48 protein-coding genes and 1 pseudogene (2 of these 49 cut by a window edge) are annotated in these 57,303 nt (G+C 72.8%); 26 read left to right on the top strand and 23 right to left on the bottom strand.

Going from position 1 to position 57,303, the window contains the following annotated elements:
* Positions 1–9: the start of a tyrosine-protein phosphatase gene (locus EDD29_RS29715; RefSeq protein WP_123667620.1), read on the bottom strand. Its footprint begins 765 nt before the window's first position; 9 of the gene's 774 nt are visible here — the first part of the coding sequence; the start codon lies at positions 7–9; the stop codon falls past the left edge of the window.
* Between the two features lie 99 nt (positions 10–108).
* On the opposite strand from EDD29_RS29715, the gene EDD29_RS29710 reads away from it, so the two are divergent.
* Positions 109–1,344 carry an isochorismate synthase gene (locus EDD29_RS29710; protein ID WP_170201639.1) on the top strand — a complete coding sequence of 412 codons (1,236 nt, stop codon included), beginning with the start codon at positions 109–111 and terminating at the stop codon, positions 1,342–1,344.
* Positions 1,345–1,353: 9 nt separating this feature from the next.
* Here the strand turns inward: EDD29_RS29710 and EDD29_RS29705 are convergent, their stop codons facing one another.
* From EDD29_RS29705 to EDD29_RS29690, 4 genes are all read right to left on the bottom strand, one after another.
* Entirely contained in the window at positions 1,354–1,965 is a 612-nt protein-coding gene (locus EDD29_RS29705; protein ID WP_123670754.1) for a TetR/AcrR family transcriptional regulator, read from the bottom strand.
* A 67-nt stretch (positions 1,966–2,032) separates the two neighbouring features.
* On the bottom strand, positions 2,033–3,082 hold the full coding sequence (locus tag EDD29_RS29700; protein WP_211359999.1) for a PDR/VanB family oxidoreductase: 1,050 nt from the start codon (positions 3,080–3,082) through the stop codon (positions 2,033–2,035).
* Positions 3,079–3,969, bottom strand: coding sequence for a metal-dependent hydrolase (locus tag EDD29_RS29695; RefSeq protein ID WP_246053074.1), 891 nt, complete (start codon positions 3,967–3,969; stop codon positions 3,079–3,081). Before EDD29_RS29695 ends, EDD29_RS29700 begins: the two co-directional genes overlap by 4 nt.
* A gap of 39 nt (positions 3,970–4,008) precedes the next feature.
* Positions 4,009–4,500 carry a pyridoxamine 5'-phosphate oxidase family protein gene (locus tag EDD29_RS29690; protein ID WP_123667617.1) on the bottom strand — a complete coding sequence of 164 codons (492 nt, stop codon included), beginning with the start codon at positions 4,498–4,500 and terminating at the stop codon, positions 4,009–4,011.
* A gap of 72 nt (positions 4,501–4,572) precedes the next feature.
* Here EDD29_RS29690 and EDD29_RS29685 point away from each other — a divergent pair, with 72 nt between their 5' ends.
* The 5 genes from EDD29_RS29685 to EDD29_RS29665 all read left to right on the top strand — a co-directional run bounded on the left by EDD29_RS29685 (position 4,573) and on the right by EDD29_RS29665 (position 14,060).
* On the top strand, positions 4,573–6,153 hold the full coding sequence (locus tag EDD29_RS29685; RefSeq protein ID WP_123667616.1) for a glycoside hydrolase family 10-like protein: 1,581 nt from the start codon (positions 4,573–4,575) through the stop codon (positions 6,151–6,153).
* Between the two features lie 74 nt (positions 6,154–6,227).
* Positions 6,228–6,431 (top strand): DUF3040 domain-containing protein, encoded by a 204-nt coding sequence (locus EDD29_RS29680; protein ID WP_123667615.1) that lies wholly within the window; start codon positions 6,228–6,230, stop codon positions 6,429–6,431.
* A gap of 527 nt (positions 6,432–6,958) precedes the next feature.
* Positions 6,959–7,393, top strand: a complete 435-nt coding sequence (locus EDD29_RS29675) for an ATP-binding protein (RefSeq protein ID WP_170201638.1) — start codon at positions 6,959–6,961, stop codon at positions 7,391–7,393.
* A gap of 184 nt (positions 7,394–7,577) precedes the next feature.
* The gene (locus tag EDD29_RS29670; protein WP_123667613.1) at positions 7,578–10,967 is read left to right on the top strand and encodes a hypothetical protein; all 3,390 of its coding nucleotides are present in this window, start codon (positions 7,578–7,580) and stop codon (positions 10,965–10,967) included.
* Positions 10,968–11,645: 678 nt separating this feature from the next.
* Entirely contained in the window at positions 11,646–14,060 is a 2,415-nt protein-coding gene (locus EDD29_RS29665) for an ATP-binding protein (protein WP_123667612.1), read from the top strand.
* 8 nt (positions 14,061–14,068) lie between these two features.
* On the opposite strand, the gene EDD29_RS29660 is transcribed toward EDD29_RS29665, so the two are convergent.
* The gene (locus EDD29_RS29660; RefSeq protein WP_148086138.1) at positions 14,069–14,611 is read right to left on the bottom strand and encodes a hypothetical protein; all 543 of its coding nucleotides are present in this window, start codon (positions 14,609–14,611) and stop codon (positions 14,069–14,071) included.
* Between the two features lie 185 nt (positions 14,612–14,796).
* Here EDD29_RS29660 and EDD29_RS29655 point away from each other — a divergent pair, with 185 nt between their 5' ends.
* Positions 14,797–15,894, top strand: a complete 1,098-nt coding sequence (locus tag EDD29_RS29655) for an AI-2E family transporter (RefSeq protein ID WP_123667610.1) — start codon at positions 14,797–14,799, stop codon at positions 15,892–15,894.
* A 395-nt stretch (positions 15,895–16,289) separates the two neighbouring features.
* Here the strand turns inward: EDD29_RS29655 and EDD29_RS29645 are convergent, their stop codons facing one another.
* Genes EDD29_RS29645 through EDD29_RS29630 form a run of 4 tightly spaced genes read right to left on the bottom strand, consistent with a single transcriptional unit; the run spans position 16,290 to position 21,527 of the window.
* Entirely contained in the window at positions 16,290–16,547 is a 258-nt protein-coding gene (locus tag EDD29_RS29645) for a hypothetical protein (protein ID WP_123667609.1), read from the bottom strand.
* Entirely contained in the window at positions 16,544–18,703 is a 2,160-nt protein-coding gene (locus EDD29_RS29640) for a hypothetical protein (protein ID WP_123667608.1), read from the bottom strand. Before EDD29_RS29640 ends, EDD29_RS29645 begins: the two co-directional genes overlap by 4 nt.
* Positions 18,700–20,283 carry a peroxidase family protein gene (locus EDD29_RS29635; protein ID WP_123667607.1) on the bottom strand — a complete coding sequence of 528 codons (1,584 nt, stop codon included), beginning with the start codon at positions 20,281–20,283 and terminating at the stop codon, positions 18,700–18,702. The genes EDD29_RS29640 and EDD29_RS29635 overlap by 4 nt, the downstream gene beginning before the upstream one ends.
* The gene (locus EDD29_RS29630) at positions 20,280–21,527 is read right to left on the bottom strand and encodes a cytochrome P450 family protein (RefSeq protein WP_123667606.1); all 1,248 of its coding nucleotides are present in this window, start codon (positions 21,525–21,527) and stop codon (positions 20,280–20,282) included. Before EDD29_RS29630 ends, EDD29_RS29635 begins: the two co-directional genes overlap by 4 nt.
* A 203-nt stretch (positions 21,528–21,730) precedes the next feature.
* Here EDD29_RS29630 and EDD29_RS29625 point away from each other — a divergent pair, with 203 nt between their 5' ends.
* Positions 21,731–22,657, top strand: coding sequence for an acyl-CoA desaturase (locus EDD29_RS29625; RefSeq protein ID WP_246053073.1), 927 nt, complete (start codon positions 21,731–21,733; stop codon positions 22,655–22,657).
* A 58-nt stretch (positions 22,658–22,715) separates the two neighbouring features.
* Here the strand turns inward: EDD29_RS29625 and EDD29_RS29620 are convergent, their stop codons facing one another.
* Positions 22,716–23,102: a hypothetical protein gene (locus EDD29_RS29620; protein ID WP_123667604.1), complete on the bottom strand. Its 387-nt coding sequence runs from the start codon at positions 23,100–23,102 to the stop codon at positions 22,716–22,718.
* A gap of 149 nt (positions 23,103–23,251) precedes the next feature.
* Between EDD29_RS29620 and EDD29_RS29615 the strand changes: the two genes are divergently transcribed.
* Together EDD29_RS29615 and EDD29_RS48035 are read left to right on the top strand one after the other, a co-directional pair.
* A complete protein-coding gene (locus tag EDD29_RS29615; RefSeq protein WP_148086137.1) occupies positions 23,252–23,641 on the top strand; it encodes a DUF6221 family protein in 390 nt (129 codons plus the stop codon).
* A gap of 155 nt (positions 23,642–23,796) precedes the next feature.
* Positions 23,797–24,258: pseudogene (locus tag EDD29_RS48035) on the top strand (pentapeptide repeat-containing protein); the annotation flags it as partial.
* A 417-nt stretch (positions 24,259–24,675) separates the two neighbouring features.
* Here the strand turns inward: EDD29_RS48035 and EDD29_RS29605 are convergent.
* Together EDD29_RS29605 and EDD29_RS29600 are read right to left on the bottom strand one after the other, a co-directional pair.
* Positions 24,676–26,238: a CocE/NonD family hydrolase gene (locus tag EDD29_RS29605; protein ID WP_123667602.1), complete on the bottom strand. Its 1,563-nt coding sequence runs from the start codon at positions 26,236–26,238 to the stop codon at positions 24,676–24,678.
* A gap of 772 nt (positions 26,239–27,010) precedes the next feature.
* Positions 27,011–28,672, bottom strand: a complete 1,662-nt coding sequence (locus EDD29_RS29600; RefSeq protein ID WP_246053072.1) for a DUF3237 family protein — start codon at positions 28,670–28,672, stop codon at positions 27,011–27,013.
* A 74-nt stretch (positions 28,673–28,746) separates the two neighbouring features.
* On the opposite strand from EDD29_RS29600, the gene EDD29_RS29595 reads away from it, so the two are divergent.
* From EDD29_RS29595 to EDD29_RS29585, 3 genes are all read left to right on the top strand, one after another.
* The gene (locus EDD29_RS29595) at positions 28,747–29,229 is read left to right on the top strand and encodes a MarR family winged helix-turn-helix transcriptional regulator (RefSeq protein ID WP_246053071.1); all 483 of its coding nucleotides are present in this window, start codon (positions 28,747–28,749) and stop codon (positions 29,227–29,229) included.
* 78 nt (positions 29,230–29,307) lie between these two features.
* Positions 29,308–30,111, top strand: coding sequence for an SDR family NAD(P)-dependent oxidoreductase (locus EDD29_RS29590; RefSeq protein ID WP_211359997.1), 804 nt, complete (start codon positions 29,308–29,310; stop codon positions 30,109–30,111).
* A complete protein-coding gene (locus EDD29_RS29585) occupies positions 30,101–30,694 on the top strand; it encodes a TetR/AcrR family transcriptional regulator (protein WP_123667600.1) in 594 nt (197 codons plus the stop codon). The genes EDD29_RS29590 and EDD29_RS29585 overlap by 11 nt, the downstream gene beginning before the upstream one ends.
* A 115-nt stretch (positions 30,695–30,809) precedes the next feature.
* Here EDD29_RS29585 and EDD29_RS29580 read toward each other — a convergent pair whose 3' ends face one another.
* Complete coding sequence (locus tag EDD29_RS29580; RefSeq protein ID WP_123667599.1) at positions 30,810–31,391, bottom strand: TetR/AcrR family transcriptional regulator; 582 nt, start codon at positions 31,389–31,391, stop codon at positions 30,810–30,812.
* A gap of 162 nt (positions 31,392–31,553) precedes the next feature.
* On the opposite strand from EDD29_RS29580, the gene EDD29_RS29575 reads away from it, so the two are divergent.
* Entirely contained in the window at positions 31,554–33,140 is a 1,587-nt protein-coding gene (locus EDD29_RS29575; protein ID WP_211359995.1) for an MFS transporter, read from the top strand.
* A 102-nt stretch (positions 33,141–33,242) separates the two neighbouring features.
* On the opposite strand, the gene EDD29_RS29570 is transcribed toward EDD29_RS29575, so the two are convergent.
* The gene (locus EDD29_RS29570) at positions 33,243–34,070 is read right to left on the bottom strand and encodes an oxygenase MpaB family protein (protein ID WP_123667597.1); all 828 of its coding nucleotides are present in this window, start codon (positions 34,068–34,070) and stop codon (positions 33,243–33,245) included.
* Between the two features lie 343 nt (positions 34,071–34,413).
* Here EDD29_RS29570 and EDD29_RS29565 point away from each other — a divergent pair, with 343 nt between their 5' ends.
* Positions 34,414–34,881 carry a MarR family winged helix-turn-helix transcriptional regulator gene (locus tag EDD29_RS29565; protein ID WP_123667596.1) on the top strand — a complete coding sequence of 156 codons (468 nt, stop codon included), beginning with the start codon at positions 34,414–34,416 and terminating at the stop codon, positions 34,879–34,881.
* Between the two features lie 95 nt (positions 34,882–34,976).
* Positions 34,977–36,002 carry a hypothetical protein gene (locus tag EDD29_RS29560; protein ID WP_123667595.1) on the top strand — a complete coding sequence of 342 codons (1,026 nt, stop codon included), beginning with the start codon at positions 34,977–34,979 and terminating at the stop codon, positions 36,000–36,002.
* A 4-nt stretch (positions 36,003–36,006) separates the two neighbouring features.
* Here EDD29_RS29560 and EDD29_RS29555 read toward each other — a convergent pair whose 3' ends face one another.
* Entirely contained in the window at positions 36,007–37,281 is a 1,275-nt protein-coding gene (locus EDD29_RS29555; RefSeq protein WP_123667594.1) for an ammonium transporter, read from the bottom strand.
* Positions 37,282–37,456: 175 nt separating this feature from the next.
* On the opposite strand from EDD29_RS29555, the gene EDD29_RS29550 reads away from it, so the two are divergent.
* The 5 genes from EDD29_RS29550 (at position 37,457) to EDD29_RS29530 (ending at position 43,231) form a co-directional block, all read left to right on the top strand.
* Entirely contained in the window at positions 37,457–38,638 is a 1,182-nt protein-coding gene (locus EDD29_RS29550) for a thiolase family protein (protein ID WP_123667593.1), read from the top strand.
* Between the two features lie 65 nt (positions 38,639–38,703).
* Positions 38,704–39,348: a TetR/AcrR family transcriptional regulator gene (locus tag EDD29_RS29545; RefSeq protein WP_123667592.1), complete on the top strand. Its 645-nt coding sequence runs from the start codon at positions 38,704–38,706 to the stop codon at positions 39,346–39,348.
* Between the two features lie 15 nt (positions 39,349–39,363).
* A complete protein-coding gene (locus EDD29_RS29540; RefSeq protein WP_123667591.1) occupies positions 39,364–40,755 on the top strand; it encodes an MFS transporter in 1,392 nt (463 codons plus the stop codon).
* Between the two features lie 38 nt (positions 40,756–40,793).
* Positions 40,794–42,230 carry a pyridoxal phosphate-dependent decarboxylase family protein gene (locus EDD29_RS29535; RefSeq protein ID WP_123667590.1) on the top strand — a complete coding sequence of 479 codons (1,437 nt, stop codon included), beginning with the start codon at positions 40,794–40,796 and terminating at the stop codon, positions 42,228–42,230.
* The gene (locus tag EDD29_RS29530) at positions 42,227–43,231 is read left to right on the top strand and encodes a DUF2804 domain-containing protein (protein WP_123667589.1); all 1,005 of its coding nucleotides are present in this window, start codon (positions 42,227–42,229) and stop codon (positions 43,229–43,231) included. The genes EDD29_RS29535 and EDD29_RS29530 overlap by 4 nt, the downstream gene beginning before the upstream one ends.
* 12 nt (positions 43,232–43,243) lie before the next feature.
* On the opposite strand, the gene EDD29_RS29525 is transcribed toward EDD29_RS29530, so the two are convergent.
* Positions 43,244–44,923 carry a tetratricopeptide repeat protein gene (locus tag EDD29_RS29525; protein WP_123667588.1) on the bottom strand — a complete coding sequence of 560 codons (1,680 nt, stop codon included), beginning with the start codon at positions 44,921–44,923 and terminating at the stop codon, positions 43,244–43,246.
* A gap of 492 nt (positions 44,924–45,415) precedes the next feature.
* On the opposite strand from EDD29_RS29525, the gene EDD29_RS29520 reads away from it, so the two are divergent.
* A complete protein-coding gene (locus tag EDD29_RS29520; protein WP_123670751.1) occupies positions 45,416–46,411 on the top strand; it encodes an aldo/keto reductase in 996 nt (331 codons plus the stop codon).
* A gap of 220 nt (positions 46,412–46,631) precedes the next feature.
* Here the strand turns inward: EDD29_RS29520 and EDD29_RS29515 are convergent, their stop codons facing one another.
* The 5 genes from EDD29_RS29515 to EDD29_RS29495 all read right to left on the bottom strand — a co-directional run bounded on the left by EDD29_RS29515 (position 46,632) and on the right by EDD29_RS29495 (position 53,361).
* On the bottom strand, positions 46,632–48,578 hold the full coding sequence (locus EDD29_RS29515; protein WP_123667587.1) for an ABC transporter ATP-binding protein: 1,947 nt from the start codon (positions 48,576–48,578) through the stop codon (positions 46,632–46,634).
* Positions 48,575–50,308 (bottom strand): ABC transporter ATP-binding protein, encoded by a 1,734-nt coding sequence (locus EDD29_RS29510; RefSeq protein WP_123667586.1) that lies wholly within the window; start codon positions 50,306–50,308, stop codon positions 48,575–48,577. The genes EDD29_RS29515 and EDD29_RS29510 overlap by 4 nt, the downstream gene beginning before the upstream one ends.
* Positions 50,309–50,341: 33 nt before the next feature.
* Positions 50,342–50,941, bottom strand: coding sequence for a TetR/AcrR family transcriptional regulator (locus tag EDD29_RS29505; protein WP_123667585.1), 600 nt, complete (start codon positions 50,939–50,941; stop codon positions 50,342–50,344).
* A gap of 96 nt (positions 50,942–51,037) precedes the next feature.
* On the bottom strand, positions 51,038–51,700 hold the full coding sequence (locus EDD29_RS29500) for a DUF1266 domain-containing protein (RefSeq protein WP_123667584.1): 663 nt from the start codon (positions 51,698–51,700) through the stop codon (positions 51,038–51,040).
* A gap of 68 nt (positions 51,701–51,768) precedes the next feature.
* Entirely contained in the window at positions 51,769–53,361 is a 1,593-nt protein-coding gene (locus EDD29_RS29495; RefSeq protein ID WP_123667583.1) for an AMP-binding protein, read from the bottom strand.
* A 140-nt stretch (positions 53,362–53,501) separates the two neighbouring features.
* On the opposite strand from EDD29_RS29495, the gene EDD29_RS29490 reads away from it, so the two are divergent.
* Entirely contained in the window at positions 53,502–54,338 is an 837-nt protein-coding gene (locus tag EDD29_RS29490; protein ID WP_123667582.1) for a phytanoyl-CoA dioxygenase family protein, read from the top strand.
* A 37-nt stretch (positions 54,339–54,375) separates the two neighbouring features.
* Here the strand turns inward: EDD29_RS29490 and EDD29_RS29485 are convergent, their stop codons facing one another.
* Entirely contained in the window at positions 54,376–54,828 is a 453-nt protein-coding gene (locus EDD29_RS29485; RefSeq protein WP_123667581.1) for an Lrp/AsnC family transcriptional regulator, read from the bottom strand.
* Positions 54,829–54,891: 63 nt separating this feature from the next.
* Between EDD29_RS29485 and EDD29_RS29480 the strand changes: the two genes are divergently transcribed.
* The 3 genes from EDD29_RS29480 to EDD29_RS29470 form a co-directional block, all read left to right on the top strand.
* Positions 54,892–55,656, top strand: coding sequence for an AzlC family ABC transporter permease (locus EDD29_RS29480; protein WP_123667580.1), 765 nt, complete (start codon positions 54,892–54,894; stop codon positions 55,654–55,656).
* An 8-nt stretch (positions 55,657–55,664) separates the two neighbouring features.
* Positions 55,665–55,994 carry a branched-chain amino acid transporter permease gene (locus EDD29_RS29475; protein ID WP_123667579.1) on the top strand — a complete coding sequence of 110 codons (330 nt, stop codon included), beginning with the start codon at positions 55,665–55,667 and terminating at the stop codon, positions 55,992–55,994.
* Positions 55,995–56,532: 538 nt separating this feature from the next.
* A protein-coding gene (locus tag EDD29_RS29470) for a pyridoxal phosphate-dependent decarboxylase family protein (RefSeq protein ID WP_123667578.1) crosses the window boundary here: on the top strand, positions 56,533–57,303 show its start. It continues 792 nt past the right edge of the window; the window shows 771 of its 1,563 coding nt (coding positions 1–771); the start codon lies at positions 56,533–56,535; the stop codon falls past the right edge of the window.

Genomic DNA, 57,303 nt, shown 5'->3' with positions numbered 1-57,303 from the left:
GTTCTGCATGATCGGAGCCTATCGGGCGCTTCCGACGTTCTGGGGGCCGCGGTGTGAACAGCGACACGTGTGGTTGAACGGGTTCAACTCCGCTGTACTGTGGGCCTCGTGAGCGTTGTGCTGCGAACCTCCGAGCGGCTGACGGTGCGGACACTACCCGCGCCGGGCCCCGTCGACCTCGTCGGAAGGCTGCCGCATCCGGCCGCCCTGGCCTGGATCAGACGCGACAGCGGACTCGTCGGCTGGGGCGAGGCCGCCCGCGTGCCGATCCCCGGGGGGCCCGACAGGTTCGCCCGCGCCCGCGGCGCGCTGACCGCCCTGTTCGAGGGCGCCGAGGTCGACGACGCGGTGGGCGTGCCCGGCTCCGGGCCCGTCGCCTTCGGCACGTTCGGCTTCGACCCGAAGAGCGACGACTCGGTGCTCATCGTGCCCCGGTCCGTCGTCGGCTGGCGCGACGGCCGTGCCTGGCACACCGTCATCGGCGCCGACGACGACCCCATGGCCGAACTGAACCCGCCCCGGCAGCCGTCCGGGGTGGCCTGGCGGGGCGGCGCGCTCGACGACACTGGCTGGGGCGGCGCGGTCCGCACCGCGACGGGACGCATCCGCGAAGGCGAGCTCGGCAAGGTCGTCCTCGCCCGCGACCTGTGGGCCGAGGCCGATGAGCCGATCGACGCGCGGGTCCTGCTGCGCCGCCTGTCCGCGCGCTTCCCCGACTGCTACACCTTCGCCGTCGACGGCCTCGTCGGCGCCACTCCCGAACTGCTCGTCCGCCGGATCGGCGGCGAGATCGCGTCCCTCGTGCTCGCCGGGACGACCCCGCGCGGCGCCGACGAGGCCGCCGACCGCGCGCTGGGTGAGGCCCTGTTCGCCTCCGCCAAGGACCGCCGCGAGCACGCCTACGCCGCCGACATGGTCCGCGACGCCCTCGCGCCGCTGTGCGCCGAGCTCGACCTGCCCGCCGAACCCGAGCTGCTGCGCCTGGCCAACGTCCAGCACCTGGCCACCCCGGTGCGCGGTCGCCTGGCGGGCGAGCGCTCGGTCCTGGACGTGCTGGAGGCGCTGCACCCGACCCCCGCCGTCTGCGGCACCCCCACGGACGCCGCGATGGACCTCATCCGCGAACTCGAGGAGATGGACCGCTCCCGGTACGCGGGGCCGGTCGGCTGGGTCGACTCCCGCGGCGACGGCGAGTGGGGGATCGCGCTGCGCTGCGCCCAGCTCGACGGCCGCCGCGCCCGCCTGTTCGCCGGGTGCGGCATCGTCGCCGACTCCGACCCCGCGGCCGAGATCGCCGAGGCGCGCGCCAAGTTCGGCGTCATGCGCACCGCGCTCGACGGCTGAGGCGCGCCGTTACGCCAGGCTCTCCAGCTTGCCGATGAACGCGGCGATCGCCGGGTCGTGCCCTGCCGTCGCGGCGATCATCGCCACGAGCTGCCCGGAGAGCCACGGCACCAGCTCCTCGCGGGCCAGCGTGCGCTCCTGGAGCCAGGTGAGCAGCGCGCCCTCGCAGGCCGCGACCCAGCAGCGCAGGGTCAGCAGCAGGAACGGCGACGGCTCGGCGATCTCCAACCGGACCAGCACCTCCGCGACGGCCGCGTGCCGCGCCTCGTCGACCATCGCCGCGGTCTCGGAGGTGGCGATGACCGAACCACCGCGCAGCAGCGCGATGTACCCCGCCGCGTGGTCCTCGGCGAACGCGACGAACTCCCCGATGGTGTCCTGGAGCTGCGCCAGCAGGTCGCCCTCCCGGTCGCGCCTGATCCGCCCGACGAGGTCGTCGACGGACGTGCGCAGCGCGGCGACGTGGATCTCCTCGATGTTGGAGAAGTACCGGTAGACCAGCGCGCGCGACACCTGGGCGTGCGCGGCCACGTCCTCCATCGTGACGCGCTCGGGCGCGGCACTGCCGAACAGCTCGAGTGCGGCGTCGATGAGCGCCTGCTTGCGGTGCTCGGGCGACATCCGGCGGGGGCGCGGGGCGGTCGGTATCGGTCTGTCGGTCGTGGGCATACGGCCCTTCCCGGGATGGTCACAGCTCGATGACGAGGTGGTCGCCCACGGCTCGGGAGACGCACGGCATCATCTCATTGTCACGGCGCGCCTGCTGCGGGAAACGGTCGCGGTGCGCTATTTCGCCCTCCAGGACCGTCACCCGGCAGGTGCCGCAGAAGCCCTGGCGGCAGGAGTAAGGGGCGTCGGGCACGACCTCGCGGAGCGCGTCGAGCATGCTGCGGTCGGCCGGGACGGCGACGGTCACGCCGGTGCGCGCGAGTCGCACCGCGAAGGGCGAGCCGCCCGTGACGGGTCCGGGCGCGAACCGCTCGGCGTGGAATTCCCGCGCGGCGCCCGAAGCCTCCCGCACCAGGGCGAGCAGCGGGGCGGGGCCGCAGCAGTACACGGCGGCGCCCTCCACCCGGTGGCCGTCCAGCAGATCATGGCCCGGCCGGCCCTCGACGTCGTCGGTGCGGACCGTCACCCGGTCGCCGTGGCGCGCGAGCTCGGCCAGGAAGGGCAGCGCCGCGCGGTCGCGGCCGGTGTAGAGCAGCCGCCAGTCCTCGCCGCGCCGCTCCGCCGCGCGGACCATCGGCAGGATCGGGGTGATGCCGATCCCGCCCGCGACGAACAGGTGCGGGCCGCCGCCGGTGAAGCGGAAGGCGTTGCGCGGTGCCGAGACCCGCACGACCGAGCCGGGCACGAGCGCGTGCGCCTCGGCGGAGCCGCCCTCCCCGTCGGGGACCAGCCGGACGGCGACGCGGTGCGCCCACCGGTCGGCGGGATCGCCGCACAGGGAGTACTGGCGGACCCGTCCCGAGGGCAGCGTCACGTCCACGTGGGCGCCGGGCGTCCATGCCGGGAGCCGCCCGCCCGCGGGGTCGGCGAGGGTGAGTCCCATGACGCCCTCGGCCTCGGCCCGGGTCGCGGTGACGAGCAGGACCCGGGTGCGGTCGACCGGGCGCGCGGGGCGGCGGCCGAGACCGCTCAGCGCCGCGAGCGCGGGCGGCACCGCGGCGGCCCTGGCCAGCATCGTGAACAGGGAGTCCGCGCCGCCCCTGCCGCGCAGTTCCGCGGGCAGCCTCACGCCGTTCGCCCCTCGGCGGCGCGGGCCGCGGGGGAGGACGCCAGATAGGCCACCGCCTGGTCGGTGTCGCCCTCCATCGACGGGTGGTAGCCGCGCGAGAGGTAGCGAAGCACCTTGCGGCCCAGGTGCGGCAGCGCTGGGGTGACCCCGCGCGAGGCCGGACCCCGGACGTCGCGGGCGCGCGGCAGCGGCACGCCGGCCAGTTCGCCGTCGATCGAGTACAGGAACCGCACACCCTTGCGCCACAGCACGAAGAGCATCGGCGCGACCACGGCCATCGCCTGGACCCGGCGCAGGTGACGGCCGTCGACATGCCGGTACAGGTCGAAGGCGACCGACCGGTGCTCGACCTCCTCGGCGCCGTGCCAGCGCAGCAGGTCGAGCATGGTCGGGTCGCAGCCCGCCCGGTCGAGCCCCTCGGCGTTGAGGATCCAGTCGCCCATGAAGGCCGTGACATGCTCGATCGCCGCGATGAGGGCGAGCCGCGACACCAGCCACTCGGCCTCGGCGCGGCCGCGCAGCCGGGGCCGGTCGCCGAGCAGCACGGAGAAGAACCACTCCATCTGGTCGGTGAACGGCCGGCAGTCCAGCCCCTGCTCGGTGAAGTGCTCGAGCACCTCGGTGTGGGCGCGGGCGTGCAGCGCCTCCTGCCCGATGAAGCCCAGCACGTCGCGGCGCAGGTCCTCGTCCTCGATGAGCGGCAGCGCCTGCCGGAACACCTCGACGAACCAGCGCTCCCCGGCGGGCAGCAGCAGGTGGAGCACGTTCATCAGATGGGTGGCCAGGGGTTCGCCCGGCACCCAGTGGCGCGGCAGTTCCGACCAGTCGAAGCGCACGTCGCGCGCGCCGAGCACGAGACGGTCGGGGGATGTTGTCTCCTTGAGCACCTCGCCATAGTAGATAATTCGTCAATAACAGGGAAGGGGCTACTGTGCCCGCATTTGCCGGACCTGTCCCTCCTTCCAGAGGAGGACGTCCAGGTACTCGGCGGACGCCGCGACCCGGGTCACCACGACCTCGGTGATGTCGAGGACGAAGACCGGGCTGCCCGCCACCTCCTCGGCCGCGCCCATGGCCTTGAGCAGGGCGGCGGCCTTGGCTGGATCGGCGACCTCCACGGCCCGCCCGGAGATCTTGGCGTCGCCCGGCCAGGCGGTGGGGTTCGCGTTGTCGGGATCCTCCGATCCGGAGTGGATCGCCACCCGCGGGTCCCGCCGTACGTCGCGCGCCTTCAGGGACTGAGGCATCATCCCGACGACCGCCTCGCCCTCGACGAGCTCCATCTCGATCCCGCTGATCCGCGGACCGCCGTCCTTGCGCAGCGTGGCGATGGTCTTGTGCTTGTGCGCGCCGAAGAGGGCCGCCGCGTCCGCCGCGAACTCCGGCGCCGACTCGATCACTTCGCTCCATGTGGCCATGGATCGATCCCAGCACGGGGGTACGACAGAATCCGCGGGTCCGCGCCGGTGGGAGCGGGTAGCCTCACCAAAATGGGTGGAGCGCGCACAGCAGTGACGGCGGTGGCGGGAGCGGCCCTGGTCGCCGGATGCTCGGCGGTCGGGGGCATCGACCCCGTGCCCGCGCCGAAGGCCGAGGCCGCGGTGCCGGGAAGGGCCGCGGACGCCCCCGCCGAGTGCACCGGTCTGAAACCGACCGGCGACGACCCGGCCAAGGAACTGCGCGGCATGTGGATCGCCACCGTCTACGGCGGCGACTGGCCCGGCGACCCCGAACTGCCCGTCGAACGCAAGAAGGCGGCCTTCCGCACCCTGCTCGACAAGGCCAAGGCGGCCCGGCTGAACGCGGTGTTCGTGCAGATCCGCCCGGCCGGCGACGCGTTCTACCCCTCCGACATCGAGCCGTGGTCGGTCTGGCTCACCGGCAAGGCGGGCAAGGACCCGGGCTGGAATCCGCTGGAGTTCATGATCGAGGAGGCGCACGCCAGGAACCTGGAGTTCCACGCGTGGTTCAACCCCTACCGCGTCGGCGAGGACAACGACAGGGCCAAGCTCGCGCCGGACAGCCCCGCCGCAGAACATCCGAGCTGGGCTCACAAGTACGGCAAGTACCTCTGGTACGACCCGGGCCTTCCCGAAGTCCGTGACCTCGCCGTGTCGGCCATCATGGACGTCGTCCACAAGTTCGACGTGGACGGCATCCACATGGACGACTACTTCTACCCCTACCCGTCCGACGGAGAGTTCCCCGACGGCAAGACCTACCAGCTGTTCGGCGCGGACTACCCCACCAAGGCCGCCTGGCGCCGCGACAACGTCAACAAGCTCGTCAAGCGCCTCTACACCGAGGTGACCGCGGCCAAGCCCTGGGTGCGGTTCGGCATCAGCCCGTTCGGCATCTGGCGCAACAAGTCGGCCGACCCGGCGGGTTCGGACACCAACGGCCTCGACTCCTACGCCTCGATCTACGGCGACGCCCGCAGGTGGATCCGCCAGGGCTGGCTCGACTACGTCATCCCGCAGCTGTACTGGCCGATCGGCGACCCGCGCGCCGACTACCGCGTGCTGGTCCCGTGGTGGTCGAACATCGTGCGCGGCACCGACGTGCGCCTGTTCATCGGCCAGGGCGCCTACCGCGTCGGCGCCGACGCGGTGTGGCGCAAGCCCGACGAGATAAGCCGCCACCTCACGCTCAACGCCAGGTACCCCGAGGTGCGCGGCGACGTGTACTTCAGTTCGGCCGACGTCGCGCGCGACAAGGGCGGGTTCATGAGCGCGATCCTGCGCGACCACTACCGGCGGCCCGCCCTCATCCCGCCGTGGCAGACCGGAGAGGCTCCCGCCGCCCCTACGGACGTGCGGGCTACGACGGAAGACGGCCGCGTGAAGGTGACGTGGCAGGGCGACGGCACGTCCTACGCCGTCTACCGCACCGAGGGCCGCGGCGAGGAGTGCGCGCCGGTGCGCCCGCAGGACCTGGTCGGCACGACCCGCGGCACCGAGTTCCGCGACACCGGCGCCGAGCAGGGCAAGGCGTACACCTACCGGGTGACGGCCCTGGACCGCAACCAGCACGAGAGCGCACCCGGCGCGGGGGCCGTCCGGGGGCAGTGACCGGGATCACTCCGGGACGAATAGAACCCGCCGGGACGGGGGAGGAAGACCCTAATGACCCCCGGAGGTGCGCCATGGCTCTCTCAATGGACGAAGAGCGGATCCTGACCGAGATCGCCTCCCGGCTCAGCCGGGAAGACCCCGCCCTGGCTCAGCGGTTGGAGCATTTCGGCCGGGCGCGCCGGACCCGTACCAGGCGCATCGTGACGGCCGTGGTGATCACGGTGCTCGGGCTGGTCTCCGCGGTGGGCACCGCGATAGCGGTGTTCTTCTCCTGAACCGCCCCGCGTCCGCGCGACGAGGAGGGCGGACGCGGCGAGGGCCCCGGCGCGATGCGCCGGGGCCCTCGGTGTTGCGCGAGGCCGGTGTGGTGGTCGCCTCTCGGCGGATGGCACAACACGGCTCCAGCCGAACGGTATTCCGTGAAGGCTTTAGATGCGGCCCGGGGACACTGGCCACACCGGCACAGCCAGCTTAACGGCTCCCGCGGGGTGTCTCGCGCACGGCGTCCCCCGCGTCCCGCTTCGGGCGTGTTTCCACAAGGTGTGATACGCGTCACGTACTCCGCGCGGGTGTCTGGAGCGTCGCAAATGTGTAGAGCGACCTGATATCCAGCGAGGAGGGGCCCTTGCCGGAACGTCAACTCCCGGCCGGACCGGATGCGGACTCGGCACAAAACAGTGCCGTTTCGGCCATACCGTCGCCGGACGGCAATTTTCCGCCGCCGGAGGGGGAACATCCGAAGGTGAGGGCCGGGGGGCCTCGGCCACCATCGCAACGCACGTCGTACGGGAGGAGACGGGCAGTGGACGCACCGCGACTGGGGCTGGTCGGCAGGTCCGGCGCCCGCGCCGCGGCATGGGATCTGTCCCCTGACCTGCGCGCACCGGGCAGGGCGAGGGAACTCACCCGGGGGGAACTGGCGGCCTGGAGGATAGCCGACCAGTCGGACATCGATGAGGTAGTGCTCATGGTCGACGAACTGGTGGCCAACGCCGTCGTCCATGGCAAGGGGCCGATCCACCTATGCCTGCTGCTGGAGGGACACCTCCTCCGCGGCGAGATCACCGACGAGTCCTTCGAACCGCCGCCCGAACCGAGGACCGAGCGCGAGTTCGACGCGGAGGACGGCCGCGGCCTCCTCCTCGTCGCCGCGCTCGCCGCGGACTCGGGCTGCCGTACCGAGTCGCACGGCAAGACCGTGTGGTTCACCCGCGTCCTGAGCGGCCTCGCGTCCTGACGCACCCGCGTGCCGGCCGCCCCGCGACCGGCACGCTCCCCGGTCGCTCGATCCGCGCGGCCGGACGACATCTTCGATCCGACGGCGTCCGAGGGCTCATGCCCCGGGCGCGCGTCCGGACGGCGCCCTCGGCCCGTCCCCGGGCTCGGCGAAGCGTCACCGAACCCGACTAGGATCCGAAAGTGTGAACTGGCAGACCTCCGGCGGCGTCCCCGCAGACGACCCCTTCGCCAAGGCCGAGGCCGACGTCCGCGCGATGACCTCCTCGGCGTGGTGGCAGACCGCCGCGCCGCAGCAGCGCGCGGAGCAGGTCATCTCACGGTTGCTCGCCGGGCCGGGCGAATGGTGGCTTTACGGCGCCTGGGGCCGCTGGTACCGCTGCGGTCTAGACGGCCACTGGCACCCCAGCCCGCCGCCCGCCGACGCCGCGGCCCGCCGGGTGCTCGCGCCCGCGCCGCCCGGAGTGGGCAATCCGCCGGTTCCGCCCCAGCTCATCCCGACAGGTCCGGACATCGGCGCGGGCCTCATGGCGGGAGCGGGCCTGCTCGCCGACGGTCCGTCCGCCGAACTCGTCGCGCGCGTGCAGCAGACCCTCGTCACCGCGATCGCGGTCGACCCCCAGCAGTTCGCCATGCAGGACCCCGCGTTCCAGCCGGGCACCCCCACGACCGTCGCCGCGCTGTGGGGCGCGGTGCTGTTCAGCGCGGGCACCCCCGTCGTGCTCGCCGAGCACCCCCTCGTGGCCATGTTCGCGCCCTACCTGACGGTCCAGGCCGAGCACCTGCGCTGGATGATCGCGCCCGACCTCACCCGCCTCGCCGTCTACTACACCGACAGGCTCGGCGCGCACGACCCCGTCGGAGCCGCCTTCGTCGTGCGGATGATGGGGGAGCTGGCCGGGGCGCTCGCCGCCGACCGCGCCTTCCAGCCCGGCGCGTCCGCGCTCGCCGCGATCTGCGCGACCACGCTCCAGTACGTCCAGGCCGACCAGCAGGCGATGGCCTACGGGCCGCAGACCGTCGCCAAGGAATGGCTGCGCCGCTGCCCCGCGGAGTTCGCCGCGCCCATCGTGCGGGAGGCCTCGCCCGGCGAGTACCTGAGGCTCGCCCTGTACGACCTCGCACTCTTGTACGGCGACCTCACCGAGGGCACCGCGCGGCCGCCCGCGGAGCTGCGCCGCGCCGCCGCCGCGGTCTTCGCCGCCGACCTCCAGACCATCCCGCAGGCCGTGCCCGCGGTCCTGCCGTGGCTCGACCCGGAGTCCGCGCGGACCGTCCAGGAGGTGCTCGGCCAGGCCCAGCACCCGCTGCGCGAGCTGTTCCCGCAGGGCGTCCGGCTGCCGCCGGGGCTGAGCAGCACCGACCCGGGCAAGGTCCGGGCGCTGCTCGCGCTCACCCACACCCTCGCGATGACGGCCTGCCGCCTCGCCCAGACCGCGCCGCAGCACCTGGAGTTCATCGTCCCCGCGGCCTGCGCCGCCGAGCTCGGCACGCCCGCGCTCAGCCGTCCCAAGGCGACGGGCGAGCTCACCGCCTGGGAGATCATCAACGCCGCGCGCCGCCACCTCGCCGACGAGCGGGGCGTCGCCCACCCGTCGGCGCCGCCCGCGTCCCCCGCGCCCGGCCCGCAGGCGGCCGTGCCGGCCCCCGCGGTGCCTCCCGTCGCCCCTCCGCCGTCGCCGGAACCCTCGTCCTTCGACGACGACCCCTTCGCGACCCGTCCGAACGCGAGCCCCGCGGCGCCGTCCCCGGCCGACGGTCCGCGGCCCGATCCGTTCGGCCGCGATGTCGCGGAGTCGTCCGAGGTCCCGCCGCCCTTCGACCCGAACGCCCGGCCCGCGGGCAACGACGCGCCCCCGGCTTACGACGCCTACGGCCAGCCCTCCTCCAGCCCGTCGTCTCCGCCGCCGGGCCCGAACGGCTCCGCCGCCCCGCCCTACGCCCCCTCAACGTCACCCGCCCACGGGTCGGCTTCTGCGGAGAGCCCGGCGGTCCCGCGCTACGACCCTTCCGCGTCGCCCGCCTACGGGCAGGGCCCTTCGGGCGGCTCCGGGATACCGCCTTACGACCCGTCCGCGTCTCCGGTCCACGGCCAGGGTTCTGCGGTTCCGCGTTATGACCCGTCGGCGTCGCCCGTGCAGGGGCAGGGCTCCGGCGTTCCGCCTTACGACCCCTCCGCTTCCCCGGTCCATGGGCAGGGTTCTCCGGGGGGTTCCGGGGCCCCGGCCTACGACCCGTCCGCGTCTCCGGTCCACGGCCAGGGTCCTGCGGTTCCGCCTTACGATCCGTCCGCTTCACCTGTGCAGGGGCAGGGTTCTCCGGGGGGTTCCGGGATTCCGCGTTACGACCCCTCCGCGTCTCCGGTGCACGGGCACGGTTCCTCGGAGGGCTCTGCGGTGCCGCCCTTCGATCCGCAGGCCAGGCCCGTCTCCGGCGCGTCCGCGCCGCCCGCCTATGACGCCTACGGCCAGCCGGTAGGGAACGTGCCCGGCCAGGCGGGGCCCGTCGAGGCGCCGTACGCGCCCGACCCCTACCGGCCCGTTCCCGAGGGCGAGTCGCCTCCGGCGTACGACGCCTATGGCCAGCCGCTCGCTCACGCGGCGCCGGCTCCGGCCGAGACATCGCCGTACGCGCCCGACTTCACCGGTCCCGCCCAGGTCGCGGACGGCACCGCGCCCTATCTGCCGACGTTCGCGGCGCAGTCCCCGCCTCCGCCTCCGGCCCCCGCTCAGACCCCCGTTCCCGCGGAGCCGTTCGGCCTGCCCGGCGCGCCGTCGGGCGGCACCACCGTCCAGGCGTACGGCATCCGGTTCCTGTGCGGCGCCGACGACGTCGAGCGGATGCTGACCGAGGTCCGCCGCCGCGGCAAGTGGGCGCAGCAGCTGCGCGGGCAGGAGGTGTCCAGCGCTTCGGCCCCGGCCGTCCTGCTCGTCGGGGCGCCTTCCACCGGGCAGCGCCGTCTCGCCCGGATGATCACGCGGGCACTCGCCGAGGTCGGGTTCAGCGGCGAGCGGCTGCGGACCCTGCATCTGGAGCAGGTGCGCGAGAACGGCCCGGACGGCCTGCCCGCGCTCCTCGACGCGCATTCGGGCGAGACCCTCCTGCTGGAAGGGCTCGACGAGCTGATCCTCGACGACGGGCAGGGCGACGCCTACGCCCGCGCCCTCTACCGGGTCCGTGCCGAGGGCGTCACCACGACCACCCTCGTCGCGAGCGTCCGGCCCGAACGGTTCGAGGAGTTCGCCGCGGCGCACCCCGAGATCGTCACCGACTTCCGCACCGTGCGCCTGCCCGACCTGGAGGGCGGCGAGGCCCGGCTGAACCTGCTCGCCCTGCTGGCCGCCGAACGGTTCGTCACCATCGACGACCATGCCTGGCAGGTCGTCCGGGCCGAGTTCGGCCCGGTCGCCGGACGCGGCAGGCTCGTCAACGCCCGGCTGGTCGAGACCTTCCTCGACCGGGCCTGCACCCGCCATCTGGGCACCGCCGACGACACCCTCGCCGTCATCGGCGACCACGGTTTCGTCCTCGGCGCCCAGGACGTGGCGGGGATCGCCGCCGACCTGCCCCGCTAGACCCCAGGACGTCCGCCGCGCCGCCCGAGGCCCCCGAGGCCCGGGCGGCGCGGTGCTATTCCGGCACCGTCGGCGCGGCCGAAGGATCCGGCCGACCCGATCCACGCCGACGCCGCCGGGGCGCGGGCGGCCCCGTTCGCCTCGGCACGGACGGGGACGGCGGTACCCGGCGCCACGGGGTTGGTGCCGGAGTGGCTAATTCCGTGAATATTCCTTAATTGGCTTTCATCCCTTTAGTCGGAATCATCCGACCAGTCAATGCCCTCCCTCGGTCGGTCATTCAGGAGAAAAGGGGGATAAGGTCGATTCTTCGGATTGATTGTTCACTGTCGGCCGTGGCGCGTCTGATGTGTCGGGGTGTGGCCCCCCGGAAGGGTCATCCGCCTGTGCCGTGCCGACCGGGGCCCGTAGGGTTCCGCCCGGCTCTTCGACGTGCGGACCGGGGAGAATTGTCGATTTCTGCGCTTTGGGAGAATCTGCGGAGTGTGTCGGTAGCGGGAATTGCGGCCGACAGATCAAAAGATGAAAAGGGGGGATCTGGAGCTGAGGGCAGGCTTATTCTCTGGGCACGTCCGAGGTGGACGCGCGCGCTTTCAGATGGTCGGCCCTTTATGGACGGATGAGGGACGGATATCCCGCGCGGTTTCTCTCTCGTTTCTCCTACCCTCCGGAGGTCTGATGGGCGTCCTGAAGAACGTGCGAGGCGTCGGCGTGCCGATGGTCTTCGGTGAGCACATGGTGACGGTGTCGGCCGAGGGGTCGAAGGTCGCGGCCCTGCCCGAAGGCGAGCGCCCCCCGACGCGCACCCGCCCGATCCTCGGGTCCCTGCCGAAAGCACCCCTGGTGCTCTACGGACGGGACGCCGAGACCGCGTCCGTCGTCCGGGCCCTGGAAGCGGGCCGGACCCTGCACGTGCGCGGCGGCGCGGGCGTCGGCAAGAGCACCCTCCTGCGCAAGGCCGCGCACCTGCACGGTGGCACCGGACTCGTCTACCTCGACGCCACCGGGCGCGACACCGGCGACCTGGTCCAGGACGTGTTCGAGGCGTGCTTCGACGCGCCCGGACACCGCCCGGCCGAGGCCGAGGCGCGGCGGCTGCTCGCCCCGGTCCCGGTTCGCCTGATCATCGACGATCTCGCGGCCGCCGCCGTGGACAGGCTGCTCGACGCGGTCCCCGCCGGCTCCGTCGTCTTCTCCGGCACCGCGCGTTCCGGCCTCGACGAGGACGCCGTCCTGAAGCTCCAGGGCCTGGACAAGGTTCCGGGGCTGGCGCTGCTGCGCAGCGCGCTAGGCCGCGACCCGGTCGACGCCGAAGGCGCGCGGGCCCTGGAGCTGTGGCGCGCCGCCGGCGGAGAGCCCCTCGCGCTGCTGCGGGTCGCCGCGAGCGGCGCCACCGGCGACCTCCCGTCGCCCGGCCGCGTAGGCGACCTCGTGCCTTCCCTCATCGAGGCCCTCGACGAGTCGGCCCTGCGGGTCCTGACCCTGCTGGCCCTGCCCGGCTGCGGCACCGTGCGTCCCGACGTGCTGGACGACCTCGTGCCGCTCGGCGCGGCGGGCGCGGACCGGCTCACCCGCTGCGGCCTCGCCGTGGAGACCGGCGACGGCTACCGGGTCGCGCCCGGCCCCGTCGTCGCGCCCAACCCCGGCGCGTCCGACGTACGGGCCACCGCGCGCGTCCTGCGGGCCTGGACGGGATCGCCAGGACGGACGCCCGAGGACGTCGCGGCGCACGGCGAGCTCATCGCGGCGGTGGTCGCCGCGGCGTCCCGCACCGGCGATCCGGAGTCCGGCGGCCTGTTGGCGCGCGCCGCCTCCGAAGGCGCCGCCCGCTCTCTGCGGCTCGGCTCCTGGGGCCGCATCCTTGAGCAGGGCAAGGCCGCCGCCGAACGCGCAGGCGACCGCCGCACCCTCGCGCACCTGCTGCACGAGGACGGGGTGCGGCTGCTGCTGAGCGGGCGCAGGGCCGCGTCCGCCTCGGCGCTCGCCGCGGCCGCGGTGCTGTGGCGGGAGCTGGGCGACCCGGTCGGCGCGGGCCTCACCGAGGAGGCCCGCGAGGCGGTCCGGCACGGCGCGTCCGTCGCCGAGCTGCACTTCGCGCCCGCGCCGGCCGCGCCCGTCCGGTCCGTCGGCGGCCGGGCCGAGGCCGCGGCGCGCCCGCGGCCCCCCGCACCCCGCGAGGACGAGGCCAAGGCGCAGCGCGGCAACGGCAGAGCCCGCCACGCGCTGCCCTCTTCCCCGGGCCGCGTCAAGATCGCGCTCGCCGGGGGCCTGGCGGTCGCCGCGATCGCGGGCGGCTACGCCGGGGTGCGCGCCGTGTCCGGCGACACCGTCGCGGTCCGCCTCATGGTCCGCAGCGACGTGGTGACGGTGGACCTCCCGGGCGACTCCACCTGCACGCCCTCCGGAACCGGTACGAACTGCAGCACGGTCGTCAACGCGGACAAGGGCGAGGCCACCGCCGTGATGGTCGAGCCGCGCGCCACCCAGGGCGTCGTCCTGCGGTACTGGGGCTGCGACGAAGGCCCGGTGTCCACCGAATGCACCGTCACCGCCGAGCGGGACCACGTCGTGTGCGCGACCACCACGGGCCCGCGCGACGCCGTCGCCCGCCGCGAGTGCGAGGTGCTCACCGCCCGCAACCCCGTGGGGCCGGGCAGCGCGACGGGCGTCGTCACCCTCCGGGCGCCGACCCAGTGGCGGGTGGAGATCGAGGGAGCCCCCGCCGTGTGCCGCCACGAGACCGACGAGATCGGCGAGACCGACCCCATCACCGGCCGGCGCCGGTGCGGCGAGTTCCGCCTGTCGGTGGGCCAGAGCATCACCCTCAAGGCCGTCATCACCGGCCAGGTCCCCGCGAAGGGCAGGTACCTCGACGACTCGGCGATCGACCGGACCCCGGTCTGGTACGGCTGCGACACCGGACCGGCGGCCGCGACCTGCACGATCACCATGACGCGCGAGCGGGTCAACGCCGCGAAGACCACCGGGGCGACCAACGCGGCGGTCGCCTGTGTGGCCACCCCCAGCGGCTTCGACCTCGGTGCCCGCTCGATCTGCGCCGACCTGGTCCGGGGGCTCGAACCGGTGCCCTGAACGGCGCCTCAGATCGGCGAGTCGGTGAGCACGCGCACCGGACCCGCCGACTGGACCGGCCAGAACTGCACGAGGTAGTGCTCGACGCCCTCCAGCGCCCGCAGCGCCGCCTGGAACTCGGCGTTGAAACCGTCGCGGAACCGGTCGAGCAGATCGTCGTACAGCCGGGCGATCTCGGCGCGGTGCCTGGCCCGGACGGCGAGGTGGTAGCGGCCCACCCCGCCGACCAGCCTGATCCCGTGCAGGACCGGCTCCCCGGTCGCGGTCGACACCGCGACCGCGCCGCGGAGGTACAGCTCGCTGAACGCCTCCTGCTCCCACGGGCCGGGCGACGACGGGGGCTCGGTGTCCCATTCCTCCAGCAGGAGCGTGATGGCGACGTCGTCCTGGAGGCTGCCGATCCACATCTGGTCGTAGCCGACGCTGACCAGGGAGGTGCCGGGAGGCGGCGGGGCCTGGAGGCTCGTCGGGTCCGACCCCAGGTCATGCACCCGGACCATCCCCTTGTCCGGGTGCAGCCGCACGCCCACGCGCAGCAGTCTGCGATTCACTGTGCTCCTTCCCGGTCACGGTGACGTCGGGGAACACATCCTCCCGTACCGCTCATCGCCCCCGATTGCCGGGTCTACGACCAAAGCATGACGAACGCCACTGTAGGCAATCGCGGCCGGGTACGCCGGAGGTTCGGCGGGTGTCGATCCGAGAGCGCGGGGACGGGCCGGGCTAGGTTGACCGGATGCGAGACCGGATGCCGGGTTGGCTGCCGCGGGCCTTCCTGCTGGCGGCGCTGTCGGTGCTGGCGTTCCTCGCCGGGCTGTGGATCCTCGACCGCCTCCAGGGCCTGCTGATCCTCGTGCTGGTCTCGCTGTTCCTGTCGTTCGCGATCGAGCCCGCGGTGAACGCGCTCGCCGCCCGCGGCTGGCCGCGCGGCCTGTCCACGGGCCTGATCTTCGTGCTCCTGCTCGCGATCTTCGCGGCGTTCGTCGCGCTGCTGGGCAGCCTGCTGGTCGACCAGGTCCAGAACCTGGCGAACGACTTCCCCTCCCGGGTCGACGCGATCATTGGATGGGCGAACCGGACCTTCCGCCTTGATCTATCGCCGTCGGACATCACCGACCAGATCACCCAGACACGCTCGAACCTGGACCGCTACTTCACCTCCGTGGCCGGGAACGTCTGGGGCATCGGCACCGGCGCGGTCTCGGTGCTGTTCCAGACCTTCGGCGTCGCCCTGTTCACCTTCTACCTGTGCGCCGACGGGCCGAGCCTCCGCCGGACCGTCTGTGCCCTCCTGCCGCCCGCCCGGCAGCGCGACGTGCTGCGCGCCTGGGAGATCGCCATCGAGAAGACCGGCGGCTACCTGTACTCGCGCCTGGTCCTCGCGATCTTCTCCGCGGTGGCGCACTTCGTGGCGCTGCAACTGCTCGGCGTCCCCAACGCGATCACGCTGGCGATCTTCGTCGGGCTCGTGTCGCAGTTCATCCCGACCGTCGGCACCTACATCGCGGGCGCGGTGCCCGTGCTCGTCGCGCTCGCGCAGAGCCCGTCGACGGCCCTGTGGGTGCTGCTGTTCATCGTGGCCTACCAGCAGTTCGAGAACTACGTGCTCCAGCCGAAGGTCACCGCCGCCAGCATGGACATGCACCCGGCCGTCGCCTTCGGCCTCGTCCTCGCCGGGGCGTCGCTCCTGGGGGCGCCAGGGGCGATCCTCGCGCTGCCGGCCGGCGCCACCCTCCAGGCCTTCCTCACCACCTACATCCGCCGCTACAAGGTCGAGGAACACCCGCTCACCGACCTCGGCCCGGCCGGCCCCGCCCCCGACAAGCCGTCCTGACGCGGCCGGGCGCCGGATCGTCTCGGGGACCCGGCCGTGGGGGGTGGTGCCGTGCCGCCGGCGGGAAGGCCGGTTTCGGGGGCCGACCGGAGCCCCCGGATCCGGACGAGGGGCACGCCGGCCTCGGCGAGGGTCCGGATCTTGATGAGCTCGATCGCGTGCCGGGCGGTGTAGCGCCGGTACCCGGAGGGGTCGCGCCCTGGCTCCGGCTGCAGCCCTTTCGCGTGGTGGACGCCCCGACCACGCACCATCGCGTCTTGCGCCCTCGCCCTTCCCGGAGAGCGCGGCGAACCCGCCCGGCCACGTCCGCGAGAACGACGGGCTCGGCGGGCCCGTCCTTGCGGCGCACCGCACCGCGCCGGGCGGGCCACGAGGTCACCGTGCCGGAGCACTCCTCATGAGGGCTCGTGCGTTGGGGAGGGGGTGGCCGGTGGGGTGGTGTGGGCGGTGAGAAGGGTGGCGGCTTCGGTCAGGTGGCGGGCGGCGATGGTGCAGGCGGTGAGGTGGGCGTCGAGGGCGGCGGCGAGCCAGGGCGGCGTCGCCGGGTCGGCGCGCAGGCGGGCGGCGAGGGCGCGCAGGCGGACGGCGCAGGCGGCGACGGATTCGGCGGAGGCGGCGAGGCCGTCGGCGTGGGAGGCGCGGGGGACGGTCATGCGGGGGACCCTCCGGGCGGGCGGAGCGGGGCGGGGGCGTCACGGCGCAGCTGGGCGGCGGGGGAGACCCGGACCAGGACGGGTCGGGCGCCGTCCAGGGACAGCGCGCGCAGAACCGCGGTGAAGGGGTGGGGCGCTGTGCTCGCGTGCAACCGGATGCGCGGCAGAGGATGCGCCACGGTGCCCGGCCCCCGGACGTGCCGGACCGAGCGATCGGCGTTCGGCCCGGTGTAGCCGGGGTGGCCGCCCGCCCGGGCGGGCAGGCGGGGACCCAGCGGTCCGTCGAACGCCACGAGCGGCCGGCCCGTGTCGCTGGCCGCCGCCGCCAGGGAGCCCGCCGCGACGGACAGATCGGCCTCGGCGAGGTGCACCGAATGCGGCCAGAGGGCCGCGGCGTCCAGCGCCGCCGGGCTGGTGACGAGCGAGGCCAGCGGATGCAGCCCCGCGTGCCGCAGCGCGGGCGGCCGCAGGGCGTCCCGCCAGAGCGCGCGCCGGTGCGGTCGCGGCGGGGAGTGCACGGCAAGGCTGAGCGTGAACTCGCGGTAGGGGCCGAGGGCGGCCGAGCGATGGTCGGTGAGGTGCAGCACCGCCCAGGCCCGGGAGCCGAGGACGACCGGATGCAGCGCCGTGCCGGGTGACCCGCCGGGCAGGAGGCCGGCCGCGGCTTCCGCGGAGACGGCGAACCAGGCCGAGACCGCGGTCGCCTCATGGGTGAGCAGCGGCACGGTGACGGGCCCGGCGGGTCCGGCGACGGGGTGGGTCGGCACGGTCAGGAACGGGAAGCCGGGTGGGACGGGCGCGTGGTCGAGCAGGCGGTACAGCCGGCGCCGGACGATCGGGCCGGTGTAGGCGGCGAGCTGGGCCTCCAGATGGGCGCGTGCCTCGGGCAGGTCGTCGCGGAGGTTCGCCGCGTACTGCTCGAGTCCGTGGCAGGCCGGGAAGAGGTGGGTGCCGTCGGTGTAGTCGACGATGTACCAGTCGGGATGCAGCGCGAAGCAGTTCCCGGCGCCCTGGCCGTCGAGGGTGGGGATGATGTCGTGCTGGTTGGTGACGCTGGCGACGCGGGTGGCGGGCGAGGCGGGCTGTTTGAAGTCGACGGGCGACCCGATCGCGATCACGTCGGTGAGGAGGTGCCGGGCGTTGAACGCCGGGTCCTGCGCGAGGCTCATCACCGCGGAGCCGCCCGCGCTGTGCCCGACGAAGGCGACCTCGGCTCCTTCGGGGACGCCGTACTCGGCGATCGCGGCGGCGAGGGACCGGCTGTAGGGACCGTCGTCCAGGACCGTGCTGCTGAACGCGCCGAGGAGGTCGGCCGGGTGCTCGGTCTGCGGGCGGCCGATCCGCATGCCGGGCGCGAGCACCACGTACCGCGCCACCCCGTCCGGCCCGCGCACGGTCTGCACCAGCGCGCGCCCGGTGGGCCGGATCACCAGGAGGTCCGCGAGGTAGTCGAGGAAGGATCCCCGCGGGCTGAGCCGCGCGGCCTCGTGCGGCGCGGGCTCGACCGGGACCGCCGCGCCCCGGCCCCGGTCGAGCCCGGCGACGACGCGATTGCTCATGCCGGTGAGCGGGTCGGCCGTCGCGGTGCCCATGCCGGTGGCGATCAGCCAGGCCGTGGCGTCGTTCAGCGGGTTCCGGTCCAGCAGGGCGCGCAGTGCCAGCAGTTCGCCGAAGACCGGCGCGACGCTCGACAGCGCGCCGGCCGCGCCCCGGTCCTTGACCAGGGCGTAGAGCGCGCGTCCCGCGGCGAGGTCGCTGTCGGCCGCGACCGCGTCGAGCAGTCCGCGCAGCTTCGGATCGTCGCCCAGCTCCGGGTGGCCGCGGGCGACCGCGGCGATGCGCAGCCGGAGCGACGTGGTCATCACCCGGATCGGGAGGTTTCCGGCGTTGACGAGCCCGCCGAGCTTTGCGCCGAGGGTTCCGGCGCGGCCGCCGGTGACGGCCCAGCCGAGCCCGCGCCGGTCGGTGACGGCCCGCAGCAGCGCGCGCTGGGCGCGCAGCCCGGTGCCCGGCGATAGGCGCAGCGAGGCCGCGAGCGCGGGGTCGGCCAGCACCGCGGTGGCCTGCCCGGCCGCCTCGCGGAGCGCGTGGGCGATCTCGGCGAGCTCACGGGCGGCGGCCCGCAGCCGGGCGTCGGCGTCGTCGGCGTCGCTCATGCCGGCGCCCCTCGCCAGGTCATGCTGACGAACCGGGGCGCGGGGTCCTCGGGGATGTTGCGGTGCAGGACGTCCGACAGGCTCCGGGTGCGGCCGATGATCTCCATGCCCAGCGGTGCGAACGTCGCGGCGTTGGCCACGCGCGGTCCGAGCAGGGGGTTGGTGAGCGCCTGGGAGAAGGCGTCGATCGCGATGATCTTGGTGAGCAGTGGTGGCAGGATCGCCTTGGCCGACCCGGGCTCCTCGGCGAACAGCCCGACGTACAGGTCGAGGTCGTCGACGTGGTCGTACAGCCCGGCCAGCGCCTCGTGGACGCGCGGGTCGCCGGAGACCTGGTCGAAGCGGCGCACGCGGCGGAAGCGGCAGTGCTCCCGGTAGGCGTTGTAGGGCGCGAGGCCGAGTGCCCGTCCGTCGGCGATAGAGGAGACCTCGACGTCGCGCAGCGCCGGGTCGGTGTTGAACAGGCCGATCCGCCCCGCCCGCTGCTCGGAGGCGTCCTCGAACAGCCGGCCGAGCCCGGGTCCGGGGATCAGCGCGCCGCCGAACAGGGTCCGGGCCAGCGGCGTCTCCCGCCCGCCGACGTCCAGGGCGCCCGGAATCAGGCTGTGCCACCGGTAGACGAGGTTGAACTCCACCGACGCCCAGTTCTGCCGGTGCCAGGTGGCGCGCGCCAGGGCGCGGCCGAGACGGGGATCGAGCAGGAACCTGAAGTGGTACGGGGTGATGTGGTTGATGTACTCCTCGACGACGATCCTGATGACCTCCACGATGACGATGTTGCGTGCCGTCTGGAACAGCCGCTCGTCGTCCCAGCCGGGGTTGCGCCCGGCCAGCAGCCGGGCGACCCGGTTGTGCTCGCGCAGGAACAGCACGGTCATCAGGGTGAAGCCCACCTGGACGTTGCCGCGGTCGCCGCCGAGCGCGAAGAGCGTGTCGCGGTGCTCGGGCGGCAGCATCTCCATGCGCACCGCCGACAGCGCGGCGAACTCCGGCTTGATCTCCCCCTTCTCGCACAGGTAGGGCGGGAACTCGCCGCCGTTGATGAGCTGGCTCTTCAGCAGCCCGCCCTCGTGCGCGCGGACCGCGCGGGTGGCCCGCTCGTCCAGCCCGTACAGCGGGTTGAGGTCGATCTCGTGGTTGGAGGTGCTGCGCCGGGGGTCGCGCGGCTCGGCGGACTCCCCGCGCAGGAACCCGTCGGTGAACCACTGCGCGAAGTAGGCGAACAGCACGGTGGACCGGGGGCAGGGGTCCATCGGGCCTTCGCGGGTGAAGAGGTCCGCGGCCTTGTCGACGGACGGGCGGCCGCCTTCCGGGTCGGGAAACGGGGGCAGATGGCGCCCGGCGTAGGTTCGGTCGGTGAGGGAGGTCCAGGAGGTGTACGGCGCCAGGGTGCTCAGCGGCTCGGGGCGCGCGGGCATCTCGCGCACCGCCTGGTCGATGAGCGTGGCGTTCAGCCTGCGCCGGAGCGGGGTGGCCGACTCGGCCAGGCGCCACAGCGGGCGGGCGTTGGTGAGGGCGAGGTAGCGCAGGCGGTTGACCGCGCCGTCGGAGGAGATGCTGCGGGCGCTGCGGCGGCTCATGCTCGCGGCCCCTTCCATGCGGGGGAGTCGAGGTGCAGGGGGAGGCTGTCGGGGAAGACACCGCGGTCGCGCAGGACGGCGCCTCCCGGGCGCAGGCCCGGCCGCAGGAGGAGCCGCCGGAGGGTCTCGGCGATGACGGTGCGGCCGGCGTGGACCCCGACGCAGCCGTGCGGGCCGTGCCCGAAGTGCAGCCGGGTGTGCGCCGGACGGTCGAGCCGGAACGTCTCCGGCGCGGTGACGGCCGACTCGTCGAACATCGCCGAGGCGACCGCGGCCAGCACCGGGCCGCCCGCGGGGAGCGGGGCGCCCGACGCCAGGACATGGTCGCGGGCGCGGTAGCGGATGATCATCTTCAGGAACGGGTCGAACCGCAGGGCCTCCCAGACGAACGGCTCGAACCGCTCGGGGTCGCGGGCGGCCTCGGCGGCACGGGCGAGCAGCGGGGGATGGGCGAGCAGATGGGTGAGCACGTTGGTCATCGAGCCCGCGGCGTTCTCCACGAAGCCCAGCAGCAGCCCGGCGACGTTGACCGCGACCCGCTCGTCGTCGAAGCCGAGCTCGGCGGGGAGCCGGGTCCGCACGAGCCTGCCCAGGACGTCGGCGCCCTCGGGGCCCGCCCTGCGTGCTGTGACGAGCACCCGCAGGTAGTCTATCATCTCTTTGCCGGCCTCGACCGAGGCGGCCCGCACGGCCGGATCGCCGGGGAGGTTCGCGGTGACGTCCGTCATCACCGCGCGGGACCAGCGCGAGAGCGTCGCGGGATCCGGGCCGGGGAAGCCGAAGTACCCGGCGCAGACGCCCAGCGGCACGGCGCGGAACAGCCCGGCGACGACGTCCAGTGAGCCGTCCGCGGCGTCGAGCGCGGCGTCGGCCAGCGACCCGGTGAGCGCGCGGAGCTCGGGCACGTCCTCCGGCGCGAGCATGACCTGCATGAGGCCCTTCTCTCGCCAGTTCAGCGGGGTGCCGTCGCGCGTCAGCATGTTGGGCGCGCCGAGCGCCGCCTCCATCGGTGGCGCGTAGGCCGCGACGGTGAAGGAATCCGGCCTGGACAGCACCTCGGTGACGTCGGCGAACCGGGTGACGAGGGTGAACGCCGGCGTGGTGAGCACGGGCCTGCGCGCGCGGAGTTCGGCGAACAGGGGCCGCCAGTCCGTGCGCAGCCAGCCGGCCAGCAGCGCGAGGGCGGCGCCGGGGTCGCTCTGGTGGAGCGCGTCGTACTGGGCGAGATAACCGTCGGTGTCCATTTTGGCCTCCACGCGAGGGGGAGTGATCGGCCGGACTCGAAGGGTAAGCAGATGATCGCGCCGGTCGCAACCGAAAATATCGCGCAGAGTACGCGAATCGCCTCTATGGGTGATGGTTATCTGTCCGCGAGGTCACTACCGACCGTTACGCATCCCCGGTCCAATAAGGACGAACCAGTCCCGGGGGAGGTGTCATGTCTGACATGTCGGATCTGGATGTGCGGGGGACCGTCCCGGTCTCTTGGGCGCGGCGCAACACCTACCTTGTGGTGCTCGTCGTCCTGCCGCTCCTGGCGCTGCCCGCCGGGGCCTACGCGGCCTGGGGGTGGGGTCTGGGGCTGCGCGACCTGCTCATCGCCGCGTTCTTCTACACGGTGAACATCTTCGGCATCAGCGTCGGCTACCACCGGCTGCTCACCCACCGGGCGTTCAAATGCCCCAGGCCCGTCCGCGCCGCACTCGTCGTCTGCGGGGCGCTCGCCCTGGAGGGCCCGCCCTCGCTGTGGGCCGCCGAGCACCGCCGCCACCACAAGTACGCCGACCTGCCCGGCGACCCGCACTCGCCGTGGGCCCACGGCGACCGCGGTCTCGGGCCGCTGCGCGGACTGCTGCACGCCCAGGTCGGCTGGTTCTACACCGAGCGGCGCCGCTCCAGCCGCGCGCACTGGGTCCCCGACCTGCTCGCCGATCCCGACATCCGCCGGATCGACGCCGCCTACGCGTCCCTCGTCGTGGCGTCGTTCCTTCTGCCCGCCGCTCTCGGCGGGCTCCTCTCCTGGTCCTGGGCCGGTTTCTGGACCGCGCTCTTCTGGGGAGGGCTCGTCCGCTACGCCGTCGTCCACCACGTCACCTGGTCCGTGAACTCGATCGCGCACCGCTTCGGCCACCGCGACTTCACCACCCGGGACAGGTCGACCAACGTCGGCTGGGTGGCCCTGCTGACCTTCGGCGAAGGCTGGCACAACTGGCACCACGCCGACCCGACCTGCGCCAGGCACGGGGTGCTCAAAGGGCAGCTCGACGCCAGCGCCGGCCTGATCCGGCTGCTGGAACGGCTCGGCTGGGCCCACGACGTCCGCTGGCCCGACCCTGCGAGGCTCAGCGCCCGCCTGTCCCGCATTCCTTCCTGAGCACGCCGCGCGCTCGCCGCCGCCCGGGGGTGCGGGCGGAGCGGCGGGCGCGCGGGCGTCAGAGCTGGATGCCGAAGAACAGCGCGCCGAGCGCGGTGAGGAGGCCGATCGCGCCCCACGCCGCGAGGCCCGCCTTGCTCTTGGCCTTGGTGTGCAGGAAGGCCGCGACGCCGGACAGGACGACGAAGCCGAGCTTGACCTGCAGCGTGGTCTCTCCCGGGTAGTCTTCCGGCAGCTCCAGCATGTTCCACACGCCGGTGGCGATCAGGACGGCGTAAGCGGTCCAGGCGATCTGGTTGAAGCGCCGCGCCGCGAGCTTGGGGAGCCCCTCGTAGCCGCGCAGAAGCGGCACGAGGGCGGCGAGCGTGATCTGGCCGCCCACCCAGATGGTGGCGGCGAGCACGTGGAGGAAGAGCCGGATGTCGGCGAGTGTGACGGCGAGCACGGGGGTGCCTCTCGGTTCGGGGTTCGCAGGCGCCAGCGTATTGCAGGGTCACGCGGAGCCTCCGGTGGGTCGCCCGCGGCGACGGACGCGGGGGAGATGGCCGAAAGTTCGGCGTTGTGCCGATGGTTCGGCCTGCTGGGAGGCAGGATGTGAGCGTGGAAGATCTCGTGCGGTTCCTGAAGGAGAGGCTCGATCGGGACGAGGCAGTCGCACGGGCCTGTGCGGGCGCGCCCTGGACCGTGGGCGCGGGCGGGACGGTACGGGTGAGTCCGACCGACGCGGCGGCGCGGCCGGACTGGGAGCGGCTCGGATTCGTGGCCAGGGCCGAGAACGCCTCGTATGCCGAGCACATCGCCCGGATGAACCCCCAGCGCGCGCTGAGCACCGTCGCCGCGCACAGATCGATCGTCGAGACCTATGAGAAGTACACGCTCAAAGGCCCCCAGGCCCCGGAGCTCGGCCTGATCGGGCCGCTGCTGCGCACGCTCGCCGCGCAGTACTCCACGCACCCGGCCTATCGGTCCGAGTGGGCGCTCTGACGCCGGAATGACGGGTAAGGGAAACCTGGCCGGACGGTGAGGGCGCGCCGGAGGTGGAGACGCCCCGGCGAAGTGCTGCAAAGGTCGACGAACAGGACTTTCCGGGCTGTGGACGACCGGCGGGTTCTGTCGGCGGGCGCCGTTAGCTTGGCCGCATGAACGATCGACGAAGTCCTTCCGGCCGGGCTCCCGGCCCCGCGCCCGAGCGCACCATCGGCCCCGACGACTGGGAATGGGGGGATCTGGTGGGCGAGGAGTTCCACCGGGTCCTGTTCACCGACCTCGATCTCATGGAGTACGAGGTCAGGGGCTGCCGGTTCGAGGAATGCGTGTTCCGGAACGTCCGGCTGAACGCCTCGACCCATGCCGACACCGCCTACGTGAACTGCACGTTCACCCGGTGCACGCTGTTCGACGCCTCGTTCACCGGGTGCAAGACCTCGGGGACGGTGTTCGACGACTGCACCTGGGGCCTGTTCAAGGCGCACGGCGGAGACTGGTCGTTCACCGCGCTGCCCCGTGCCGATCTGCGCGGCAGCGAGTTCCAGGGCGTGCGGCTGCGCGAAGCCGACCTCTCCGGCGCCCGGCTCGACGGCTCCCGGTTGCGCGACTGCGACCTTTCGGCGGCCTCCCTGCGCGGCACCGCCCTCACCGGATGCGATCTGCGCGGCAGCGCCCTGGGCGACCTCGACCCGCGCACCGCCGAGATGAAGGGGGCGACCATCGACCCGGCCCAGGCGATCCAGCTCGCCGTCAACCTCGACCTGGACGTCCGCCCGTTAGCGGTCCTGTGGGGCGGGCGGATCGGCCGGTGTCCGGCGCCGGATTCCCTGGCAGGGGCGGGCCGGCGCCTGCGCGCGGCGATCCGCGGGTGGGCCGGGGGGCACGGCGGCCTCCTCCGGGTCGGAGACCATGGCCCGGAGAGCCACCCGGCGGCCGGAGCCGGCGAACGGGTGCGGACGGGCGGCGACGGAACGACCGGGACGGGCGCGGGGTGCTCGGGGCGCCCGTCCCAGGGTGCGGCGGGCGGGGGATCAGGCGGGGATGACGGGGAGGGTGATGGCGGAGGGGTGGCCGAGGGTCTGGGTGGAGGCGGTCCGGGACGGGTGGACGTCGAAGCGCGGGTAGTTGGAGGCCGCGACGTCGACCCGGATGCGGTGTCCCGGGAGGAAGACATGGCTGGTGGCGATCAGGTCGACTTCGTGCCGGACCGCCGCGGAGGGGGCGCGGACGATGCCGTCCGCGACGTTGAACGCGCGGCCGTCGGGGTGCACGTCGACGAGCTTGACCGTCCAGTCGGAGCCGGGCGCGGTGGTGGTGCCGTGCAGCACCGCGGTCACCTCGCCGGTGACCTCGAGCGCCTCGGCGAGCGGCTCCGTGGTGAAGGCGCGCACGCCCGGGTGGCCGGACTCCTGGATCCGGGCGCCCACGTTGCGGGCGTCGGCGAGCAGGAGGTTGCCGCCGAGCGTCGGCACCGGGTCGGCGGGGTCGTGCGGGAAGACCGTCGGCGCCGCGCCGTCGGCGGCGGGCTCGGTGGACAGCACCCCGCCGGGGCGCAGGTGGAAGTCGGTCGGCACGGCGCGCTTGAGCGGCCACTCCTCCTCGTCGCGCCACTCGTTGCGGCCCATCACGAAGATCTTCACCGGGGCGCCGCCCTCGTTGCCGAGCAGGTGGCCGAAGTGCTCGGCCTCCAGCATCGCGGCCTGAGCGGAGGCGCGCGGGCCGAAGTTCACGTCGCCCGCGGTGCCGTCGCGGCCCAGGTGCGTCCACGGGCCGACGATGAGGCGGCCGCCGAGGCGGCGGTGGTTCTCCAGGGTGCCCTTGAGGAAGATGTCGAACCATCCCGCGGTGTGCATGACCGGGACCTCGATCCGGTCGTGCCGCAGCGTCTCGGCGAGCTCCGCCCAGTAGGCGTCGCGCTCCGGATGGGCGACCCACTCGCGCCAGCCCGGGAACACCTCGCCGACGGGCTGGTCGGCGGGCGGCACCGCCACGTCGGGCACGCCGGCCATCAGCTGGGAGGCGGTGCCGAGCCTGCCGAACGCCGCGGCGTCGCCCGAGCGCGCCTCGTGCAGGGCGCCGAGCAGGCCCTGGAGCGCGGCCCACTGGTGGGCCGAGCCGAAGGCGAGCGCGCCGCCGAGGTAGTTCAGGCCGTCGTAGAAGTCGTGCGGCGTCATGGTGGCGACCACGGCCTTCAAGCCCTCGGGCCGCTCGGCCGCGAGCTGGAGCGCGCACCCGGCGAGGTAGGACATGCCGATCGCCACGACCTCTCCGTTCGACCACGGCTGCGCCCGGATCCACGCGACGGTGTCGGCGCCGTCGCGGCCCTCGTCGACCCACGGGGTGAACTCGCCGTCGCTGTCGCCGCGCCCCCGGCAGTGCTGGAGCACGACGGCGAGCCCCGCCTGGAGATAGGAGGTCACCGGCTCGCTGCGCAGCGTCGGCTCACCGTAGGGCGAGCGCACCAGCACCGTCCGGTGCCCCTGCCCGTCCGCCGGATGGTGCACGGAGGCGCGCAGCACGGTCCCGTCCCGCATCTCGATCGGCTGCCCGTGCACGGTCGTCACCGGCACCACCGGAACGTCGATCTGACCCATCGAAGATCTCCTCACTCACAGGGGGTGTACATCCCGGGCCACAAGGCCCGGTACGAAGCTGCCGACCCGGCTCACGAAGCACCCGGCCGTCGGCCACGGCCGCCCGGTCCACGCCCGCCCCGGCCGGTCCCCGCATGGCCGCGTCTCCGGGCCGGTGCGGACACCGGTCCGCGCCTACCCCGGGCCGGGCCCCGGGTCGCCGTGTCGCTGGGCCGGTGCGGGCGTCGGGTGTGTGCTTGCCTTGGGCTGGGCCCACATGGTCGCGTCTCCGGGCCGGTGCGGACGTCGGGTGTGCGCCTGCCTTTGGCCGGGTTCTGCTTGGTCGTGGCTCCGGGTCGAGGCGGACGTCGGGTCTGTGCTTGCCCCGGGCCGGGCCCTGGGTCGTCGTGTCGCTGGGCCGGTGCGGGCGTCGGGTGCGTGCTGCCTTTGGCCGGGTTCCGCTTGGTCGCGTCTCCGGGCCGGTGCGGACGTCGGGTGTGCGCTTGTCTTGGGTTGGGCCCGGGGGGCCGTGTTCTCGGGCCGGTGCGGATGCCGGTGTGCGCCTGCCTTGGGCCGGGTTCCGCGTGGTCGCGTCTTTGGGTCGATCTGGGCTCATCGGTTCGCGCTGCGCCTGGCGGGTCCCGGGTGGCTGCGTTTCCGGGCCGACCCGGGAGCGCGGTGTGCGCCGGCCGTGGGTCGGGTTCCGGGTGGCCGCGTTTTCGGGACGGGCGTGGCTCTGGTGGGGTCGGGCCGTCGAGCGGGCCGGGCTCTGGTGGGGTGGGGGCGGCATGGGTCAGGTGAGGGCGTAGGCGTCGTAGAGGACGGCGTCGGGGGTGCGGCGGCCGGTGGCGACGGCGAGGGTGCGGGTGAGCCAGAGGTAGGCGGGGTGGGAGGTCTCGAAGGTGAGGGTGAGGCGGAAGTAGTAGGAGGAGGGGTCTACCGGCTCGCCGGCGGCGAGGCGGGCGAGGACTTCGGGAGGGCCGTGGCGGTAGCCGCGGGTCTGGAGGTAGAGGAGGGCGCCGTCGTGGGTGCGCAGGGTGTATCGGGTGTCGATGGCGGCCGAGCCGTCGTCGCGGACGAGCTGCCAGTCCGCGCCGCCCGGCAGGACCTCGCCGTTGAGGCCGGGGCCCTGGAAGGAGCCGCCGGTGATGTTGACGACGCGGCGGTCGCCGAGCGGGGTCCGGCCGAGGTGCAGGATCGGGTCGAGGGCCACGCGGAAGGTGGCGAGGGGGGCGAGGCCGGGCGCGGCGCCGGTGGGGCCGACCGACCAGGACTCGCGCTCGTTCAGGGCGGCGGGCGCGAAGCCCGCGACCTGCTTGTAGCGCAGCGCGATCTCCGCGCGTTCGGCCTCGGGGACGACCTTCTCGATGTCGTCGAAGCCCTCGGGGGCGCGCTCGTGGGCGAGACCGAGGACGAGTTCCGGCCCCATGCCGCGGTTGGCCGTGACGATGGCGGAGGTCGCGGGCCGCCGGGCCTCCTCATAGGCGGCGAGGCCGTCCGCGACGGTCGGCGCGGTGGCCAGGGCGCGGGCGAGGACGCGGGCGTCGAGGACGGCCTGGGAGGCGCCGTTGGAGCCGATCGGGTACATCGGGTGGGCCGCGTCGCCGAGCAGGGTGACGTTCCCGTGCGTCCAGCGGGGGAGCGGGTCGCGGTCGACCATCGGGTACTCGAAGACCTGGTCGGCGCCCGCGATGAGGGACGGGGCGTGCAGCCAGCCGAAGTCCCAGTCGGCGAAGTCGGCGGCGACGGCGGCGGGCGAGACCGCACGGTTCCAGTCGCCCATCGACTCGCGGGCCGCGCCCTCCCCGGTGGGCCGTTCGGCGATCCAGTTGATCGGGGCGAGGCCGTCGGGGCCGGGCGGGCCGATGGGGTAGGCGACGAACTTGCTCGTGCCGTCCCCGGCCATCACCATGCTCGCGCCCGTGCGGAACGGCGCGGCGCGGGTGACGCCGCGCCACAGGGTGAGGCCGTTCCAGATCGGCGCGCCCTCGTCGGGGCACAGCGCGGCGCGGACCGTCGAGCGGATGCCGTCGGCGGCGATGAGGACGTCGGCGTCGTGCGCGGGCCCGGTGACGGGGTCGCCGCGGCGGACGGCGTCCGGCCCGAGGCGCTCCTCGACGGCGGCGAGCAGCAGCATCTGGAGCGCGCCGCGGTGCACCGAGTACTGCGGCCAGCGGTATCCGGCGGCGAGCCCGCGGTCCTCGGCCGAGATGACGTGCCCGAACCGGTTGGCGTAGACGAGTTCGCGCAGCGGGACGCCGAGGGCGGCGACCCGGTCGGCGAGCCCGAGCTCGGTGAGTTCGCGGACGGCGTGCGGAAGCAGGTTGATCCCGACGCCGAGCGGCCGGATCTCGGGGGCCGCCTCCCGGACGACGACGTCGGTGATCCCCGCCGCGTGCAGGCTCAACGCGGTGGTGAGCCCCCCGATCCCCGCTCCTGCGATGATGACGCGCATCGGACAACCCTTATTCGACTCGACCATATTGTTACAGGCGTAACAATATGGACCAGCGGCGCCGCGGAGGGCAAGTGGAGGATTACGAGAGGCTGGCCCGGGCGGGCATCCCGAGGGTGGCGCCGGACGCCGACGTCGAGTTGTTCTCGCTCGCCTACAACGTCCTGCACGCCTCCTACCAGCTCATCAACGACCTGGAGGGCGCGGTGCACAGGCCGCGCGGCTGGACGCTGCCGGGCTTCCGGCTGATGTTCAAGCTCTGGCTCCTCGGCCCCACCATGCCCGCGCGCCTCGCCGAGCTGTCGGCGATGAGCCGTTCGGCCGTCACCAACGCCGTGCACACGCTGGAACGCTCCGGCCTCGTCGAGCGCCGCACGTCGCCGACGGACCGGCGCGCCGTCCCCGTCGCCCTCACCGCCAAGGGCGAGGCCGCGGTCCGCGAGGCGTTCGAGCTCCAGGCCGCGCGCGAGGCCTCCTGGTTCGCCGCCCTCGACGCCGAGGAGCGCGCGACCCTGACGGACCTCCTGCGCCGCGTCGCCGCGACCCGCCCCGCCTGATCGCGACGGCACCGGTTCGGCGGAATTTACAGAGAATGTCTCTAGAGAAGGTCTCTGTAAATGCGTAGGGTGCGGGGTATGGCGAAGACTGTGGTGATCACGGGTGCGGGGCGCGGTATCGGGCTGGCGACCGCGCGGGAGCTGGCGGAGCGCGGTGACCGGGTGGTGCTGGTCGCGCGGAACAGGGAGCAAGGGGAGGCGGCGCGGGACGAGATCGGCGGGGACGCCGAGCTCGTCGTCGGCGACCTCGGGACACGGGACGGCGTGGCGGCGCTCGCCTCGGAGCTGCGGGCGCGGTTCCCCGAGACCGACGCGCTCGTGCACAACGCCGGGATCTGGCCCGGCCGGAAGGTCCTCAACGCCGACGGGTTCGAGCAGGCATTCTTCACCAACCACCTCGCGCCGTTCCTGCTCAACCACCTCCTGGAGGACGTGCTCAAGGCGAACGCCGCCCGCGTCGTGCAGGTGACGGCCGGCCTCTACCCGAAGGGAAGGGTGGACCCGGAGCGGACCCCGCAAGGGCTCGACTTCCACTCGATCCGCACCTACGCCGACACCAAGCTGGCCAACCTCATGACGGTCCCGCTGTTCGCCGAGCGATGGAAGGATGCCGGGGTGACCATCACCGCGGTGCATCCCGGGGTCATCCGCACCGGTCTGGGCGACCGGCCGGGACCCCTCGGGCTGCTGCTCAAGCTCGTCAAGCGCTCCTGGGCCGCGCCCGAGGCGGGCGCCCGCCCCGTCGCGCGGCTCGTCGCGGAGCCGTCCCCCGCGCTCTACTACGAGGAGGAGCGGCCGACCGATCTCGTCGCGCCCGCGACCGACACCGCGCTGGCCCGGCGGATCTGGGCCGACGCGGCAGCGGCGTTCGATGTCGCCTAGGCACCGCACCACGCCGCGGACGGTCGAGCGGCTTCTCGAGGTGGCCCTCGCGGTGTTCGCGCGCGAGGGCCGCGAGGGGTTCACGATGAGCGCGGTCATCAAGGAGAGCGGGGTGAGCAGCGGCAGCCTCTATCACCACTTCGGCAGCTTCGACGGGCTGGCCGCCGCGCTGTACGCGCGCTGCATGGGCGGTCTGCTCACGTCGGTCGTCACGGCGCTGGAGGAGTGCGCGGAGGCCGCCGACGGCGCGCGCGCCGTGCCTGCCGCCTACCTCGCCTTCGCACGCGAGCACCGCGACGAGATGGCGTTCATCCACGCCTCGGCCTACGCGGCGTTCCTGCCCGCGCACGCCGGGACCGTCGCCGCGGTCAAGGACCCGCTGCTCGCCCGGATGACGGACTGGCTGGCCCCGCACGTCGCCGCGGGCCGGATCGCGGACCTGCCGCCCGCCCTGATGGAGATGCTGCTCATCGGCCCGGTCGCCGAGACCGTACGCCGCTGGCTCGCAGGCGCGCCGGGCATCGACCTCGCCGAGGCCGAGCGCCTCCTCCCCGAACGCCTCTGGCACGCCGTCCGCGCCTGAGCGGATAGGCCGGAAGGGGCGAGCGCACCGCCTGCCCGAGCGCCGCCGTCGCCCGGGTGGGCACGTCGGAACGAAGAGGCGGCCGTCGCCGTCCGAGACGCCGCGGGCGGACGCGTCAGAACGGGGAGGCCACGGCGCTGAGGGCCTCGTGGAGGATCTCGGGGAGCAGGCGGGACTGGTCGTCGTCGAGCCAGAGGTTGGTGGCTGCGCGGACCGAGGCGAGCATGGCGGCGGCGATGACGCGGGGGCGGACACCGGTGTCGGCGTCGCGTTCGGCGATGAGGGCGGCGAGCTGCTGCTCCAGATGCATGAGGTTGGCGAGCTGCCGGGCGAGCAGCGCGGGGTGCCGCCGGGCGAGGAGCGTGCGGGCGATCCACTCGCGGTCGGGCTCCTCGAACCTCCCGTAGAGGTCGACCGCCGCGGCGTGCAGCGCGGTCCAGCCCGACTCCTCGGCGGGACGCTCGCGGAAGGCGGCGATGAGGCTGCGGTGCCGCTCCTCCTCGCCGTACATGAGGGCGTCGGCCTTGTCGGAGAAGTAGTTGAAGAACGTGCGGCGCGAGATGTTGGCGGCCTCGGCGATCGCCTCGACGGTGACGTTCTCGTACCCCACCTCGACGGTCAGCCGCATGGCCGCGCGGTACACGGCCAGCCTGGTCTCGGCCTTCTTCCGCTCGCGCAAGCCCTGCGTTCCGGTCATGCGCACATCCTAGAGGTGTCGGATCGCACAGTCGCGGAATAACTGCACATGATGCAAAGTTGCATCGCGTGCAATAGGCTCTCGACGCTTGAACACAGCGGAGGAGAAACCGAGTTGACAGTCGTCGACGCTCCGGGGGATCGGATGACCCACCGGGAAATTATGAAGCCCTTCAGCGCACTGCTCGCAGTGCTCGGCGTGGGCATGCTGAGCGCGACCGTCGTGTCGGTCGCGCTGCCGCAGATCATCGGTGATCTCGGCGGCACGCAGTCGCAGTACACCTGGGTCGTCACCGCGGCCCTGCTCGCCACCACCGCGACCACCCCGCTCTGGGGCAGGCTCGCGGACCTTTTCGACAAGAAGATGCTGCTCCAGGTCGGCATCGTGCTGTTCGCGGTCTCGTCGATCGCGTGCGGTCTCGCGCAGAACACCGAGCAGCTCATCGCGTTCCGCGCGATCCAGGGCGTCGGCATGGGCGCGGTGCAGATCCTCGTGCAGGTCGTCATCGCCGCGCTGATCCCCCCGAGGGAGCGCGGCAAGTACAACGGTTACCTCGGCGGCGTGATGGCGCTCGCCACCGTCGGCGGACCGCTCATCGGCGGCCTCATCGCCGACTCGCCGCTCGGCTGGCGCTGGTGCTTCTTCATCATGCTGCCGTTCCTGGCGATCGCCTCGTTCGTCCTGCGGCTGTCGCTGCACATCGAGCGGGTGAAGCAGACCAACGTCAAGATCGACTTCCTGGGCGCCGCGCTCATCGCCGCGGGCGTGAGCCTCCTGCTCATCTGGGTCACCTTCGTCGGTGACGAGTACGCCTGGCTCTCCTGGCAGACCGCGGTGATGGTCGGCGGCACCGTCGTCATCCTCGCCCTCGCCGTCCGGGCCGAGTCGCGTGCCTCGCACCCGGTCGTCCCCCTGCACATCGTCACCCAGCGGACGCCCGCCCTCGCCATCGTCGCCAGCCTCGCGGTCGGCATGGCGATGTTCGGCGGCGCGGTCTTCCTCGGCCAGTACTTCCAGATCGGCCGCGGCTACTCGCCGACCGAGGCGGGTCTGCTGACCTTCCCGATGATGCTCGGCGTCCTGGTGTCCTCGGCCGTCTCGGGCCGGATCATCTCCAAGACCGGGAACGTGCGCCCGCACGTCGTCACCGGTCTGGTCGTGCTGCTCGTCGGGTTCATCGGCATGTCGACGATGGACCACCAGACCGCGCTCGTCCTGCTGGGCGTCTTCATGGCGCTGATCGGCGTCGGCGTCGGCATGTCCATGCAGAACCTCGTCCTCATCGTGCAGAACGGCGTGTCCATGAAGGACATGGGCGCGGCCAGCGGCGCGATGACGTTCTTCCGGTCGCTCGGCGGCGCGATGGGCGTGTCGATCCTCGGCGCGGTCCTCGCCTCGAACGTCGCCAGTTCCATCAAGGAGGGACTGACGAAGGCCGGCATCCCGGTCACGGGTGAGCAGGGCGGCAGCCTGAACATCGCCGAGATGCCCGAGCCCATCAAGGAGATCGTGCGCGCGGCCTACGGCGACGCGACCGGGCACATCTTCCTGGTGTCCGCGGGCGTCGCCGTCATCGGCCTGATCGCGACGCTGTTCCTGCGTCCGCCCGCGCTGCGCGAGACGTTCGAGCTGCCCGAGGAGCTGGAGGCCGCGGGTGAGGCGAAGGCCGCGGCCGCCGGGCTCGCCGGTGCCGCCGACCTCACGGCGGAGATCGAGGCCAAGGGCGGTTCCGCGAAGGCGGAGGCCTGAGAGAGCCGACGGCCCGGGGCGCGCCCGGGTCGTCGTAGGGGCGCCGGTCCAGCAGCACGCTGGGCCGGCGCCCTTTTGTGCTTCCGGCCTACCCGTTCCCGCTCACCCCGCGGGCGCGCGGTGCGGAGGGAGCGGCCGCTGGTACCTCGGCCACCTGTACCGGCGCATGAGCGGCACCGTCACACGCGCCGGGAAATGCCGCACCGGGGTGGGGGTGAGGTTCACGGCGAGCTTGAGCGCGGCCATGAGCGCCGTGAACGAGAGCCTGCGCGCGGGCGTCCACGGCAGCCCGTACTGCTCGCGGATCGGTGCGGGAAGGAGCCCCGTCGTCACGAGCCGGAAGACGGCGAGGGCAGGGAACAGGACTCCGGGCAGGGCCGCCCCGCTGAGGACGGCCCGCGCCTGCTCGCGCCCGTTGTCGTCGACGCGGAGGGTGGCGAGCATCCCGTCCCAGTAGGCGTCGAAGCCCGCGACGTCCGCGGGCAGCGCGTCCCGGGGCGCGCCGAGGAGCTCGGCGAAGATGACGGCCTGCTGGTAGTACTCCTCGTCCCTTTCCGGGGTCGGCGGCCCGTACATCCGACCGTGCAGGTCGCGGGCGACCTGGAAGAGGGTCGCCTGCACCCACAGCAGGAGTTCGGGGTCGTGCGCGGTGTAGCCGGGCCCGTTGACGGCGTCGTGGGCGCGCATCGCCGACCATGCGACGCGGTGGGCCTCCTCCTTGGTGCCGAAGACCACCATCGCGAGGTAGTCGAGGGTCGACATCAGGCGCTTGAACGGTCCGGCCTGGAAGTCGCTGTGCTCGGCCACGCCGCGCGCGACCTTGGGGTGGGCGAGCTGGAGCAGCAGGGCGGGGCCGCCGCCTAGGAGCCCGAGCGGCTCGCTGGAGATCTGGCGGATCGCCGAGTGCCGGGTGAAGAAGCCGTCGTCCATGAATCGTCCTCCTCTGGGGGTGTCCGCATGGTAAATCCGACCCACCCCTGCATGTAAGGGCTCACTTATGTGAGGCTTGGCGAAGCCGGGGAATTTCGGCGCGTCGAGTACGACGCGCTGGGGTATATCCGGATATCAAACGAGTTGGGGCAGGTGCCCGATGATGACCCCCGGCCGGCAGCGGAAGATCCTCGCCGATATGGCAGAACGCCTGCGCCTTGACGACCCCGAGCTGGTCGCCCGCTTCACGATGTTCGCGCGCCTCCACGAAGAGGAGGGGCCGCCGCCCGTCGAGCCGCCGTGAGCGGGCCGCCGCCCGCGCGGCGGCTCCTAGAATCGGGACATGGTGCGCTGGCTCGACGACGACGAACAGGAGACGTGGCGGGCCTACCTGTGGGCGACCCAGCTCCTGCACGAGGCGCTGGACCGCCGGATGCAGCAGGAGTCGGGCATCCCGCAGAGCTACTACGTGATCCTGGCGATGCTGTCGGAGGCCCCGGGCCGGTCCCGCACGATGACGGAGCTGGCCCGCATCACCCGCGGCTCGCCCAGCAAGCTCTCCCACGCGGTGCGCAAGCTGGAGGAGCACGGCTGGGTGCGCCGCCGCAAGCACCCCGAGGACGCCCGCACCACCATCGCCACCCTCACCGACGAGGGGCACGAGGTCGTCGTCGGCGCCGCGCCCGGCCACGTTGAGGCGGTGCGCGCGAACCTGTTCGACCTGATCACCCCCGAGCAGTCGGCGCAGCTCGGCGCGATCTGCCGCGCGATGCTCGCCGGCCTCGACCCCGACGGTCCCCCGTTCCGCTGACACCCGCGCCGGGACGCCGGGCTCGGGGGCCCTTTCCCACGGGTACCTCCAGACCCTAGGATCTCGCCTCACCCAGCGAAGCGAGAGGACCACGCATGGCGGTCTGGCACGCGGCTGCGGCGGCCGTCCTCCCCGCCCTGCTCGGCGGCGCCGCGGCACCGGACATCAGCCCCGGCGACGGCGCCGTCGTCACCGACGGCACGGTGACGGTCTCGGCGCGGGCCGGCCTGTCCGGCGGGACGCTCATCGTCGACGGCGAGCGCCGCGCGTCCGGCAGGGCCGAGCGGCTGACGTTCGCGATCGACGGCCACGCGGTCGCCAACGGCACGCACACCGTGGAGATGACGGGGCTCATCCCGCTCAACCGCGGCGAGGCGACCTTCCGGATGGCGGTTCCCGCGTACGCGCCCGCCGGGGTCGTCGCGCTGGCGTCGGGGCGGAAACTGACCGTCGTCTGGCAGCGCAATCCCGAACCGGACGTCAGCGGATATTCCGTGGCGGTCTCCGCAGGGGGCCGCGCGCAGGCGGGCGTGGACTGCCCCGACGGCCGCTGCACCGCCGCGCTCACCCTGCCGAAGTCCGCGCAGGGCGAGGTCACCGTGACCGTCGTCGCGCACCGCGCGGGCGCCGCGGACTCCGGGGCGGGAGCGGCCGAGCTCGTCCTCCCCGCCAAGCCCGCGCCCGCGCCCGCAGGGGACGACGGGGAGGGCGAGGGCGCCGCACCGGGCACAGGGTCCGTGCCCGAGGGGTCCGCACCGGGAGAGAGCCCCACGGCGGCGCCGGAAGACTCCGCGACGCCTTCGCCGAGCGAGGACGACGACGAGAGCGTCGCGCCCGCGCCGACGGACACCGAGGAGGACGCGGGTCCGCCCACGCCCGCCGCGTCCGTCGCCGGGGCGTCGCCCGACGACCCGCTCCCGCGCATCATCTTCCTGACCAGTTGCGCGGGCGCGCTGCTGACCCTGCTCGCCTTCGCCGTCCGGGCGCTGGTACTGCGGCGCAGGCCCGCGCACGCGGCGGCGCACCGCGCCGTCCCCGCGGAGCCCGCGCCCGTCCCTCCGGCGCCCCTGCCGATCATCCCGTCAGGCGACGACACCGCCTACCGCGAGCCCTGGACCTAGCGTCTTACGCGCCCGTCGGGCGGTGCGTCTCGTAGGCGGTCTCGCCGTGCAGAGCGAAGTCCAGGCCTACCGCCTCGTCCTGTGAGGACACGCGGTTGCGCCGGGAGGGCAGCTTGTCGAGGACGAGGGCGATGAAGTAGGTGACGAAGAAGCTGTAGGCCGTCACCGCCGCGACCACGGCCACCTGGAGGACGAGCTGGTGGGCGTCGCCGCCGTAGAGGAGCCCGTCCGGCGCGGCTGGGTTGGTGGCGCCGGTGGCGAACAGCCCGACGCACACCGAGCCGATGACGCCGCCGACGAGGTGCAGCCCGGCGACGTCGAGGGAGTCGTCGAGCTTGAGCCTGCTCTTCAGCGGTACGGCGAGGCAGCAGCCGAGTCCGGCGAGCAGCCCGATGGCCAGCGCGCCCCGCGCGTCGACGTAACCGGCGGCCGGGGTGATGGCGACGAGGCCCGCGACGGCGCCGGACGCGGCCCCGAGCGCGGTCGGCTTGCCGTAGCGGATGCGCTCGACGAGGACCCAGGTGAGCAGGGCGGCCCCGGTCGCGGTGTTGGTGTTGACGAACGCCCAGACGGCGACGGCGTCGGCCTTGAGCGCGGATCCGGCGTTGAAGCCGAACCAGCCGAACCACAGCATCGCCACCCCGAGCAGGATGAACGGGACGTTGTGCGGGGCCATGTGGGCGCGCGGCCAGCCGGTGCGGCGGCCCAGCACGATGGCGATGGCCAGCCCCGCCGCGCCCGCGTTGCAGTGCACGACGGTGCCGCCCGCGAAGTCCAGCGCGCCGAGCTTGAAGGCCCAGCCGTCGGGTGAGAACACCCAGTGCGCGACGGGCGCGTACACCATGATCGACCAGAGGATGATGAACGGGACGAACGCCCCGTACCGCCACCGTTCGACCGCCGAGCCGGTGATGAGCGCCGGGGTGATGATCGCGAACATCATCTGGAACATGGCGAAGGCGATCGGCGGGATCACCTGGGCGGCCTCGCCGGTGAAGCCCGGCACGATCTCGTCCATGTTGGCCAGCCCCGCGAAGTGCAGGCCGCCGATGACCTCACCCGCTCCGCCGAACGCCAGCGAGTAGGAGACCGACACCCACGTGACGCCGACGAGCGCCATCACGGTGAAGCTCTGCAGCATGGTGTTGAGCACGTTCTTCGCCCGCACCATCCCGCCGTACAGGAACGCCACGCCGGGCGTCATGAAGAGCACGAGCGCCGAACTGGCCAGCACCCACGCCGTGGCGCCCGAATCGACGGTGGAGAAGTCGAAAGGCATCCGCAACCTCCGATCCGAAAAGCCCGGCGCCATGGTTCCACCGTGTTCGCGGTGCCTGCTGTGGTTCGTGTGACTTCGCGGTAAACGTTGGGTTTCGTCGACAACCCTGGAGGGTTGTGGAATCCAACTCTCGGGCGCATAATGAGTTTGATTTTCCAACCTTGAGGAGGAACCCATGCGCGACGCGGTCATCGTCGAAGCCGTCCGGACGCCGGTGGGCAAGGGCAAGCCCGGGGGATCCCTCGCGGACGTCCACCCGGTGGAGCTGCTCGCGCACACCCTGCGCGAACTCGTCACCCGCAGCGGCATCGACCCCGAGCTCGTCGACGACGTCATCGGCGGCACCGTCAGCCAGGTGGGGGAGCAGGCGGCGAACCTCACCCGGTACGCCTGGCTCTCGGCGGGGCTGCCCGAGTCCGTCGCGGCCACGACCGTCGACCGGCAGTGCGGCTCGTCGCAGCAGGCCGTGCACTTCGCCGCGCAGGGCGTCATCTCCGGCGCCTACGACATCGTCGTCGCGTGCGGCGTGGAGTCGATGAGCCGGGTGCCGATGGGCTCCAACGTGCTGCCCGGCAGCGTGCCGTTCGGGCCGGGCATCCCCGAGCGCTACCCCGACGGCCTCGTGCCGCAGGGCGTCGCCGCCGAGCTCATCGCCGCCAAGTGGGGGCTCACCCGCGAGGCGATGGACGCCTTCTCCGCCGAGTCGCACGCCAAGGCGGCCCGGGCGACGGCCGAGGGCCGGTTCGAGGCCGAGATCGCGCCGGTGCGGACCCCGGCCGGACTGGTGACGGCCGACGAGTCGATCCGGCCCTCCACGACCCCCGAGGTGCTCGCCAGGCTCCGGCCCGCCTTCGAGCGCCCCCAGTTCACCGAGCGGTTCCCGCAGATCAACTGGTCGGTGACCGCGGGCAGCTCCAGCCCGATCAACGACGGCGCGGCGGCCCTGCTGATCATGAGCGGCGAGACCGCGGCCCGGCTCGGCCTGCGCCCCCTGGCCCGGCTGCACGGGTTCGCCGTCGCGGGCGCCGACCCGCTGATGATGCTCACCGCGGTCATGCCCGCGACCGAGAAGCTGCTGCGCCGCACCGGCGTCTCCCTCGCCGACGTCGGCCTGTACGAGGTCAACGAGGCGTTCGCCAGCGTGCCGATGGCCTGGCTCCAGGAGACCGGCGCCGACCCCGCGAAGCTCAACGTGCACGGCGGCGCCATCGCGATCGGCCACCCGCTCGGCGCGAGCGGCGCGCGGATCATGACCACCCTCGTCCACGCGATGGAGCGACACGGCGCCCGGTACGCGCTCCAGACCATGTGCGAGGCGGGCGGCCTGGCCAACGCGACCCTGCTCGAAAGGCTGTAGCCCGCCCGGAGAATTCTCTCCATCAAACGATTGACCGGGACGGTGATCTACCCTACCGTTCCGGTATGAATTCCGATCCCGTCACCCGCATCCTCGACGCCGCCACCCGGCTGTTCGCCGAGCGCGGGTTCGACGGGACCTCCACGAGGCGCATCGCCGACGCGGCGGACCTCAACATCGCGACGGTCAGCTACCACGTCGGCGGCAAGCGCGATCTGTACCTCGCCGTCATGACCGGGGCCGCCCAGGCGGAGCGGGCGGCCCTGGAAGCCGCCCTGGACTCCTGCGCCGAACCCGGCCGCCTCGGCTCCGCCGCCGACGTCCACCTCGTCGTGGACGCCTACCTCGACTTCTGCGTCGCCCGCCCCGAGATCCCCGCGCTGTGGATGCACCGGTGGCTGTCCGACGCCGCCGACGTCGCCTCCTTCGAGGCCGCGCACGTCCACCCCCTCGTCGGCCGGCTGATCGAGCTGACCCGCCCCGTCGCCGCCCCGGACGCCGACGTGGAGTACGCCCTCTGGTCGGTCATCTGGACGGTGCACGGCTTCGCGCGCGGCGGTGTCCCCGACGCGTCCGGCCGCCGCCGCAGGACCGACGACCCCGAGGCCCTGGAGCGCTTCCGCGCCGCCCTCCACCGCCTCGCCTCCGGCCTCCTCGGCCTGGAGCACGCCCCCGTGACGTCGCGCGCCGCCTCCCCGCACCCCTCGTGATCTGGACGTGATGCCATGACCGGTGAGCAGTCCGCAGTGGACCCCTCGCAAGCAGTCCCCGAGCCCCGTGCGTCAGGGGAGCCCGTAGCGCGCGGGCGGCTGTTCGGCTACGCGCTCGGCTCCGTCGGGACGGGCGTCTTCGGCGCCGTGCCGGGGCTTCTGCTCCTCTACTACCTGACCGACTCGCTCGGCGTGCCCGCGGCGTTCGCGGGTGTCGTCCTCGTGCTGCCGAAGGCCTGGGACGTGCTGCTCAACCCCTGGGTCGGCACCCTCAGCGACCGGGAGGCCGTGCGCACCGGAAGCCGGCAGCGGCTGCTGCTGCTCGGCGCGGTGACCCTGCCGGTGCTGTTCGCGCTGATGTTCGCCTCGCCGTTCACCGGCGGCGCGGGCGCGGCCTGGGCGATGGCCGCGTTCCTGCTCGCGGCGAGCGCGTTCGCGGCCTTCCAGGTGCCGTACGTGGCGCTGCCCGCCGAGATCTCCGACGCGCCCGCCCAGCGCTCGCGCGCGATGGCCTGGCGGATCGTCGCCCTGACCTTCGGCATCCTGCTCGCGGGTGGCCTCGCGCCCGTCATCGTCGGAATCGGCGGCGACGGACGGGGCGGGTACCTCCTCATGGGCGTCGTCATCGGCGCGGTGCTCGCCGCCGCGCTCGTCGGCTCAGCCCTGTCGACCCGCTGGATCCGCTCGTCGCCCGGCGCCCGCCAGCTCGGCTTCGCCGCCGCGCTCAGGCTCGCCCGCGGCAACCGGCCGTTCTTCGCGCTGCTCGGCGCGTTCACCGTGCAGTCCCTCGCCATCGCGGTCATGCTCGCGGGCGCGCCCTACGTCGCGCAGTACCGGCTCGGCGACGACGGCCTCACGACGGTCCTGTTCGTCTGCATGGTCGGGCTCAGCGCCGTCGCCGTGCCGGTGTGGAGCGCGCTGGGCCGCAGGTTCGGCACGGTGCCCTGCTACCTGGCCGCCGTCGCGCTGTTCACCGTCGCCGCGCTCGCGCTGTACCCGGTGCTCACCGCGGGCGCGAAGATCCCGGCGTTCGCGCTCACCGCGCTCGTCGGCGCGGGCTACGCCGCGCTCCAGCTCTTCCCGCTGTCGCTGCTGCCCGAGACCGTCCACGCCGACGCCGGGCGCACCGGGCAGGCCCAGTCCGGCGCGTTCACCGGCGTGTGGACCGCCGCGGAGACCGGCGCGATGGCCCTCGGCAGCGGCGTGTACGCGCTCGTCCTCGCCGTCACGGGGTTCGCGTCGAGCTCGGACGAGGAGACCGTCGCCCAGACGGGCACCGCCCTCGGCGGGCTCACCGTCGGCTTCACCCTCGTGCCCGCCCTGCTGCTCGCCCTGAGCGCGCCCCTCCTCGTCGTGTACGCGCGGCGTGCGGCGGCCCACAAGACCCCCGAGGAAGCGGCGGCCTGACGGCCCCGCGTAGAACGACTCTCGAAAGGTGTTCCCCCATGCTGGCTGAAGACGGGCGCGACAGTGCCGACCTCTTGGCGGAGCTGGCGCGGCTGAAAGAAGCCGACCTGCCCGTGCGCGGAGGCAAGGTCACCGCCTACGTTTACGACACCGGACGCCCGGAGGTGCACGAACTGGCCGCCCGCGCGTACCTGGAGATGCTGGAGGTCAACGGGCTCGACCCCACGGCCTTCCCCAGCATCGTCGCCCTGGAGAAGGACGTCGTCGGGACCGTCGCGGCGAAGCTCGGCGGCGGTCCGGGCACTCCGGGCATCTTCACCAGCGGGGGCACCGAGTCGATCATGCTCGCGGTGAAGGCGGCCAGGGACGCGCGCGGGGTCGAGCGGCCCCAGGTCGTCGTCCCGGTCACCGCGCACCCGGCGTTCCACAAGGCCGCCCACTACCTCGGCGTGGAGCTCGTGACGGTGCCCGTCGACACCGCGACTTTCCGGGCCGACCCCGCCGCGATGGAGGCCGCGCTCACCGACCGGACCGTCCTCGTCGTGGTGTCCGCGCCGTCGTACCCGCAGGGCGTGGTGGATCCCGTGCCGGAGATCGCGGCGCTCGCGGCGGCGCGCGGCGTCCCCTGCCACGTGGACGCCTGCGTCGGCGGCTGGCTGCTGCCGTGGCTGCGCGACACCGGCCACCCCGTGCCGCCGTTCGACCTGTCGGTCCCGGGCGTCACCTCGCTCTCGTGCGACCTGCACAAGTACGGCTACGCGCCCAAGGGCGCCTCGGTGGTGCTGTTCGCCGACGAGGCGCTGCGCCGCCACGCCTACTTCGCCTCCGCCGCCTGGCCCGGCTACACGATCATCAACTCGACCGTGCAGTCCAGCAAGGGCGCGGGCCCGCTCGGCGGCGCGTGGGCGACCCTCCACGCGATCGGCGCGGCCGGATACCGCGACCTCGCCGCCCACGCCGTCGCCGCCGCACGACGGCTCATCGAAGGCGTCGCGGACATCCCGGGCCTGCGCGTCCTGGGCACGCCGGACGCCTCCCTCGTCGCGCTGGCCTCCGACGACCCCCGCCTCGACGTGTTCGTCCTGTCGGACAAGGCGCGCGGCCACGGCTGGTTCATCCAGCCGCAGCTGAGCTTCCCCGGCATCCCGGCGAACGTGCACCTCACCCTCACCGGGGTCAGCCTCCAGGGCGTGGACGCGCTCCTCGACGTCCTGGCCAAGGCCGCCGCCGAGGCGATCGCCGCGGGTCCCGTGGAGATCCCCGACGGCCTCGTGGACCTCCTGGGCGGCCTCGACCTCGGCACCGTGGACGACGCGGGCTTCACCGAGCTCCTGGGGGCCGTCGGGGCCGACCTCGACGGCGACGGCCCGATGGAGATGGGCATGGTGAACGCGGTCCTCGACGCGCTGCCCGCCGAGACCAGGGAGGCGCTGCTCATCCGGTTCCTCTCGGCCCTGTACCGTACGCGCGCATGAGCACGCACGAGCGGGAGATCACCGAGCCCGTCGCCCTGACCCGTCCCGACGGCCGCCTCGACCCGGCGGCCGTCGGCTGGTCCCGCCGCCCCCTGCACGACACCGCCCTTCCGGGGCGGTGGGGGCGGCGCAAGAAGTGGGAGTACTGGTGCTTCACCACGCCGACCCACCTCGTCGCCGTGACGGTCAGCCACCTCGACTACATGGCCGTCAACGGCGTGTACTTCCTGGAGTACGGCGGGACCGAACTCGAGGTGAGCACGATGGCTCCCTTCGGTCCGGGCGTACGCCTCCCCGACAGCCTGGACGGCTCCGACATCACCGTCGCGTCGGGGAAGGTGCGCGTCTCCGTCCTCCGCGAGGCAGGCGGCACCCGTGTGCGCGCCACCTGCCCGACCTCTGAGGGGCCGCTGACGGCCGACCTCTTCGCGGCGCTCCCCGAGGGCCACGAGAGCATGAACGTCGTCATCCCGTGGGACGATCGGCGCTACCAGTTCACGTCCAAGCAGGTCGCCCGCCCCGCCGAAGGCACCCTGACGCTCGGGGGGCGCTCCTTCGCGTTCGACGGCGGCTGGGCGGTCCTCGACCACGGCCGGGGCCGCTGGCCGTACGACACCCTCTGGAACTGGGGCGCCGCCTCCGGGACCAGCGCCGGGCGGACCATCGGCCTCCAGTTCGGCGGCAAATGGACCGACGGCACCGGGATGACCGAGAACGCCGTCCTCGTCGACGGCCGCCTCACCAAGATCGGCGCAGACCTCGCCTGGGAGTACGACCCCGCCGACTTCCGCGCCCCCTGGCGGATCCACGCCCCCGGCGCCGTCGACCTCGTCTTCACCCCGTTCCACGAACGGCACGTGAAGACCGACGCCCTTCTCCTGGCCAACCACACCCACCAGCTCTTCGGCCACTACGCGGGCACGATCCACCCCGACGAAGGCCCGGCCCTGGAGGTGGACGGCCTGCTCGGCTGGGCCGAGCAGGTCCGCATGCGCTGGTGACCCGGCCCCGGGTCAGCCCGCGCCCGCGGCGGCCCGGGCCTCCTTGAGGAGCTCGGGGACGTTCGGGGCGCGGGCGATGACGTCGACGTCGTCTGAATGGCGGAGCACGATGCGCGACCAGGACTCCGCCGCGGCCTCCAGGAGCGGGACCGCCTCGGCGGAGCGGCCGAGCCGGTGCAGGACGACGCCGTAGTACCCGGCGGCCTCGGGGCCATAAGCCTCGTGTTCGCCTTGGGCCCACGCGTGCCGCAGCAGCGGTTCGGCCTCGGCGAAGGACTCGCGCTGCGCCATGAGCTTTCCGGCGAAGAAGGCGTCGAGTCCGTCGCCGTCGGAGGCGGACCGGACGAACCAGCGCTCCGCCTGCTGCCAGTCCTTGTGGTGGTTCGACAAAAGGCCCGCCTGCCTGCACGCGTTCAGATCGCCGAGCTCCGCCGCGCGCAGCCGCCGGCGGTCGCGCAGCGACGCCTTGCCGAGCCTGCCGTAGAGCTCGGCGACGAGGTCGGCGGCTTCGGCGTCGCCCTCCTCGGCGAGCGGAAGGATCCAGGGGAGCATCTCCCGCGCCGAGCCCTGCTTCCATGTCCAGAGGGAACTGCCGAAGAGGTACCCGGCCCGTGCGTCTCCGGCCTCGGCCGCGGCGCGGAGCCGGGGCAGGTCGGCCACGCGTTCGCGCAGCGCCGTCGCGTCGATGGAGCGCTTGCGCGCGACGTGGGCGAGCTGACCGGGCACCTCGGGGTCGTCGGGGAACAGGTCGAGGTATCTGCGGTACCAGTGCTCGGCGTCGTCCAGGCGGAACACCGCCTCGTACATGAGCGCCAGGTTGAAGACGGAGTCCGGCTCCCCGGCCTCGGCCGCCGCGGTGTAGGCGCGCTCGGCTTCGGCGAGGTCGCCGCGGTCCTGGGCGATCCCGGCCAGCGCGCTGGACGCGGCGTGCAGGCCGAGGTCCCCGGCCCGGTGAAGGAGCGCCGCGCAGTCGTCGGCCCGGCCGCCCGCGGCGTACAGGGTGCGGGCGTGCTCGAGGAGGATGTAGGAGTGCGGATAGGGGTCGGAAGCGGACAGGTCGGCGGCCCGGAGGTAGAGCTCCTCCGTGGGTGCCAGCAGACCCGGGTAGGCGGAGAGCGAGTCCCGCAGCCCGGCGAGGTCGAGGATCGATCCGGCCGCTTCGGCGGGTGACCCGGCGGCGTCGAGCGAGGCCGCGGCATCGTCCAGGGTCTTCTGCATCGCCTCGAACAGCTCCACCCAGCGGAACACGGCGATGTCGCCGAGGCCGGCCCCGTCCATCAGGAAGGCGGCTGCCTCTCCCGGACGGCCCTGCGCGGCGATCCCCTTGCCGAGTTCGATCTTGCAGTCGAGCCTGCGCCAGTCCTCCCAGCCCGTGCGGAACCACGCCTGGGCCTCGGAATCGCCGTCCTCGCCGAGTAGGACCCCCAGACCGTAGGCGCAGTCGCCGGACGTCCCGGCGAACGAGCGGTACAGGCGCTCGGCCTCGGCCCGGTCCCCCCGGATCTTCCGGTAACGCGCAAGGGTGAAGGCGGCCCAGGAAGAGACAGGCGCGGCCCGCTCCCAGTAGGGGATGCCCTCGTCGACGAGGGCCCGGAACACGAAGAAGCCGCTCATTCGCCGGACGGCCTTGCCGTCCCCCGCCTCCGCGGCCGCCACGAGCGCTTCCCCGGTCTCCCTGACAAGATCGCTCACCCGAAGATCATGCCCTGGTCGTCCGGTACTTGGGGGCTTTCGTGGGTTTCTCCTGGATTTGCACCCGTGCCACGGCCTCGGGGTGATCGCGACGTGCCCGGCGGGGTATTGAACTGGTGTCCGCTGAGTGTCGGTGGGGAGCGCGGTATTGGCAGCAGGCCACCAGCACGCGCAAGATCAAGACCAGCCGTCATGAGGCCGCGAGTCTCGTGATCGGACGGCGCGCCCAGGGCCATGGGGCCCGGCGTCGGACGGCACCGCCCCCGCATCACCGGTGTGATGGTGCGGGGCATCGGACCGTCCAGGCCCGGCACCACGACCCCGGGTGTAAGGAACCCTGCCCGGCCCGGATCGGAGGGCGGACGAGATCCGCTGCTCCACCGGGTGTGTGAAAGCAGGGGGGCAAGTCTGTCCAGCACCGTTCGGGACAGACGCACTGATCCCGGGGGGGAACACTCCTGGACAGTGCTCAGGAACGGTTTACTGGTGTTCATGGACTACGTACAACTGGGACGTACGGGGCTCAAGGTCAGCCGGATCGTCCTCGGGACCATGAACTTCGGGCCCGAGACGAACGAGGCCGAGAGCCACAAGATCATGGACGCCGCGCTCGACGCGGGCGTCAACTTCTTCGACACGGCCAACGTGTACGGCTGGGCGGAGAACCGGGGGCGGACCGAGGAGATCATCGGCACCTGGTTCGCCAACGGCGGCGGACGGCGCGACAAGACCGTGCTCGCGACCAAGGTCTACGGCAACATGGGCCCGAGCGGGAACCCGTGGCCCAACGACGACAAGCTGTCGGCGCTGAACATCCGCCGCGCCTGCGACGCCTCCCTGAAGCGCCTCCAGACCGACCACATCGACCTCTACCAGTTCCACCACGTCGACCGGGACACGCCCTGGGACGAGATCTGGCAGGCCATGGACGTCCTCGTCCAGCAGGGCAAGGTCCTCTACGTCGGGTCCTCGAACTTCCCCGGCTGGTCTATCGCCCGCGCCAACGAGACCGCCGCCCGCCGAGGCTCCCTCGGCCTGGTCAGCGAGCAGTGCCACTACAACCTGATCGAACGCCGTGCGGAGATGGAGGTCATCCCCGCCGCCGAAGCCTACGGCCTGGGCGTCATCCCCTGGTCCCCGCTCGCTGGCGGCCTGCTCGGCGGCGTCCTGCGCAAGCAGCGCGAAGGCGGCGGCAGCCGGTCCCAGACCGGCCGCAGCGCCACCTACCTCGAGAACGACCGCAGGCGCGCCAAGATCGAGAAGTACGAGGACCTGTGCGCCGCCCGTGACCTGGAGCCCGGTGAAGTGGGCCTCGCCTGGCTCCTCACCCGCCCCGGCGTGACCGGCCCGATCGTCGGCCCCCGCACCATCGACCAACTCGAATCCGGCCTCCGCGCCGAGGCCCTGACCCTCGACGCCGACCTCCTCACCGAGCTCGACACCCTCTTCCCCGGCCCTGGCCCCAGCCCGGAAGCCTTCGCCTGGTAGCCGAAACCCGAAAGGGCCGCCTCCCCTTCCGGGAGGCGGGCGGTTCCGGGACGGACCGCGGTGAGCTGACCGGTGGCCGGGTTCAGGACCGCTCAATGCCCCGAAGGCGCGGACAGGCGAAGTCGTGGCGTACGCCCGGTGTCGTCCGGACGAAGATCACGCGCGGACGCCGAAGGGCCCGCGGCGCGGTGCCGCGGGCCCTCGTTCCAGCGCGCTCGGGTCAGGTCAGCGCCTCGGCGAACTGGGCCGCGTACAGGCGCTGGTAGGCGCCGTCCGAGGCGATCAGCTCCTCGTGGGTGCCCTGCTCGACGATCGAGCCCTCTTCCATGACGAGGATGAGGTCGGCGTCGCGGATCGTGGACAGCCGGTGGGCGATGACGAAGCTGGTGCGGCCTTGGCGGAGGTTGCGCATCGCGCGCTGGATGAGCACCTCCGTGCGGGTGTCGACCGAACTGGTCGCCTCGTCCAGGATGAGGATCGCCGGTTCGGCCAGGAACGCGCGGGCGATCGTCAGCAGCTGCTTCTCGCCGGCGCTGACGGTGCCGCCCTCGTCGTCCAGGACCGTGTCGTAGCCCTCGGGGAGGGTCCGCACGAAGTGGTCGACCTGGGTGGTCTTCGCCGCCTCGACGATCTTCTCGCGGGACGCGGTGACGTCGCCGTACCCGATGTTCTCCGCGATGGTCCCGCCGAACACCCACGCGTCCTGGAGCACCATGCCGGTGCGGGCGCGCAGGTCGCCGCGGTCCATCTCGGCGATGTTCACCCCGTCGAGGGTGATCTTGCCGTCGGTGACGTCGTAGAACCGCATGAGCAGGTTGACCAGCGTCGTCTTGCCCGCGCCCGTCGGACCGACGATCGCGACGGTCTGGCCGGGCTCGACGGTGAGCGACAGATGCTCGATGAGCGGCTTGTCGGGGGAATAGGCGAACGAGACGTCCTCGAACGCCACCCTGCCGCGCGGGTCGGCGACGATGGGGGACGCCTTCGGCTCGGCGCTCTGCTCCTCGGCGTCGAGCAGCTCGTACACCCGCTCGGCCGAGGCGATGCCGGACTGGAGCAGGTTCGCCATGCTCGCCACCTGGGTGAGCGGCTGGGTGAACTGCCGCGAGTACTGGATGAACGCCTGGACGTCGCCGAGCGACAGCGAGCCGTTCGCCACGCGCAGGCCGCCGATGACGGCGACGAGCACGTAGTTGATGTTGCCGATCAGCATCGTCGCGGGCTGGATGAGCCCGGAGATGAACTGGGCCCTGAAGGACGCCTTGTGGAGGCTCTCGTTGTGCTCGGTGAACGTCTCCGCGGCCTCCTCCTTGCGGCCGAACGCCGCGACGAGGGTGTGCCCGCCGTACATCTCCTCGATGTGCGCGTTGAGCTTGCCGGTGCTGGCCCACTGCTGGATGAACTGCGGCTTGGACCGGGCGCCGATCTTGGCCGTGACGAACACCGTCAGCGGCACGGTGACCAGGGCGATCAGCGCGAGCAGCGGCGAGATCCACAGCATCATCGCCAGCACGCCGACGATGGTGAGGATCGAGTTCAGCGCCATGCTGAGGGTCTGCTGGAGCGTCTGGGAGAGGTTGTCGATGTCGTTGGTGACCCGGCTCAGCACCTCGCCCCGCTGGTTGCGGTCGAAGTAGCTGAGCGGCAGCCGCGCCAGCTTCTCCTGGACGCGGGCGCGCAGCCGGTGCATCGAGCGCTGCACGATCGCCGCGGTGACGCGCCCCTGGGTGACGCCGAGGGCCGCGGCGACCAGGTAGATCGCCAGGACGCCGAGCAGCACCCTGCCGACGGCCCCGAAGTCGATGCCGGTGCCCGGCACGACGTCCATCGCGGCGACCATGTCGGCGAACGTGCCCTGGCCGGAGGCGCGCAACTGCTCCACGGCCTCGGCCTTGGACAGCCCGGCCGGGAGCTTCGCCGAGACCGCCCCGTCGAAGATCAGGTCGGTGGCCTCGCCGAGCACCCGCGGACCGAGCACGGTGAGGATGACGCTGACCGCGCCGAGCAGCGAGCCGATGATGATGAGCGCCCGCTCGGGGCGCATGTCGCGCAGCAGCCGCTTGGCCGACCCGGCGAAGTCCGAGGACTTCTCGAGCGACGGGCCCGCCATCCAGGCGGCCGGCCCGTGCCGCGGCGCGGCCGGCGCCGGCTTGTTCTCCTCGGTCATGCCGCCTCCTGCTCGGTGAGCTGGGAGAGCACGATCTCCCGGTAGGTCTCGTTGCCGGCCATCAGGTCGGCGTGGGCGCCGACGCCGACGACCCGGCCGTGGTCGAGGACCACGATCCGGTCGGCGTGCCGGATGGTGCTGACGCGCTGCGCGACGATGATCACCGTGGCGTCGGTGGTCTCCGCGGCGAGCGCCGCCCGCAGCCGGGCGTCGGTGGTGTAGTCCAGGGCGGAGAAGGAGTCGTCGAAGAGGAACACCTCGGGCTTGTGGACCAGCGCGCGGGCGATCGCGAGGCGCTGGCGCTGGCCGCCGGAGACGGTGGTGCCGCCCTGCGCGACCGGGGTCTGGAGGCCCTCGGGCATGCGCTCGACGAAGTCCTTGGCCTGCGCGATCTCCAGCGCGTGCCAGAGCTCCTCGTCGGTGGCGTCGGGGTTGCCGTACCGCAGGTTGGACGCGATCGTCCCGGAGAACAGGTACGGACGCTGCGGGACGATTCCGACGATCTTGGCGAGCCGCGCCGGGTCGAGTTCCCGCACGTCGACGCCGTCCAGCTCGACCGTGCCGCCGGTCGCGTCGAACAGCCGGGGGATGAGGTTGAGCAGCGTGGTCTTCCCGCTGCCCGTCGAGCCGATGATCGCCACCGTCTCGCCGGGCCGCGCGCTGAGGTTCACCCCGCGCAGGACGGGTTCCTCGGCGCCGGGGTACCCGAAGTCGACGTCGCGCAGGTCGACGGTGCCGCGCAGCGGGGTCTCGGAGATGGGGGAGACCGGCGGGACGACGCTGGAGCGGGTGTCCAGGACCTCGTCGATGCGGCCGGCGCAGACCGAGGCGCGCGGCGCCATCATGAACATGAACATCGCCATCATGACCGACATGAGGGTCTGCATCAGGTAGGACAGGAACGCGGTCAGCGCCCCGACCTCCATGCCGCCGCCGGCGATCCGGTGCCCGCCGAACCACAGGACGGCGACGCTCGCGACGTTCACCACGGCCATGATCAGCGGGAACAGGGTGCCCATGAAGTACCCGGCCTGCTGGGAGACGTCGAGGAGCACGTCGTTGGACTTGGCGAACCGCTCGGTCTCCTGCTTCTCGCGGACGAACGCCCGGACGACCCGGACCCCGGTGATCTGCTCGCGCAGGATCTGGTTGAGATCGTCGAGCTTGCCCTGGATGCTCTGGAACAGCGGGACCATCCGGGTCACCGCCCAGGTGAGCACCCCGCCGAGCAGCGGCAGGATCAGGAGCAGCAGCAGCGACAGCGGGACGTCCTGGCGCAGCGCCATGAAGATGCTGCCGACCGCCATGATCGGCGCGGCCACCGCCATGGTCAGCGCCATGAGGACCAGCATCTGCACCTGCTGGACGTCGTTGGTCGTGCGGGTGATGAGCGACGGCGTGCCGAACTGGCCGACCTCGCGCGCGGAGAAGTCCTGGACGCGGCGGAACAGCCCGGCGCGCAGGTCGCGGCCGAGGGTGGCGGCCGTCCGGGAGGCGAAGAAGACGGCGCCGGTCGAGCAGGCGAGCTGCGCGACGGACACCGCGAGCATGATGCCGCCGGCCCGCATGATGAAGCCGGTGTCGCCGACGACGACGCCCTTGTCGATGATGTCGGCATTGAGCGTCGGCAGGTAGAGCATGCCGAGAGTGGCGAGGAACTGGAGCGCCACCAGCACGACGAGGTCGCGCCGGTAGGGCCGCAGTGTCGCGGTGACGAGTCGGATCAGCAAGATGTCTCGCTCGGGGGTAGCAGGGAAAGGAATTCAGCGGTGCGACTGCTCGAAGGCCGCCGCGACGGGGGCGACCCGCTCGAGCGCCTCGCGCAGGACGTCATGGAAGCTCCGGTCGCCCTTGGCGCGCAGCCAGTGCACGGTCGCCACCCGGGCCGCGGTGTTCAGGGTCTCGGTGAGCAGCGCCGGGAAGAGATCCGCCGCCGGGTCGGCCGCGCAGCGCTCGGCGATGGCCTCGACGAGCGGCCCGGACGCGGGTCCGCAGTGGCGCTGGAACTCCACCTGGAGCGCCGGGTTGGAGAAGATCATCAGCATCGCCCGCCAGTTGGGGTCCTCCTGGCCCCGGAAGTGGGCGAGGACGGCGTTGACGCAGGCCTCGGCCAGGGGCTCGTCCTGCGGACGGGCCCGCAGTGCGTCGGCGAGCGAGGCCGCCCGTTCGACGCCGTGCGCGCAGATCGCCGCCTCACGGCTGCCGAAGTAGTTGTTGTAGGTGCGTGTGGAGACGCCCGCCGCGGTGGCGATGTCCTCGACCCGGACGTTCTCCGGGCCGTGTTCCAGGGCGAGCCGCAGCGCGGCCTCGCCGAGCGCGCGCCGGGTCTCCTGCTTCTTGCGTGCGCGTAGCCCCTCGTTCACGCCCGATAACGTACCGACAGGTTTGCACGGCGCGCAATCATTTATGGGGTGAAAATCTTCGTGACACGCAAAATTTCGCGCCACGCAGAATGATGGTCAGCGCAGGGGCACCTCGAACCCCCGGCGCAGCGCCGCGTTGCGGTCTTCCGGAGGGGCCTCGACGGCCTGGGCCACGGGCGCGGAGGCCGATCCCGGCCTGCGCACCACCAGGTAGGGGGCCGGGGCGTCGAAGGGTACCCGCCGCCAGGGACTCGCGGCGTTGGCCGGATCGAGCAGCCGCGCGGCGGCCCGCGCGAACTCCTCCTGCCGGGCGCTCTGCTCGGCGTCGTGCAGCCCGTCGCCCACCCAGATCCGGCGGGCGGCCAGGAAGTCCTCGGCGTAGTCGTGCCAGGAGGAGTACCGGCACAGCACCGGGACGGTCAGCCGCTCGCACAGATCCCAGACCGCGTCCTCGTCGGGAAGCAGCCCCGCGGCGTGCGCGGCCCGGACCAGGAACACCAGCCGGGCCGCGTCCCAGGCGAACGGGGCGCGGCCCAGATGGCGCTCGTACTCGCGCGCGTGCCCGGAGGTGGTCAGCCACCGGGCCATGTCCTGCAGCCCGGCGGCCGAGGTGATCCCCCAGTTGTCGTTCAGCGCCCTGCGGTAGGCCTCGGGAGAGCCGTCGTCCATCCGCAGGGCGTCATGCCCGCCGCCGCCCCACTCCACCTGGATCGCCGACAGTGCCAGCCACCACAGCCGCAGGTCGTCCAACTGCTCCACCCGCTCTCCGCAAGCAAGGATCGCCTACCAGGAGATCATTGTGACGCAGCGGCGTCCGGGATGGGTCGTTACCCGGCTTCCAGCGCCGTCGCCTTCGCCCACTTGTAGTCGGCCTTGCCCGTCGGCGTACGCTGCACCTCCGGGACGAAGTGGACATCGCGCGGCACCTTGTACCCGGCGAGGGTCGTGCGGCAGTGGTCCCGCAGCTCCTCGGCCGTCACCTCGCCGCTCGTGGAGACCACCACGGCGACCCGCTGGCCGAACCGCTCGTCCGGGACGCCCACCACGAGCGCGTCGTACACGGCCGGGTGCGCCTTGACGGCGGTCTCGACCTCCTCGGCGTAGACCTTCTCGCCGCCGGTGTTGACCACCGTGGAGCCTCGGCCGAGCAGGACCATGTTGCCCTCGGCGTCGACCCTGGCCATGTCGCCCTGGAGGGACCAGCGGACGCCGTCGGCGTCGGTCACGAACGTGGCCGCGGTCTTCACAGGGTCGTTCCAGTAGCCGATCGGGATCCGGCCCTTGCGGGCGAAGACTCCGATGTCGTCCGAACCGGGAGTGATCGGCTTGAGGTTCTCGTCCAGGACGGCCATGCCCTCGCGGGGGGCGAACCTGGCGTTGCCGAACTCGTCCGGCTCGATGCCCGCGGCCGCGACGCCGGTCTCCGAACCGCCCATCGCGTCGAGGATCGTCATGAGGTTCGGCAGCGCGGCGTTCAGCCGGGCCTTGACGTCCGGGGACGTCGCCGAGCCGCCGCACGCCAGGACCAGCAGGGACGACAGGTCGAACGCCTTGGGGTCGGCGGTGAGCAGGTCGGCCACGGGCCTGGCCATCGCGTCGCCGACGAGCGACATGACCTGCGCGCCCTCGGCCTGCGCGACGCCCAGCACCGCCGCGGTGTCGAAGCTGCGCCCGGACCAGATCACCAGCTTGGAGCCGCCGGTGAGGGCGGCCCAGCAGATCCACACGCCGGCGGCGTGCATGAGCGGCGCGTTGACCATGATCGTCAGCCCGCCCGCCGCGGCGACCTCGGCGGCCTCCTCGGGCCGGGTGATCGGGTCGCCGATCATCCGGCCGCCGCCCATGGCGGTGAAGAACATGTCCTCGGCGCGCCACACGACGCCCTTGGGCAGGCCCGTCGTGCCTCCGGTGTAGAGCATGAACAGGTCGTCGCCGGACCGCTCGATCGCCACGCGATCGGGGGAGGCGGCGGCGACGTCCTCCTCGTAGCTCCGCGCGTCCGGGACCTCGGTGTCGGACCCGTCCTCCAGGAGGAGGACGTGGGTGAGGTCCGGCAGCGTGCCGCGGACGCCGTTCAGCCGCGCGACGAGCGAGCGCTCGCCGACGAGGGCCTTGGCGCCGGAATCGGCGATGACGTGGGCGAGTTCGCCCGCGGTGTAGCGGTAGTTCACGTTGACGGTGCCCGCGCGGAGCTTGAAGGCGGCGATCTGCGCCTCAAGCCACTCGGCCCGGTTGTAGGACAGGATCGCGACCCTGTCTCCCGGGCCCACGCCTCCGGCGGCCAGTGCGGCGGCGGCCTTGTTGGCGCGGGCGTCGAGCTCCGCGTAGGTGAGGCGCGCGTCTCCGGCGACGAGCGCGAGGTTGTCGGGTACCGCGTCCGCGACGATCTCGAAGAGGTCGGCGAGGTTGAAGGACGGCATCGGGGTGGACTCCTTCCCTGCTGGGCCCTCAACGTACCCCGGCGCGCCCTTGTGACGTAAGTCTCTGCTTATAGTCGTTCGAAGCAGTCCTTTAACACGACAAAAGGGGACCAGAAACATCCCAGGGTTACCGTGCGGGAATGGAACCCGTCGTGTTCTCCGCCGCCGACCTCACCGGAAACCTCGACGCCGTCGAGGCCCGCTACCGCACGGACGGCTTCGTCGTCCTGCGCGGACTGTACTCCGAGGAGACCCTCCGGACACTGGAAGACGACTGCGTGCGCGCCCAGGCCGACGTCGTCGCCGGGAGACTGCCTCCCCGGTACGGCTCCACGGCCTTCCTCGATGACGAAAGCAAAGCCGGGGCCTTCGCGAATTACGTCGAATACGTCAACGAGCTGTCCCCGGCGGTGCTGGAGGCGGTGACCGCGCCCGCACTCGTGGCGGTCCTGCACAGGCTGCTCGGCGAGGGCTGCTGGCTGAACGACGCGCACCGCTTCGGCGTGGTCTACCAGGACGCCCGGCCCGGCCGGGAGTCCGGCTACTCCAGGATCGGCTGGCACGCCGACTGGCAGGCCGCCCCCAACCTCGCCATCTGGCCCGCGACGGCCTTCACGATCCACGTCGACGAGACGAGCCCCGCCAACGGCTTCCTGCGCGTCGTGCCCGGCAGCCACCTGTGGCAGACCCCCGCCCCCAGCAACGTCCCCCTGCCCGAGTCGTCCGTGCCCGCCGCGGGCCACACCTCGGCCCCCGCCCCGTTCCCCATGCCCCTGGGCTTCGAGAAGGTGCCCGGCGAGATCGCCGTCTACTGCGACCGCGGCGACCTCCTCCTCCACGACGCCTACCTCTGGCACTCCGCCGCCCGCGCCTCCGTCGACGGCACGACCCGGCGCCACGTCCGCGGCGGCTACAACACCGGTGACAAGGCCGCCGACGGCTCCCGCGAGGTCTTCGTCAAGAACGCCGCACGCTGAGACACGTTCCGGGACAGGCCGCCCGGCCTGTCCCGGATCAGCCCTTGATGCGCTTCATGGTCAGGTGGGAGTCGACGCGGGAGACCGCGGGCAGCGGCATGATCTTCTGGGTGAGGAAGCGCTCGTAGGCGACCTGGTCGGAGACCGCGACGCGGATGTAGTAGTCGGGGCGGCCGAACATGCGGCGGAACTCCAGGACCTCCTCGTGGGAGGAGACGTCGGCCTCGAACTCCTCCACGGTCTGGAGGTTGTTGACCGCGATGTCCACCGACAGGACCACCTCGAGCGCGCGGTCCAGCGCCTCGGGGGCGATCTCCGCCCGGTAGCCGGTGATCACGCCCGCGTCCTCCAGGCGCTTCACCCTGCGCAGGCACGGCGGGGGAGTCAGCCCGACGCGGCGGGCCAGCTCCACGTTCGACATCTTGCCGTCTCGGCTCAGTTGGAACAATATTTCACGATCGACGCCATCAAGGGTTATAGAAGTGCGCACAGCCCCATTATCCCATAACGCTATGCAACCATATTAGGCGATATCCGCACTATCATTACTCCCATGTTCGATGCAAGGACCAGGGGCGGCGCGCGGGATCTCGCGGGGGCCGCGGCCGACACCGCCTCGGTCGGGTTGAGCCTCTTCCCGCTCGGGTTGAGCCTCGGGGTGCTCGTGGTGCACACGGGGCTGGAGTGGTGGTGGGCGACGGTGTTCTCCGCCGTGGTCTACGCGGGCTCGCTGGAGTTCCTGCTCCTCGGCCTGGTCGCGGCGGCCACCCCGCTCGCCCAGATCGCGGTGACCGCCTTCCTGGTGAACTTCCGGCACGTCTTCTACGCGCTGTCCTTCCCGCTGCACAAGGTCCGCCGGGGCGCCCGCCCCTACGCCATGTTCGCGCTCACCGACGAGGCCTACGCGCTGACGGCAGGGGACCGCGCCGCGTCCTGGAGCGGCGCCCGGATCGTGTGGATGCAGGTGCTCCTCCAGGTCTACTGGGTCGCCGGCGCCACCCTCGGCGCGGTCGGCGGGGCGCTTCTCCCGGTCACCTTGCACGGGCTGGAATTCGCGCTCACCGCCCTGTTCGTGGTGCTCGCCCTGGACGCCTGGCAGGCCAGGCGCGAGCTGCCCGTCCCGCTGCTGGCCGCGGCGAGCTACGCGATCGCCGCGCTGGTCACCCCCGGGCAGCTCCTCCTGACCGCGATGGCCCTGTTCACCGGGGGCCTGCTGCTCCGGCACGTCATGACCGGGTCCGTTGACGTTCGGGAAGCCGACGAGGAGCCTTCGGCGCTGGAGAAGGCCGCGCCCGTGCCCGTCGGGGCCGAAAGGTAAGACGGACGATGCCCACCCCGCTCTACCTCACCGCCGCCGTCGCGCTCAGCGCCGCGATCACCTGGGGCCTGCGCGCGCTGCCGTTCGCGGTGCTCAGCCCGCTGCGCCGGTCGGCCGCGCTGCGCCGCCTGTCCCTTTCGATGCCGGTCGGCGTCATGGTCATCCTCGCCCTCTACACGCTGCGCGGGATAGAGCCGACGGCCTGGCGCAGCGCGGTGCCCGCCGCGGCCGGGCTCGCCGCCGCCGTGGCCCTCCATCTGCGCACCCGTAACGCGGTGGTCAGCGTGCTCGGCGCGACCGCCCTGCACGTCGCGCTGGCGACGTTCTGGCAGGCCTGACCTCCGCACTGGCGGCGGCACTCGAACGCCGATCGCCTTTCCCGCGGTCACCGTCGGCGACGGATCCGGCGGCGGGAGTGACCGTGTGCCCCGGCGGTGGCGGAAAGGACGCCCCGGGTGCCGCGAAAATGCGCCGGAGTGGGCGGGCGGTCATACCGGCGAATGCTCTTGCATGAGGATCACCGCACTGTGGAAACGGATGCGGTGCGGCATCTCATAGCATGCGCAAGGAGCTTTGTGGAATTCCCGGGCCGGTGTGAAAAAAGTAGGGCGATATGTTCCGCCACTCGCCGAAAAAGGATGAGCGACCGGGGGCAATATTCCTTATGTCTACTTTGTTCTGGGCGGTTTACTCCGTATCGGGGCTACTTCCGTGATTCCTTGACACCCTCGCCGTGATCCCCGAATCTTCCTTACGGTCATCCCATTTGAGCTGGGCGTCCGCACCCGGTCGCCATCTGTCGGAGATCCCCGCCGGCTGCCTACGATCATCCCCGAAGCACCATCCGGGCACCTGATCGTGGGGAGGAACCCGCCTGTGAAGCTCGCCAGAACGCAAAGCGCGATCGACCATTCGGTGAACGGCGGGGAACGCAGAACGGCGGACGGCGATCTGGCCGGCGCCTTCGACTCCGCGCAGTTTCACCGGGCCGTCGAGCAATGCGCGGTGCGGCTCCGCCTCTACTTGGACGACCCCGAGATCAAAGGACTCGACCTCGTCGAACCCGCGGTGCTGATGAAGGCGGCACGGGAACTCATGACGACGGAGACCGCCGGAATCGCCCCCTTCGATGGGGATCGGCTCGGCCGGATCATCGACCTCTACCTGAGCACCGGGATCCAGGTCCACTCGCCCGGCTACATGGGCCGCCAGTTCTCCGGCACCGTCCCCCTCGCCGGGCTGATGGACCTGGTCAGCTCGGTCGCCAACCAGCCGTCGTCGTTCTACGAGGCGGGCCAGCTCCCGAACGTCGCGGAACGCCTCATGGCCGAGGAGCTCACCGCCCTGATCGGCTGGGACACCGAGACCTCGACCATGGTCACCACGTCCGGCGGGTCCATGGCCAACCTCACCGCCCTGCTCGCCGCCCGCAACCGCGCCTTCCCCGGCATCTGGACGCGCGGCGTCGCCGGGGAGGGCGGCCACCCGGCCGTCGCGCTCAGCGAGGACGCCCACTACAGCGTCGACCGGGCCGTGGGCGTGCTCGGCATCGGCGCGGAGCGGATCGTCCGCCTGCCCGTCGACGACCACGGCCGCATCCGCCCCGAGCTCGTCGGCCCCGCCCTCGACGCCGCGGAACGCCGGGGC

This window comes from Actinocorallia herbida, assembly GCF_003751225.1.
GTDB classification, from domain to species: Bacteria; Actinomycetota; Actinomycetes; order Streptosporangiales; family Streptosporangiaceae; genus Actinocorallia; species Actinocorallia herbida.
The sequence above is the reverse complement of the archived record's forward strand: the minus strand, read 5'-3'. Positions and strand labels throughout refer to the sequence as shown.

Coding starts and splice junctions, on each gene's coding strand:
- EDD29_RS29495 (WP_123667583.1), bottom strand. CDS start 53,361: ATGCCGTCCTTCAACCTCGCCGACCTCTTCGAGATCGTCGCGGACGCG.
- EDD29_RS29580 (WP_123667599.1), bottom strand. CDS start 31,391: ATGACCGGAACGCAGGGCTTGCGCGAGCGGAAGAAGGCCGAGACCAGG.
- EDD29_RS29540 (WP_123667591.1), top strand. CDS start 39,364: ATGACCGGTGAGCAGTCCGCAGTGGACCCCTCGCAAGCAGTCCCCGAG.
- EDD29_RS29530 (WP_123667589.1), top strand. CDS start 42,227: ATGAGCACGCACGAGCGGGAGATCACCGAGCCCGTCGCCCTGACCCGT.
- EDD29_RS29690 (WP_123667617.1), bottom strand. CDS start 4,500: ATGGCCACATGGAGCGAAGTGATCGAGTCGGCGCCGGAGTTCGCGGCG.
- EDD29_RS29560 (WP_123667595.1), top strand. CDS start 34,977: ATGGCGGTCTGGCACGCGGCTGCGGCGGCCGTCCTCCCCGCCCTGCTC.
- EDD29_RS29665 (WP_123667612.1), top strand. CDS start 11,646: ATGGGCGTCCTGAAGAACGTGCGAGGCGTCGGCGTGCCGATGGTCTTC.
- EDD29_RS29600 (WP_246053072.1), bottom strand. CDS start 28,672: ATGCGCGTCATCATCGCAGGAGCGGGGATCGGGGGGCTCACCACCGCG.
- EDD29_RS29625 (WP_246053073.1), top strand. CDS start 21,731: ATGTCGGATCTGGATGTGCGGGGGACCGTCCCGGTCTCTTGGGCGCGG.
- EDD29_RS29635 (WP_123667607.1), bottom strand. CDS start 20,283: ATGAGCCGCCGCAGCGCCCGCAGCATCTCCTCCGACGGCGCGGTCAAC.
- EDD29_RS29605 (WP_123667602.1), bottom strand. CDS start 26,238: ATGGGTCAGATCGACGTTCCGGTGGTGCCGGTGACGACCGTGCACGGG.
- EDD29_RS29475 (WP_123667579.1), top strand. CDS start 55,665: ATGCCCACCCCGCTCTACCTCACCGCCGCCGTCGCGCTCAGCGCCGCG.
- EDD29_RS29515 (WP_123667587.1), bottom strand. CDS start 48,578: ATGACCGAGGAGAACAAGCCGGCGCCGGCCGCGCCGCGGCACGGGCCG.
- EDD29_RS29680 (WP_123667615.1), top strand. CDS start 6,228: ATGGCTCTCTCAATGGACGAAGAGCGGATCCTGACCGAGATCGCCTCC.
- EDD29_RS29520 (WP_123670751.1), top strand. CDS start 45,416: ATGGACTACGTACAACTGGGACGTACGGGGCTCAAGGTCAGCCGGATC.
- EDD29_RS29685 (WP_123667616.1), top strand. CDS start 4,573: ATGGGTGGAGCGCGCACAGCAGTGACGGCGGTGGCGGGAGCGGCCCTG.
- EDD29_RS29545 (WP_123667592.1), top strand. CDS start 38,704: ATGAATTCCGATCCCGTCACCCGCATCCTCGACGCCGCCACCCGGCTG.
- EDD29_RS29655 (WP_123667610.1), top strand. CDS start 14,797: ATGCGAGACCGGATGCCGGGTTGGCTGCCGCGGGCCTTCCTGCTGGCG.
- EDD29_RS29550 (WP_123667593.1), top strand. CDS start 37,457: ATGCGCGACGCGGTCATCGTCGAAGCCGTCCGGACGCCGGTGGGCAAG.
- EDD29_RS29590 (WP_211359997.1), top strand. CDS start 29,308: ATGGCGAAGACTGTGGTGATCACGGGTGCGGGGCGCGGTATCGGGCTG.
- EDD29_RS29645 (WP_123667609.1), bottom strand. CDS start 16,547: ATGACCGTCCCCCGCGCCTCCCACGCCGACGGCCTCGCCGCCTCCGCC.
- EDD29_RS29490 (WP_123667582.1), top strand. CDS start 53,502: ATGGAACCCGTCGTGTTCTCCGCCGCCGACCTCACCGGAAACCTCGAC.
- EDD29_RS29630 (WP_123667606.1), bottom strand. CDS start 21,527: ATGGACACCGACGGTTATCTCGCCCAGTACGACGCGCTCCACCAGAGC.
- EDD29_RS29480 (WP_123667580.1), top strand. CDS start 54,892: ATGTTCGATGCAAGGACCAGGGGCGGCGCGCGGGATCTCGCGGGGGCC.
- EDD29_RS29705 (WP_123670754.1), bottom strand. CDS start 1,965: ATGTCGCCCGAGCACCGCAAGCAGGCGCTCATCGACGCCGCACTCGAG.
- EDD29_RS29575 (WP_211359995.1), top strand. CDS start 31,554: ATGAAGCCCTTCAGCGCACTGCTCGCAGTGCTCGGCGTGGGCATGCTG.
- EDD29_RS29570 (WP_123667597.1), bottom strand. CDS start 34,070: ATGGACGACGGCTTCTTCACCCGGCACTCGGCGATCCGCCAGATCTCC.
- EDD29_RS29585 (WP_123667600.1), top strand. CDS start 30,101: ATGTCGCCTAGGCACCGCACCACGCCGCGGACGGTCGAGCGGCTTCTC.
- EDD29_RS29555 (WP_123667594.1), bottom strand. CDS start 37,281: ATGCCTTTCGACTTCTCCACCGTCGATTCGGGCGCCACGGCGTGGGTG.
- EDD29_RS29640 (WP_123667608.1), bottom strand. CDS start 18,703: ATGAGCGACGCCGACGACGCCGACGCCCGGCTGCGGGCCGCCGCCCGT.
- EDD29_RS29535 (WP_123667590.1), top strand. CDS start 40,794: ATGCTGGCTGAAGACGGGCGCGACAGTGCCGACCTCTTGGCGGAGCTG.
- EDD29_RS29565 (WP_123667596.1), top strand. CDS start 34,414: ATGGTGCGCTGGCTCGACGACGACGAACAGGAGACGTGGCGGGCCTAC.